This is a genomic window from Cytobacillus firmus NBRC 15306 (assembly GCF_001591465.1).
Lineage (GTDB): Bacteria > Bacillota > Bacilli > Bacillales > Cytobacillaceae > Cytobacillus > Cytobacillus firmus.
Window position 1 is genome coordinate 1 of the sequence record NZ_BCUY01000020.1, and the last position, 57,168, is coordinate 57,168.

The window sequence follows — 57,168 nt, forward strand, 5'->3', positions numbered from 1 at the left end:
AAACCGGAAGAAAAATTAAACTGAAAATTAAGACACTATTTATGCAACGCTAGTGTTGCGATTTAGAAGGTAAATTTAAATTTTCTCTCCCAAAAGAGAACCCGTTAATCTCAGGAGGCTCCTTTTCTTTTCTGCTTTATTTCACATCCTGCTCATAAACCATCTCAGGTGCTGCTTTCATTTTATGCTTCTTTTTCGGTTTAGGGCCCATGTTATCAAAACGTGCCTTATCATAAATGGCTGTGCCCACAATTTCCGCTGCATCCTGAAGCTTTTCCTTGCTGATTTTATCAATTGTATCTTCTGGAGAATGGTACCATGGCTCAGTAGGGCTGTGAATGAATAATGCGGCCGGGATGCCCGCTTCAGCAAATGGCACATGATCACTTCTGCCGCCCTGATATACTGGTGTCGGCTCACCGTTCAGCCTTTCACTGGATGCTTGTGAAAGCTCTGTTACCAGATTTTCTTTTCCATCCAATGTCATCATCACTAAATCGCCAGCATCCCTGCTTCCAACCATATCAAGATTAAAGTTCGCAATCGTCCTGCTGATCTCATCGTCAGAAAGACTGTCAACATAATGATAAGATCCAATCAATCCCAGCTCTTCAGCTCCGAATGTAACAAAGCGAATTTCTGTATCAGTTGGAATTTCCTTAAACACACGCGCCAGTTCTAAAGTCATCGCTGTTCCGGAAGCATCATCATTCGCCCCAGGCGCCCCGGCCACAGAATCATGGTGTGAGCCGACTACAATAATGTCATCGTTCGCTTTCTTTTTACTGGTCGGTTTCTTTGTGGCAATCACGTTATGGGAAATTTTTTCTCCTGCCTCCGCACCTTCAATGGTCAGGGAAGCTGTTAAGGATTCACCGCTCTCCAGCAATGCAAGGATTGCCTCACCTTCTGCTTTGGACAGGGCTAATGCCGGAACATATTCTTCATTATGAGCTCCAAGTGTTCCGCTTAATGGACCCTCTGCATTATTAAAAATAATTACTCCGGCAGCCCCTTTTTCCGCTGCATTTAAAACTTTCTCGGCAAAAGAAATGGAACCGCGCTGAATAAGAGCTATTTTGCCTGTGAGATCAGCGCCTTCCAGTTCTTCCGGTGTGCCCTGACCTGCAAATTCCAGCTCTCCGCTCACATCCCCATTGACTGAATAGGTAAAGGATCTTGGCTGCAGTTCCCCTCCATAGCCATCAATGGTCAATTCCATATTGCTCGGAGGAGTATATCCATAAAACGTGAATGGCTGAATCTCTGTTTCATAGCCATAGGATTCGAATTGGCTTTTAATATACTGAACAGCGTTATACTCCGATTCCGTACCGGCTACACGCGGAGTTTGTGAAAGATAATCAATATTAGTATAGATATTATCTGCATTAATTTTATTTACTACCTTCTTATCGAATACATTTACCGGCTGGTTCTGTTTTACGCCGGCTGCCTGTGCAAAAGCTGCTTGTGCTCCCACTGCCCCAAAAACAAGAGTTGAAGCTAATGCCACTTTTAAAATTGGTTTTCTCATCTAGTACCTCCAATAGAATAATAGATTCCGCTCACTAAATTTTATAATGTTTCGAAAACTCTTATAAGGGTACAAGATACTAGAATACAGTAGGTACAAAAATCTATATTTTGGTTATCTTGTAAATTTTAGGTATTAATTAATAGGAAAATAGATAAAAAAAGAAGGCTGCTCCATGCAAGCCTTCTTCCATTCTATTTCATTAAATCATGGTCCACATAACGCTCGCCGTTCAATTCACTGATTACGTTAATCGCCACTTTCGCACCGTCTCCAGCTGTAATGATCGTATGGACGCTGACTCCTGCAATAGTTCCGGCTGCCCAAATGCCCTCAACATTCGTCCTGCCGTCAGCATCAGCATCCAGAACCGTTTTAATGCGAGGCTCAGTCCCTTCTTTGGTCTTCAAACCGGCTTTTTCGGCTAAATCAGTTGAAAGCCCTGCTGCCACAATCACATGCTTCGCTGAGTATGATTTTTCTCCTGCTGTTACAGTAAAACCACTTTCAGCTTTTTCAATGTTTTCTACAGTTCCTTCTTCGATCTCTGCCCCAAACTTAACAGCTTGCTTTTTGCCTGTTTCAATCAGTTCCGGGCCAGTGATTTCCATAACGCCATAATGATTTTCAACCCATGCCCGTTTAGTCATGCTTTTATCATTATCCACAACCACTACCTTCTTGCCCGCTTTAGCGGCAAATAGAGCAGCACTTGCACCAGCAGGACCTGCACCCACAATTAAAATATCAAACATCCATACTTCCTCCTTTAACACATTATTTACTTATAGTTTATCCAAGTTAATAATAATTGTAAAATAATGTGATTTGAGGAAAATTGTCCAATTTAATCCTCATCTTTGATATCCCGGTCCTCCGGTATCATCTCATTTAAAATTTCCTCCACCAGCTCCCTGTATTTTTCCACCTGCTTTAGATGGGCATTAAACTGTTCCTTGTATATTAAATACTGTTCTCCGTCATAAATGGCGCGTATTTTCTTTTGCTGAATCAGGCTTTCAACATATGACTCAGGGTAAGATAAATATTCTGCGGTTTCTTTAGTGGTCAGATACATTGCTTGTCCTTCCCTTTCTTATTCCTTATAATATAATTTTACTAATTTCCAGACACTAGAAGACTCTGCTAAAATCATATAGAATAGAAGCTATAAATAATCTGTATAGGCAACCTGTATATTCTATTATTATACGCGAAAAATACTAATTTGACTGAATCCCAGCATATTTCAGCCAAATAAAGAACAGGAGAAATATAAGCTAATGAATAAAAAAAAGGTACTGGGCTTATATGTGATCATCAGCCTTATTTGGGTATTCGGAACGAATTACCTTTTGCATATGCTTGAACCTTCTTCTCTTGTCAGTTTTCTATTCAGAGCTAAAGAATTTCTATACATCATCGCTACAGGATGGCTGCTCTATTATTTTATAGGCAAAAGAGATGAGCTCAGCGCCTCAAGAGAAGATGAAAAGCGCCTTTCCACTTTAATCAATTCCATGGTGGATTTTGTTAATTTCAAAGATGGTCAAGGCCGCTGGATTGAGTCTAATGAATTTGGACTTAAGCTATTCAATCTCGAAAATGTCGATTATAAAGGCAAGAAGGACTCAGAACTGGCAGATTACACTGATTTTTATGCAGACGCACTTCGCTACTGTGAATCATCAGATGAAGAAACCTGGAGAAACGGTAAAATTACCCGCATTGAGGAAGTAATTCCCTTGCCTGACGGAACAGAGAAAACGTTCGATACAATTAAAGTACCGCTCTTCCATACAGACGGCAGCCGAAAGGGACTAGTCATTATAGGCCGGGACATAACAGAAAGAAAGCATGTGGAGAAGCTCCTTGCCGAAAGCCAGCAGCAATATAAATCCCTGTTTGAATATAATACCGAGATCGTCTTTATGACAGACCTTCATGGCACGATTACAAAAGTAAATCCCCAATTTAAAGCCGTGACAGGTTACAGTCCTAATGAAACATTAGGTAAAAGCATCAATGAAATTATACCGGCTCCTTATAAAACGAAGGCAATCGAAGACTTTACTGGCATCCTTGAGGATAAACAGCCAAAGACCTGTGAGTTTGATTTTAATCATAAAAATGGCAGCAAACTGACTATTCAATGCACTGCCCTTCCGCTTATTGTAAACGGTCAAATTGCCGGGGTCATCGGCTATGGGAAAAATGTGACAAAGCTGCGTCAGGCTGAAGAAAGACTGCGCCGCACCGAAAAGCTTTCTGTGGTTGGCGAGCTTTCTGCAAGTGTTGCGCACGAAATCAGAAATCCTCTCACATCTTTGAAAGGCTTTGTACAGCTCATGCAGCTGGAAGATGAAAAGCATCAGTTCTATTATCAGATCACGCAGGACGAACTGGACCGGATCAACCATATTGTCGGCGAGCTGCTGCTCCTTGCCAAGCCTCAGGATATTTGTTTTACAAAAGCAGATGTTCAAAAAATCCTGTTTAATGTCATTTCGCTCTTAAAAACAGAAGCCAGCATGCACAATGTCCAGATTGAATTTCTGTTAAAATCGGATGTTTATATGATTGAATGTGAACCAAATCAGTTAAAGCAGCTTTTTATTAATATCATAAAAAATGCAATCGAGGCATCTAAAGAAGGCAGCAAAGTAACCGTTACACTGCTGGCGGAAGACCACCAGCTGACTATCCTGGTTAAGGATAATGGCTGCGGCATGTCGGAAGATCGCCTAAATAGGATCGGTGAACCTTTTTATTCGTCAAAGGAGAAGGGAACAGGCCTCGGACTCACAGTCAGCTTCAAGATTGTCCAATCCCATAATGGTTCCATTCATTTCAATAGCGAGAAAGGGAAAGGAACAGAAGCTGTCATCAAGCTCCCTGTAAAAAAACAAACACCTGCCCCTGAAGCTGGATTAACAGTTTAACAGCAAAAGAGCGATGTTCAATCAAACGTTTGATTGAACATCGCTCTTCTTTTAATTTCCCTTAATCTCCAGCAGCTTCAGCCTCAAGTCATTTTCCATATTTGCCAGGTCGTGTTCTGCCTGCCGGCGCTTATTCCTGCCTTCTTCCTGGATCCTCAAGGTTTCTTCAAGAGTAGAGATCAGGTTCTCCTGTGTTTTCTTTAATGTTTCAATATCGACAAGGCCCCGCTCATTTTCACGTGCTGTTTCAATTGTATTCACTTTCAGCATCTCCGCATTTTTCAATAGAAGGTCATTGGTAGTTTTTGAAACCTTCTTCTGGGCTTCGACTGCATGGCGCTGGCGAAGCAGCGTCAAGGCAATGGCTACCTGATTTTTCCACAGCGGGATGGCAGTCATAATGGAAGACTGGATCTTTTCAACCAATGCCTGATTGGTATTTTGTATCAGGCGGATTTGAGGCGCACTTTGAATTGTGATTTCACGGCTCAGCTTCAAGTCATAAAGACGTTTATCCAGACGATCGGCAAACTGGATCATATCGTTAACTTCCTGGAACTTCATTTGGTCATTTGACTCTTCAGCCCTCTTCTTCAGCTCGGGAATCGTCTTTTCATGAAGTTCCTCAAGCTTCAGTTCTCCTGCTGCAATATAAACATTTAACGCATGAAAATACTCTTTATTATTTTCATAAAGCTTATCTAACATGACAATATCGGAAAGAAGTGCATTCTTGCTTCTTTCCAATTTCACGCTGATCCGGTCGATTTGAGCTCCTGTTTTCTGGTATTTGGACAATACTTCCTGAACAGAACCGGAAATCTTTCCGAACATACGCGCAAAAAAGGATGATTTCTCAGGCTTCAGCTCATCCGGATTCACATCGCTGAATTTTTTCATCAGATCATTAATGATTGTTCCCACTTCACCAACGTCTTTTTTCTGAACATGCTCGAGCATGGTATGGGAGAACGATAACAGCTTTGATTGAGCTGGTGTTCCGTATGAGATCATCGCCTGGTGATTGGCCGGATCAATTTGCTTTGCAAGCTGATAAGCTTTTTCGCGGTTTTCTTCCGGAATCACATCGATCAGCCTTGTCCGCTTTTCCGAATGCAGCGGCGAGGAAGCTGGCTGCTGATTTTCCCCAAAAGGATCTGCCAGCAAATCATCCATTAAATCAGTGTTTTTTAACAGGGACGGTTTTTCTTCGGTCATTTCAATCTCCTGCTTTCATCATGAATTCTTGATTCTTTTATCTTCTCAATCGAATTCCTGGCAACATCAATTTCAAGATGAAGCTGATCAATATCTTCCGCTATAACCCGGTGAAGATCTTCCTCCACATGATGGGTAAGTGCATCAAGTGTACGTCTCGTCTCCTGGAGGGACTGATCCAGTTCACGGGATTTTCTCGGCTGGGAAGATAGAAAGACATACTTTTCCGCCAGCTCCACAGCAGAATCCAAATGGGAAAAATAAAACTGCTCCGCCTGATAGAACCGTTTCGGCTCACTTCTGGTCAGTCTGTAAATCCTCCTTGTCACCCTCATGAACTCCATGCGCTGCTTCAGTGTCGGGAAATGCCGTATTGAGAACATCGCTTTGTGCAGACGGGTTATTTTGCGGCGTGCCTCATCAAGATTTCGCTTTATATATTGGTATTCCCTTTTCGTCAATCCATGCTTTTTCAAAAAGCGGCGGCGCTGAATCAATCCTCCGGCCCAATAAGTGAGCAGCCAGGCTCCAGCTCCATAAACCCCTGACAGAAAAAATGTTTGCCCGAAAGCAAAGTAACTGGCCAGCCAGACACTGACAGACAATGGAACAGCCGTCAGCAGGCGAAAAGCAAATGCTAAAAAGGAATTCATATTTATCGACTCCTACTCATAGTCCTACTTATTTATACGTAATTAATAAACCTAAAGTTTCATCCACAGACATCTTTCAGCAAAAAAGGCATATATCCTTAAATCTATTAAAACACTTTTAAAAAACTTCTCAAGTTATACGATACAAAATAACACGATTGCCTGCCATAGACCACAAAAGTAATCGCTACTAAGACCTGAGACGTATATTAAATAAAAAAAGCACCTGCGGAAATTTTCCGCAGGTGTTTTAAGGCTATTTAACCGCTAATGCACGCTTGCCCATGGCATCGTATATCTTAATGAACTTCTCTTTAGGCATTTTAACATCTTTTTTAACAGCTTCACTGTCATTAAAATAAACATAATCGGCATCCACACCGGTTACGACAATACAGTGCAGAGGTGTCGGTGCACTAATCGTTTTGCCGGCAGGCGTTTTCCAGGTTCTTTTATTCGGCATTTCATGGCTGATTGTAAACCATGCCAGTACAGGGTTACCCTCTGAAACAGCTTTTTCTATTTCTGAGAAATCCTTCCCTGTCAGATTTACACCACCAGGACGATATTGATCAAGCAGCTTTTTCAGCGGCCCCGGATTTATCGTGTGTCCGTTGCCAAAAGGTGTTCCAACAAACCCGACATCAGGGTCCCCCCAGGTTTTAATCGATCCGTCTGCATTTCTTACCAGCTTGGTTGAGTCATATGGCATTTTTTTTGCCAGTGTGGTTTTGCTGACATTCACTCCATAAAATTTCAATGCCATCGCAAGGGAAGTGACTTCACATCCGCTTGGCAGCTCCGGACGCTGGGCAATGAGCGGCACACTAATTTGGGACAGGCGGGCATCACTGGCTCTCACATAATCACCGCTTACATAACCCGTTCCGCCATTGTAAGAAATTTTATACCAGCCATTGCTTTCCTTATGTATAACATTCAATACAGATCCGTTCTTCAAGGACCCTATTTTCCCGTAACTTGTACCCGGACCTTTCCGGACATTTAATGACGTAGCATCCACCCGGTAAAGCTTTTCATTTGTTTTGACATACTGGCCGCTGACATAGCCTGTTTTGCCATTGTAGTTAATTTTGTACCAGCCGTTTGCAAGTCGTTCAATCGCCTGAATACCGCTTCCTTGAGCCAGGCTCCCAATCCAGCTGTAATTTGTTCCCGGACCGGAACGGACATTCAGACTGGTTGCATCCACTGTGTAAGTACCGGAAGCCGCTTCTGCCACTGCCTCGTTTGAAAAGCTCGGAATTGACGGTGACAAGACTCCACCTGCCAAAATAGCTGCAGCAACAGTGCCTTTTAATATAGCTCTGTTTCCATATGTACCTTTTAAAATTGCCATACACTTTCCTCCATATCCCTGATTTTATTTCTGTCGAATTTCGCGGATTACTCTAAAAATAAAGATTAGCAAACTTCAAGTCTACCTATTTGGGACTGGAAAAATTTTATTGATTCTATTGAATCAGTTTGAAATTGCTTATTTAGCAGAGCCAGTATATTTGGCATCTGTATATCTTCCCTTTTGAAAAAGTTTAATTATAAGGGCTGCAGGGAATAAACACTTGTACCAATTTACTTACATCTTGGAGGAAACATAATGAACAAGCACTATTTTCATATAGTAACTTTATTAATAGGATCGATTATATTCCCTTCCTCAGGATATGCAGAGGATACGATTGGGAAGGAAAACAAGGTTGTGCTGATCTCCTTTGATGGAATGAGAAACGACCTGGCAAAAGAATTTATCCAGGACGGCAAGCTTCCTCATTTTAAATCACTTATGAAGAACGGAGTGGCTGCCAAGGATTCCACAACCGTAACCCCTTCGCTCACTGCACCATCCCATGCTGCCATTGCCTCAGGTGCAGCTCCATCGGAAACCGGTATGGTCAGCAATAAATGGCAGGACCCCAACAAGGAATTGGCCAATGGAGAAAGCGCTTTTCATCAGCCGCTTGATAAAAGCCCGCTTTGGGCAGAAGCCAAAAAGAATGGCAAAACAACGGCCACCGTGCTGTTTCCCGGATCAAACCCTGATGCAGGCGAACAGGCTGATTATGCAGTTTATTATGGTGAAACCTGGGCAGAAAGCTCTCTGGATAAGCTTCAGTTCAAAAAAACAGAGAGCTGGAAGCACACCAAAAACACCTTCAGCCCTGCAAAGGAAGCTGCAGTGAAGCTGCCATTGAAAAAAGCAAAGAATAAAAAAATTTATATATTAGCTTTAGACACTTCGGATGATGGAAAAACCAGCTATAACCGCTTCATTTTTTCGGAAAACCGTTCCGCAGACTCCGAAGATGTCATTGTCAATGCCAATGAATGGGGTTCAATTCCTGTTGAAGCTGATGGTGAATCTGCAGGATTTTGGTTTAAGCTGAAAACTGATGCCAGCCTTGAGAAAGCGAGCATTTACCGGACTGCTGTTACATCAGCCCTCATTGAAGGTCCAGAAGGATTTGAAGAGGAGCTGCTATCGGAATTCGGCTTTTTCCCTGTGCAGGATGATACAAAGGCTTTTGAAAAAAAGTGGATTACTCGGGAAGAGTACGAGGAAATTGGTTCGCGTTTTGTCCGCTGGGCAACTGATGTGTCTCTTTATATTAAAGAAAAATACCAGCCCGATCTGCTGATGTTTTACACACCTCAGATCGATTATGAATCACATCATTTTCTGCTGACAGATCCGCGGCAGCCCGGGTATTCAGAGGGAAATTCCCAAAGACATTCGAAATACATTGAATGGGCCTACAAGCTTGCAGATGATGTAGTAGGACAGACGATGGACAGCCTTAGCGAAGAAGACCACCTTCTTGTGGTATCTGATCACGGCATGGAGCCAGTCCATACCATTCTGGCTCCAAACACCCTTCTGAAAGAAGCTGGTCTTTTAAAAACAGATAGAAAAGGCAGAGTGGATGAGGAGAAGTCCAAAGCAATGGCTGTAGCCAGCGGATCAGCTGCTCAAATATATCTTAACGAAAACCTCACCAAGAGAGAAAAGGAAAAAGCTGCAGACCAAGTGGTGAAGCTCTTTAGCGAATATAAAATCAAACCAGAATTTAAGACAAAAATCCTAAAGGGCTATTTAGGTGAAGCCGGTGATTTTCTTACCGAAGGAAAGTTCAGCCAATTTAATCAAACGGCAAAGCAATTTTCCAATTACCTTTTCAGGAAACAAGAAAAGCCTTTTCATATTGCCTATGATAACAATAAAGAGAATAAGCACCCTAACCAGGGAGACATATTGCTGCTTGGTGCAAGTGGCTATATGATGGGCAGCAGCCTAACAGACCCCCAAATGCCGGCAATAGAACTTGGCAGCCATGGCGGCAATCCTGACCGGAAAGAACTCAAGGCGGTATTCTTTGCACAGGGTCCTTCTTTTAAAAGTGACAGCAGAATTGGTTCGATTACCACACTGGATATCGCCCCGACCGTTTATAAACTTCTGGAGATACCGGCTCCTGACTTTTTGGAGGGTGAAGTTCTGAAAGATGCTATACAATAAACAGGAGAGGCCTTGCACATTTAAGCAAGGCCTCTTACAATTGATACCACGTGGTTGTTAAAATTTCCCAAGTGGATTTTGGATTTAAACTATAAAACATTTAAATTATATATAAAAATTGGGATCATGTTTCCTTGCAAAATCATTAGGGTTGGATGCTAGATACATAATACCTAAAAAGAAAAAGGCTTATCCCGTAAGTGATAGCCTTGGTTTTCTTACGCTTTTTTGCGAGATCTTTTTTCTCACTTGATGGAGAAATCGGATAGATTTTTTGTGACGGGTTAGGAAGTTTAATTGTTAGTTACATTTCCATTCCAATCCCGCGACTGCTTCACAATGCATAGTCTGCGGGAACATGTCCACAGGCTGCACTTCGATGGTTTTATATCCGCCATCCTCTAAAATACGCAGATCCCTTGCCAATGTTCCCGGATTGCAGGATACATAGACGACTTTCTTTGGCTTCATGCTTAAGATGGTTTTCAAAAGAGCCTCATCACAGCCTTTTCGCGGCGGGTCAACGACCAGCACATCTGCGGTGTTCCCTTTTTTATACCATTCAGGAATTACTTCTTCTGCTTTCCCGACTGCAAATGAAGCATTTGTCATCCGATTCAATTCCGCATTCCTCTTCGCATCCTCAATGGCTTCCGGCACGATTTCAACTCCGAACACTTCTTTTGCTTTCTGTGCCAGGAAAAGAGAAATGGTGCCAATTCCGCAGTACGCATCGATAACCTTTTCTTCTCCGCTTAAATTCGCATATTCCAGTGCCTTATCATATAAAACCTTCGTTTGCTCCGGGTTCACCTGATAAAAGGAACGGGCAGAAATCGCAAATTTGATATCGCCAATAAAATCATAGATCACTTCTTCTCCCCAGAGAACTCGTGTAACATCTCCCATGATCACATTTGTCTTCCGCGAATTCACATTATGGACGATGGATTTAACCCCATCAATGCTTGATGCAATCTCTTCCACAATCTTTTGCTTATGCGGGAGCTCGTTCGTCCTGGTAACAAGGACAATCATCACTTCGCCTGTCACAAGACCATAGCGCGCCATCACGTGGCGGAGCTCGCCTTTATGCCTGCCTTCATCATAAGCGCGGACACCATAGCGGCCGCATATTTCCTTTACCTTTTGAACAACCTCATCGTTTTTTTCCTGCTGAATGAGACATTCCTTCATATCGATGATCTGGTGGGTGCGCTGCTGGTAAAATCCGCCGATCAGACCGCCCTCCTGCTCGCCAATAGGAACCTGCGCTTTATTTCTGTAGCGCCACGGATCCTTCATGCCGAGAACCGGATGCACCTTGACGCCCTCAAGCTTCCCGATTCTTTCCAGAACATCTCTGACCTGTTTTTCCTTGGCGAGAAGCTGTCCTTCATAGCTCAGGTGCTGCAGCTGACATCCGCCGCACTCCTTATAAATCGGGCAGGGTGCTTCTACCCGGTATGGGCTGCTTTCATATGTCTCGATCAGGCGCCCAAATCCATATCCCTTATTCACCTTAATCACTTTTACCTTTGCTCTCTCACCGGGAAGCCCATCCGGCACAAAAAGCGGGTAACCGTCAACCTTTGCCACTCCTGCCCCTTCATGGGTCAAATCCTCAAATGTAACATCTATATAATCATTTTTTTGCACAGGTAATGTTCTGCTCATGTTTTTCTTCCTTTTCAGCTTAATTCCGTGACCTATTTTGACTAGACAGATTGTATCATAAAACAGGGCTAAATACGAAATGGATATCTTTCAGATCCATTGGACCTGCATACCCCGCAGCATGTCTATTTGCAGAAACGAATCCTGAATTTGTATTTTTTCCAGTCTATTTGCAGGATTCCCCTGTCTATGTGCTCTTTCACTCTTCTATTTGCAGTAAATACTTTTCTATTTGCATCTTTCACAACTTCTTGTGTTTTTGCATAATAAAAGCCCGCCCTGTAATAGAGCGGACTTCCTATTATTCGTGGGAGCTTTCCCAATCGGTTGGACGGTCTTCTTCACGAATCTGGTCAATAGGGACAAATACTTCCAAATGTCTGTACAGGTTTACGAATTCAGCAGGAAGCAGCCCGCCAAATTCACCGTCAAGATTGAGCTGTACTTTCTCTTTGGATTGCACTTTAATGCGGTTTGCCTGCGTGTAGATGACATGCGGATCCTTTACATGCTCACCCCGGACTGCCATTGTCGCGATCCGGATAAAATCGGCGAGATTGGTTTTCTTTAAGATCAGCAGGGAAAATAGCCCGTCATTAATACAGGAATCCGGCGCAAGCTTCTCGAACCCGCCGACTGAATTTGTCAGACCGACAAGGAAAAGCATGACCTCACCCTCAAAGATTTTGCCATCAAACTCAATGCTCACTTCAGTTGAGCGGATAGAAGGCAGCATTTCAATTCCCTTAAGGTAATAGGCAAGCTGGCCAATCATGGTTTTAAGCTTGCTTGGCACCTCGTAAGTCAGCTCTGTCAGCCTTCCTCCGCCAGCAATATTAATAAAATATTTATCATTTATGCGGCCGATATCCACAGGAATGGTATCCCCTTTTACAATGATATCTGCTGCCGCTTCCACATCTCTTGGAATATGGAGAGCACGTGCAAAATCATTGGTTGTGCCCGTTGGGATAATGCCGAGGCGCGGACGGTAATCCTGTTCGGCGAGTCCATTTACAACCTCGTTAATCGTACCGTCTCCGCCTGCTGCAACGACCAAGTCGAATCGGCGTTCAACAGCAGTCCGGGCAGCTTTAATCGCATCCCCTTCACCTGTGGTGGCATGGCATGAGGTTTCATAGCCAGCTCTCTCCAGTTTTTGCAAAACCTCTGCTAAATGTCTTTTAAAAATTTCCCGGCCTGAAGTCGGATTATAAATAATTCTTGCTCTTTTCATAGCCCATCATCCTATTATTGAAATATCTAAACTTAATCCTTTTTATTCCATCTTTTTACATCATAGCGAATAGTCCTCGGCTTAGCAATTATTCACTGCTATCCGTTTCTATTCTATTCACTTCCTGCTGTTTTCACAAGTGATCAGATGCACAAATGAATTATACCCTTATTAAGCGAAAAAGTATCGTAATTAAGTTATATTTCTTGGCCTGGCGGTCTAAAATCAGCATTAACAAGGATGAGGTTGAGTATTATTCCTGTTTCAGATCCTGCAAAACAAGGTTCTTAACATAGTCAATAATGGTTCTATATGGATATTCTTCATTGATAACCCTATGAAGCATTGCCCCGTCCATAAAAGTCCAGAACAACCCTGCTACATGATTTGGATCTGCATCGGAACGGAATTCCCCGGCGTTCTGTCCTTCCTCCATAATATCTGTTATCAGGTTTAAGAAGAACTTCTTTCCCCGCTCATTCAGGATTCGATTCAGGTTCTCATCTCTTGAGGAATGCAGCGTAAATTCCAGCTGCACAGTTATTCTATCTTTTCGTTCCCGGCTGAATGGGCTCATATCCCTGTACAAGTCAAACAGGTATTCAAGTTTCTCTTCCGCGGAGGAGAACATGGATATTTTCTCTGCAAGTCTTGCATTAGCTGATTCTGTCTGCTCATTCAACAGCTCCAAATAGATTTCTTCCTTGCTTTTAAAATAATTATAGATGGCTCCCTTGCTGATTCCTGAATATGCGACAATGTCATCTATGGTCGCTGCCTGAAATCCTTTTTTGGCAAAACAGGCCAAGGCGCCAGACAGGATCTCTTTCTTTTTTTTCCGTTTATATTCCTCTGATACGATAGGCGTCAATTCTGTCCCTCCAAGGCATTGGATTTAGTCTCTTTCAGTTATTCATTTATCAGCAGCACTTCCTGCTGATTTCACTTTTATTCAGGATTTCTTCTATATATAGGCTGGCATGTTCACTCGTGATTTCCATGTTTTCCTCCGCCAATCCCGCTTTTATCAAGTCTTCTTTCATTTTAGCGAGAAATAAATCTCTGATAGCTGCTGAACGGCACGGCTGCATCTGTGCTGCCAAATCCCAAATCCATTGCTCAAGATGGACACTCTTGCTCTTTTTTTGCATTTCCTGCGGAACCTGCCTTCTTCCCATATCTCTCACTCCCCAGGCATTGGAATTAAAATAAACTAATCGGTCTTTTTTATTGTAAGTATTTTTATATGAATTTTCAAATTTTTTCATATAAAAAAACTCCTAACTTCCGTTAAGAGTCACTCCTGATCTATTTGATTTTTCTCCCGGTACATCGTTATTAATCCCCCAATGAGCATAAAGCAGGCGAAGGCAAGAGGAAACCAGCGTTCAAACCAGGATTCTTTAGGAGGCAGCCCACTATGTTCCTTAGAAGCTTCTTCGGAAATTTCGCCTGAAATTTGAGCCATAACAAGATTGGTAAAGTCCTCTTCCCCCGGCATTGCGGGCAAGGAGTACTCCTCCTCGTCCATTGCTTCTAGGTATACTTCCAGACATTGATCACATATATAGAGATGATCTTCATAGAGTTCACGCTCATGTTCAGAAAGCTCATTTTTCGCATATTTCCGCCATTCCTCCAATGAAAAATGCTCCATGAAAATCATCCTTCCAATATTCCTTACAGGGAGTGCTTTGAAACACAAATAATATCCTGCAGGGTATTATTCTTATCAAACATGTCCTTATAACTATTCGAATAACATGCTTTCTTTTTGAGTGCCGAAACAATCATAATTTAGAGAATGGAATAATTCAATACCTTTTTTATAATAATTTCTTACTTAAAAAGTTACAGTATTTTCTATCCTAATTATTATAGATAATGATTAATTCTCCCTTTTTACTAAACCATTATATGGTAAACTGTAAGCAATGACTATATACAGAGGAGGCTGGTAAAAAATTTTCAAATAATGGACAACTCTAAAAACCAATTGAATATATTGATGAAAAAGGATGAATACGATGACTTTTCTTATTTACCTGGCAGCATACTTGATAGGATCAATTCCTACTGCCTTATTGTTTGGCAAATTTGCCTTTGGAATTGACATTCGTGATCATGGCAGCAATAATCCCGGTGCGACTAATACATTAAGGGTTCTTGGCAAGAAAGCAGCTATCGTGGTTCTGCTGGTGGATGTGGGCAAGGGTGCTGCAGCTGCGGCAATGCCTGTCATTCTGAACGCTCAGGCTGATCCGCTAATAGTCGGGATGGCCGCAGTTGCCGGTCACTGCTTTCCGGTCTTTGCAGGATTCCGCGGAGGAAAAGCCATCGCAACCACTGCAGGTGTATTGCTTGCAGCAAATATTTGGATGTTTTTAATCGCCTATATTTCTTTTACCGCTATTATTTTCCTAACGAAGTATGTATTTTTCGGCTCTTTATCAATGGGTGCATCCTTGCTTATTTATTCCTTATTTACTGAAGGCACTGAACATGAACTTATCTTTTCTATTTTCCTATTATTTCTGATTTTCCTGCATCGTTCGAACATTAAAAACTTTATTGAGAATAATGAGCCTAAAATCAATGATAGGCGCTTAAAAGATGACCGCATCCCTCCAAGAGATGATAAAAAGCGAGCCTAATTGAAACCCGGATCCTGCATTCGGGTTTTTTTATTATTTTTCACATGAAAGCAGCTCCTTAAGCAAAACCTTTTAATAAAGTGCATTCGAAGGAGCTTGCATATGTTCTTGATCTTAAAAATAGCGAGTCTTTACTTAATCACAATTATGATTATGAGACTGATGGGCAAGTCGACAATTATCCAGATGACTCCTTACGACCTGGTCGCCATCATTATCGTTGGCACAGTAGCTTCTGAACCTCTCATTAGCACAGAATACTGGCCGACATTAGCAGCATTGGCCATTCTGGTAGGCCTTCACATTCTCTTCTCTTATTTGACTTTAAACCAAATTGGCAACCGGTTTTTTCTTGGTGAGCCGACGATGCTGATTAAAAATGGAGAAATCCTTGAAGACAATCTGGAAAAATCCCATTTATCCATGTCTCAGCTGCTGTCCATCTTAAGAAGCAAAGGCTATCCCAAAATTGTAGATGTGGATTACGCTATTCTCGAGCCCATCGGTGAAGTGAGCATCATACCGAAAGTGGCCAATACGCCTGTAACAGTTGAACATTTAAAGATCAGCATACAGGATGAAGGGCTCCCGATCGCAGTGATTGTGGATGGAAGGATTCAGGCGCGTAATCTCGAGCTGCTGGGACAGACTAAAGAGTGGCTTATAGAGCAGCTGCAGCAAAACAATTTGAATGAGAAAGATATTATGTACGCTTATGTAAATGAAAAGTCGAAGAATTTGAATATAAACAGACGCAGATAATTTTCTAAAATAGGTTTAAGGTTTGAAGTTGAGGGTATATAAAATTGGTTACTTACTAGATAAATAAAAGTAACTTAACTATACATATCAATATCAGGGGGTAATGGTATGACAGAAAATAGCCTAGTGCTTGAAACGAAAATTGATGGTTTTGATTTTAATTGGGACCTTGAAAAAGGTCTGTTTAATTTTGAAGGCGATGATGCAGTCCTATTTTGGATAAAATCCGCAATGAAAAGCTTCTTCGATACAATTGAAGAGATCTCTGGAAAGGAAACTTCCAGCCTTGTACTTGAGACCACCGGCTTCAGGCAGGGAATGGTAGTAGGGACATTCTTCAAAGATTTAAAATTCCCCATAGAAGAAGTGGCCAATATCATCCCCAGAATATATGCTTCTGCCGGCTGGGGAAAATTTATCATTACTGATTTAGATCCCGCTGCAAAAACCGCCAGGGTCAGAGCACTTGACAGCTGGGAATATAAGATTAACAAAGAACAAGGGAAAAACGAGTCTGGAACATTCCTGCCGGGACATTTTGCAGGAATCTTTTCCGCTGTGTTCGGCACAAGCCTTTGGTATAAAAAGGCAGCTGACCAGTTGGCCGGACAGGATTATACAGAGCTGGATTACTTCCCTTCAAGCGTTACTGTTGAGGAAAATATACACGCTTTGGCAAGGCGCGAAGAATCAAAAAAAATCAGCGAGCTTGAAAAATTAGTGGAGTACCGGACGATTGAATTAAAGCAGCTTGTTAAAGAAATCTCTTCACCGGTTATTCCTGTCCTGGATGGAATTGTTGTTGTCCCTCTTTTAGGAAGATATGATGAATTCCGCTCTGAAGAACTCGTCGATAAAACTCTTCATAGCCTTCCGAAGCACCAGGCAGATTGCCTAATCCTGGACCTGACCGGGTTAAATCAGTCCATCAGTGCCTACACGGTGGAATTCTTAAGCAAATTGGCTGCTGCAGCTAATCTGATCGGCACCGAAACCATTCTGGTCGGCATTTCTCCGGAACTTGGCACTAAAATTACGGAAACCAACTTTAATCTCTCTAAATTTAACTGCTTCACAAACCTGCAGCACGGCATTTATTACGCTCTTTCCAAAAAAGGCAGGAAAATTTTTTAATTATACAAAAAGCTGACTCCGCATCGGACGGAAGTCAGCTTTTTTGATTGTTTATATGATGTTGAAAATGCCCGCATCCGTAAATTATGTGCTGATAGCTGGAATTTATGTGCGGATAAGATTTTTTATGTGCGCTCAGCACTTTTTATGTGCGGTTAATTTTTATTATGTGCACAGGACACAATGACGTCTCCTATTTCTCTGCCTGCACTTTCTTCGGCGCCCCCCTATATTTCGCTTCGCGCAGCTCCAGCGCGTAGGCCTCAAGATTCGGCATTCCCATTTCTTTGGCAATGCTGATTTCTTTTTCAATATCATATGGAACCCGGACAATCTCGATGGAAAAAGGCGCAGCCTCTTTTGCTAAGTATTCCCCATGCAAAATCGCATAGGTTGCCTGAGGGATATCAAGGGAGTTCCCGACGCTTCCTGCATTGAATAGTGTCTTTTGCGGATGAATCGGTTCAACCAGGGCTGCGTGAATATCCCCGTACCCGACAACATCCGGAGTCCTGCCTTCCTCTCCGGCAGTAATATTCTCCGTATTCTCGAACATAGCCAGCTTTTCTTCATGTGAATCCCTCATCGGCACAACCCGGTGATAAATGCTTTTGGCTGAAGCATGGTAGAGTCTGATATATTTTCCGCTCATATAAAAATCGTGATGGAACGGAAGCGTGCCTAAATAGGACAAGGCCTCTTCCCCCAGCTGTCTCTGATGCCACTGCCCCTCTTCAAAGTCCAGCGGCTTCTGCATAAAGTCATCCCAGTTCCCAAGAAGGACCACTTCACAGGTCACTTTAATCCGTTCAACGGCTTTAAGAGAATTGGGTCCTTTTCCTATTAAATCACCCAGGCAAAAAATATTCTCTATTCCGCGTTCACGGATATTGTCCAGCACAGCCTCCAGAGCTGTGATATTTCCATGAATATCAGATATTACGGCTACTTTTCCCATGTTAGTCTCCTCCTTACTTTTTTTTATTTCTCCAAAACACCCAAGCTTCCTCTAGCAATTGAAAAAAAAACAAAATTTGATTTTTCCCTGTACCGCCATTACATTAGAAATATGGTAAAATAACAGCATGCCAAAGCCAACATTACATATAGAAGGAGTAGGAATTATGTCAAAAGTATTTGTATTCGGACACAAAAACCCGGACACTGACTCAATCTGTTCAGCACTTGCTTATGCAGAATTAAAAAACAAATTAGGCGTTGATGCAGAGCCAATCCGCCTGGGCCAGGTAAATGAGGAAACACAATATGCTTTAGATTATTTTAAGACTGAAGCTCCCCGGCTTGTTGAGGCAGTATCCAAGGAAGCCAGCGAAGTAATTCTTGTAGACCACAACGAATTCCAGCAAAGCGCTAATGATATCAGAGATGTTAAAATCCTTGAGGTTATTGACCATCACCGCATTGCAAACTTTGAAACAAGCGATCCGCTTTACTACCGCGCAGAGCCTGTTGGCTGCACAGCAACCATTTTAAACAAAATGTACAAGGAAAATGGAGTGGAAATCAGCAAGGCAACTGCTGGACTGATGCTTTCTGCCATCATCTCTGATTCCCTTCTGTTCAAATCTCCAACATGTACAGATCAGGACGTTGCAGCAGCACGTGAGCTTGCTGAAATTGCGGGAGTAAATGCAGAAGAATATGGTCTGGAAATGCTTAAAGCAGGAGCAGACTTAAGCAAGAAGAGCGTGAAAGAGCTAATCTCCCTTGACGCAAAGGAATTCCAAATGGGAAGCTATAAAACAGAAATCGCTCAGGTAAATGCAGTTGACCTGAATGACGTATTAAGCCGCCAGGAAGAATTGGAAGCTGTCATTACTGAAAACATCAATAACAAAGAGCTTGACCTGTTTGTTTTTGTTTTAACTGACATCCTTAACAACGACTCAGTTGCCATCTCTCTTGGCAAAGAAGCTGCAGCAGTTGAAAAAGCTTATGATGTAACACTTGAAAACAACAGTGCCGTATTAAAGGGCGTTGTTTCACGCAAAAAGCAAATTGTACCGCCTCTTACAAACGTATTGGCCGGCAAATAAAACAGAAGCAGTGCCTCACTTGGCTCTGCTTTTTACTTCTCCAATAATGCTTCTGTCCCCTTAACAAGCTTAATCATCAGTTCCTTCACTGTCACCTCTTCAGACAGTCCCACTCCCTGTCCAGCCCATAATGACATAAATTCCGGCCGCCCCATTTTCGCTGCCTGCTTCCGGATAGGAGCTGTCAGGTCATTCTGCAACGGATAAGGCAACGCCGGCACACCTTGCATATCTTCCATGAACTGATTGCGGATCCCTCTTGCAGGCTTTCCTGAGAATGCCTTCGTCACAGCTGTCTGGTCTTCCCTTGCATTAAGCAATGCCTGCTTATACAACGGGTGAGCCCCGCTTTCCCTGCATGTAAGAAAGGCCGTTCCCAGCTGGACTCCTTCTGCCCCAAGAATCATGGCAGCAGCAATTCCCCTGGCATCCATGATTCCACCTGCAGCAGCCACAGGACAGCTTACTGCATCTGCCGCCTGCGGTATGAGAGCCATGGAACCGATCTGACCGCTTTCCCCCCTGTGAAAAGTTCCCCGGTGTCCACCTGCTTCAAACCCCTGAACAACAATCATATCTGCACCAGCTTCTTCCCATTCCACTGCTTCATTAACATTGGTTGCAGTTCCAATAATGACCGTACCCTGTTTCTTTAATTCGGAAATATCGGTGGAATCAGGTATGCCAAACGTAAAGCTGCAAACAGGCACACGTTCTTCCATTAAAACAGCAAGCTGCTTTTTGTATAACGAAGTATAATCCTTTTCCGGCAGAGCTGGTTTTTCCGCCATACCAAGTTCACTGCTGTATCGTTCAAGAACAGTCCCCATGGCAATGATGTCTTCTGTTTTAGCTGATACATCGCGATCCGGAACAAAGAGATTGATGCCAAAGGGCTGATCAGTCAATTCCCGAACCTGTTTTATATCTGCTCTTATATCATCTGGCATCATATAGCCGGCACCCATATTTCCAAGTCCGCCGCAATTGGATACCCCGCTGATTAATTCCGGAGTTGTCAGCCCGCCAGCCATCGGAGCCTGGAAGATAGGATACTGGATTCCCAGCCTCGCAGTTAAGGAGTTTTGTTTCCAGCCCATTTAAAACATCCTTCCGGCTTTATTTTCCAGAAACTAGAGCATTTATTATACTATCTGCCACCGTATGCCAGATCTTAGAATCCTCCTGATAGGAAGCAGTTAATCTTCTGTACATGCTCATCTGCTCGTCCTTAAAGTTTACATCATCCTGTGCAGGAAGCTTGCTTCTTTCACTATCCACCAATTCCTGAATCTGTTTGGCCCGGGGTCCCCAAACAGCCTTTTCATCCCCTTCTTTATCTATAAAGATATAAATCGGTATTGCTCTGGATGTTCCATTAGTCAAATACTGGTCCATCAGCTCAAGATTCTGATCCCTTAAAATAAAACGGACGTCCATACCGGCTTCCTCTGCAAGTTTTGATAGGATCGGATTATTAAGCATGGCGTCACCGCACCAATCCTCAGTCAGTGCAATTACTTTCAAGCCGGCATCCTTAAGATCTGCCAATCTTGTTTTTTCCTCATCAGATAAAGAAAAACCATTATATATTTGATTCATCTCTTTTTTATTAACTTGCATCGCTTCTATATAATTCTGCGGACTTATACCCTTCTCAAACCATTCCATTAATTTCATAGTAGCCACTCCCTTATTTCGATTTCTTTAGTGTATATTCTTTTCGATCCGCTTTCATTCCTGCATTTGCTGTAGCACTTTGTAAAACTCTATCTTTTCCTGGGAAATAGGCTTTACTTTTTTGTCGGAATATAGGAAGAGCTGATGGATTCCCATCAGCTCACCTTTTATCTTTTTTGTATTTCCTGCTGCAATAATTTGTTAACAAGCGGCGGGTTGGCCTGTCCTTTTGTGGCTTTCATGATTTGGCCGACAAGGAAGCCGATTGCTTTTTGCTTTCCATTCTTGAAATCCTCGATCGATTGCGGATTCGCATCAAGTGTTTCACCGATAATTTTAAGTAGTGCACCTTCATCCGAAATCTGGACCAGGCCTTTTTCTTTTACGATTGTTTCCGGATCTCCGCCATTTTCAACCATTTCTTTAAAAACTGTTTTAGCAATTTTGGAAGAGATGGTTCCGTTTTCGATCAGCTTAATCATTCCGGCAAGTCCCTCAGGTGTCAAAGCTATATCTGTTAGCTCTTTTTGTTCAGCATTCAAGTACGCTGACAATTCACCCATTACCCAGTTGGAGGCCTGCTTGGCGTCTGCTCCATTATTGACAGCCGCTTCAAAGAAATCCGATGTTTCTTTTGTCACTGTCAGGACAGCTGCATCATAGGCCGGCAGCCCAAGTTCTTCAATATAGCGGTTCTTTCTCTGGTCCGGAAGCTCAGGGATCTCTGCACGAATGCGCTCTTTCCACTCTTCATCAATATGAATATCAAGTAAGTCAGGTTCAGGGAAATAACGATAATCATCTGAACCTTCTTTTACCCTCATTAGAATCGTTTTATTGGTCGCTTCATCAAAGCGCAATGTTTCCTGCTGGATGGTTCCGCCAGAACTTAGAATCTCTTCCTGTCTCTTCTCCTCGTATTCTAGTCCTTTGCGGACAAAGTTAAACGAGTTTAGGTTCTTAAGCTCTGTCTTTGTGCCAAATTCCTCCTGGCCGACAGGACGAAGGGAAATATTCGCATCACAGCGGAGTGAACCTTCCTCCATTTTACAGTCAGATACGCCAGTATACTGGATGATGGACTTTAGCTTCTCCAAATAGGCATAAGCTTCATTTGGCGTACGGATATCCGGCTCAGAAACGATCTCGATCAGAGGAGTACCCTGGCGGTTATAGTCTACAAGGGAATATCCTTTAGCATGAGACAGCTTGCCCGCATCTTCTTCAAGATGAATCCGCGTAATGCCGATTTTTTTCTTATAGCCGTCAACCTCGATCTCAATCCAGCCATGCTCTCCAATAGGCTTATCAAATTGTGAAATCTGGTAGGCTTTCGGGTTATCCGGATAAAAATAATTCTTCCGGTCAAATTTTGTAACTGGTGCAATTTCACAATTCAGTGCCATCGCAGCTTTCATTCCGAATTCAACTGCCTTTTTATTAATGACAGGAAGCACTCCAGGGTAGCCGAGATCAACGACCGTCGTGTTGGAGTTAGGCTCTGCTCCAAAATGGTTTGGGCTTGCAGAGAATATTTTTGAATCCGTTTTTAGTTCAACGTGTACTTCAAGTCCTATAACCGTTTCGTATTTCATGAATTTCCCCCCTTACAGTCCCGGTTTTTGCTTATGGAATTCTGTAGCCTGCTCAAAAGCATGCGCCACGCGGTAAACAGTGCTTTCATCAAAATGCTTTCCGATAATCTGAAGGCCAAGCGGCAGTCCATCCGCGAATCCGCAAGGTACGCTGATTCCGGGCACGCCGGCAAGATTTACTGGAATCGTCAGGATATCATTCGCATACATAGTCAGCGGATCAGACGTATTTTCACCAATCTTAAAGGCTGGAGTTGGCGCTGTCGGCCCAATAATAACATCATACTTTTCAAAGACTTTTTCAAAGTCCTGTTTAATCAGTGTACGCACCTTTTGAGCCTTCTTATAGTAAGCATCATAATAGCCAGAGCTTAAGGCAAACGTTCCAAGCATAATGCGGCGTTTAACCTCATCCCCGAAGCCTTCTGCACGGGTCTTTTTGTATAAATCGATTAAACTCTCAGGATCTGCGGTTCTATAGCCATAGCGTACACCATCAAAGCGGGCCAGGTTGGCCGATGCCTCGGAGGAGGACAGCAGATAATACGTTGCAAGGGCATATTTGGAGTGCGGCAGGGAAACTTCCTCCCATGTTGCCCCCAGTTTTTCTAATACCTTCAGGGCATCCAGTACGGACTGGCGCACCTCTTCATCTACACCTTTAGCCAGATATTCTTTTGGTACAGCGATTCTCAACCCTTTAACATCGCCAGTTAAGCTTTCAGCATAGCTTGGAACATCTACATTTGCTGAAGTAGAATCCATTGGGTCCAGACCTGAAATAGCCTGAAGCAGATAAGCATTGTCTTCAACTGTGCGGGTAATCGGTCCAATCTGGTCTAAAGATGAGGCAAATGCAATCAGTCCGAAACGGGATACTCTGCCATATGTAGGCTTTAACCCGACAACTCCGCAATATGAAGCAGGCTGTCTGATCGAGCCGCCTGTATCTGAGCCAAGAGAAAATAAAACCTCTCCTGCTGCAACAGAGGCAGCAGAGCCGCCGGAAGACCCTCCGGGAACTCTTTCAATATTCCAGGGATTTCGGGTTACCTGAAATCCTGAGTTTTCATTGGATGATCCCATTGCAAATTCATCCATATTCAATTTACCGATAGTAATGGTTTCAGCATTATGTAATTTGGAAGCAACCGTTGCATCATAAATTGGATCAAAGTTTTCAAGGATCTTACTCGCACTGGTGGTGCGCAGCCCTTTCGTTACAATGTTGTCCTTTACACCGATTGGCATACCGAACAAAAGGCCTTTCGCCTCGTCCGTTCCAATTTTTTCATCCATTTTCTTTGCTGCTTCGCGGGCTCTCTCTTCATCCAGTGTCAAGAAAGCTTTTACCTGGTCTTCAACCTCACTGATTCGCTTGTACGATTCACTGACAAGATCGGTAACCGTGATCTCTTTTTTATGTAAAAGCTGATGAAGTTCCGCTACCTTATGATCAAATAAACTCACCATTTTCCCTCCCTACTCAATGATAGACGGCACTTTTATATAGCCATCCTGATGTTCCGGCGCATTTTTCAAAACTTCTTCCTGTGGAAGCCCTTCTTTCGCCTTATCTTCTCTCAGTACATTTTTCATATCAAGAACATGGGATGTTGGTTCAACATGCTCTGTGTCAAGCTCATTCAAAAGCTCCGCAAATGAAATCATCTTATCCAGCTGTTCGGTATAAGCCTTAGCTTCCTCCTCAGTCATCGCAAGCCGCGCCAAGTGTGCAACATGCTTAACCTGATCGATTGAAATTCTCGACATTACTGCCACCTCCAAAAATTGAATACTGTCAATGCACAATTATTATGATCATACCAAACTTTCGTGCGTTAAAGCAACACGTGAGAATGGGCTGGTTCAGCAATCTTATGCTATTTTACCATGAGTTAAATGAGTTGTGTGTTTGCATCTCTTTTTAGAGGATAAATGAAAGGCAAACCGAATAACTGGGGATGCGATCAAAAGTACAGGAGGGGCGATAATGGAATTTTTCCGATTTGATTCCGGTGTCAGCAGGGAAATTGCGCAATTCAGCAGCCACAATACCAGCATCAGTCCGATTATCAGAAACAAAACCGCTACCGTTGGGTGTATCTACCTTAAGGAAAACAGTGTTTTAGGCATGCACCCGGCAGCTTGTCCACAGCTATTTCTCATCGTTGACGGCGAAGGATGGATAAAAACTGCTGGAGGTGAGCAGATTGCCGTCCAAAAAGGCGCTGTTTACTGGTATGAAGGCGAGGAACACGAATCTGGCTCTTACCTTGGAATGACAGCCATTGTGATTGAAGGTCCGGGTTTGGATCCGCAACTGTACCTGAAACCCTTGGAATAGGCTTTGGCCAGGAAGTGCTGTAGTTTGGCCGGTATTTTATTGCGTTCGGCCGGTAACTCTGCATTTTGGCCGGTAAATTAATCAATTTGGCCGGTAAACTCTGCATTTTGGCCGGTAAACTCCGAATTTAGGACTGTATTAAGTTGCCTTCACCTAAAAAACAGAGCAGCGTGGCAGCGCTGCTCATTTAAGCTTGAATAGTTTGGCAAATAGGCCGCCTTTTTTCGGCTTTTCCGCCTCTGCTTTAACCGTTTTTCTCTCCACAAATATTTCCGGTTTATCAATTGCATAGTCATAGGCAAGAACGAGCCCTATTTCTGAATTATGTTCTTTGTTGGTTACAATTGTATATTCTACTTTATTGGCAGAAGCCAGTTTTATATATTTCGATAAATAGGAGTAGTTCATATTCCCATTCAAATAAAGATGAGCTTTGCGGTTGGCTTTAATAGCTTCTTCCACCTGAGGATAGATTCCATCTTCCCTCATCTGCGGCTGCTTTAGGGCAATCACTACCCTCTCCCGAAGCGAGCCAAGAAACTTGCGGCGCTCATCAGGCTTGGTTTGTTTCTGTCCATGAATCCCCTGTTGAAGATAATCATCTATATTTTCAGCCAATTGTATATCCTCCATCCTTATATGACCTCATTGTTTTCATTGTATTCACTATTATGCCCTATTTCAAATTTCGCCTATATAATATGTATGTTTTTGCAGGAATTACTGTGCTTGCCTGTTAATCAAAAAAATACCCCCCTTCCATGGAAGAGAGGTTCAAAATAGGAGAATATACAGGTAAAAAATCAATTTTCATTCGGGTAAAAATTAAGCCTCCTGCTTTTCAGTAAACTGTTCCTCTTCAGTAGATCCCTTTAAAGCTGTTGTCGAGGAAGTGCCTCCAGTAATGACCATTGATACTTGGTCAAAATAGCCGGTGCCCACTTCACGCTGATGTCTTGTCGCCGTGTAACCATGTGCTTCGCTGGCAAACTCAGCCTGCTGCAGTTCAGAATACGCAGCCATTCCACGGTCTTTGTAGCCGAGTGCCAATTCAAACATGCTATGGTTCAGAGCATGGAATCCTGCCAATGTAACGAACTGGAACTTGTAGCCCATTTTGCCGAGCTCCACCTGGAATTTTGCAATCGTTTCGTCATCCAGCTTTTTCTTCCAATTAAATGAAGGTGAACAATTATATGCTAACAGCTTGCCTGGGAATTTTTCATGAATTGCTTCAGCAAAACGTCTCGCTTCATCAAGGTTCGGTTCAGATGTTTCACACCATACCAGGTCTGCATAAGGAGCATACGCCAGCCCCCGAGCAATCGCTTGTTCAAGTCCTGCTTTTGTCCGGAAGAATCCTTCAGGAGTGCGTTCCCCTGTAATGAAAGGTGCATCATACGGATCCACATCACTTGTAATCAGGTCGGCTGCGTTAGCATCAGTCCGGGCGACAATAACAGTCGGCACTCCCATAACATCCGCTGCCAGCCTTGCAGATATTAAGTTCTTAACAGCAGTCTGGGTTGGAAGCAACACCTTTCCGCCAAGATGTCCACATTTCTTCTCAGATGAAAGCTGGTCCTCAAAATGCACTCCGCCGGCACCCGATTCAATCATGCCTTTCATAAGCTCAAATACATTAAGCTGGCCGCCGAACCCAGCTTCAGCATCTGCTACAATTGGAGCAAACCAGTCAATGGAATGATCCCCTTCCATATGATGAATCTGGTCAGCACGCTGAAGGGCCTGATTAATCCTTTTAACAACACTAGGAACACTGTTGGCCGGATACAGGCTTTGGTCGGGATACATATTTCCGGAAAGGTTGGCATCAGCAGCAACCTGCCACCCGCTTAAGTAAATGGCCTTTAGCCCGGCCTTAACCTGCTGGACTGCCTGATTTCCCGTTAACGCGCCTAATGCGTTGACGAAATCCTCTTCATTGACAAGCTTCCACAGTTTCTCTGCACCACGGCGAGCTAATGTATGTTCAATATCAATTGACCCTCTTAATTTTATGACATCCTCAGCAGTAAACGGCCTTTCTACCCCACTCCAGCGTTCATCCATTTCCCAGCTTTCCTGCAACTGACGCACTCTTTCATCTGACATTTGATTAAATCCTCCTTTTAATTTTGAAAAGATTTTCAGCAAGATCCCGGATGCAATGCAATTCTGTGCCATAACAGATTATTAAAATCACTCTGTTATGATATAATTCTATGTTGTTATAAAACAATATTTTATCTATGTTTTGTATTATATAACAGATAAACTGGATTGGGAAGCCCTTGTTTTAAAAAAATCAAAATTAGCAGAATATTTTATCCCATTTTCTTTCACTTTCATTCTCTGGCTATGATATAGAGAATTGTTGTGTTTTTAGAAATCAATTTGATTCATGAAGGAGAATTTATGAAAGATAGAAATCGCCGCTTGTTGGGGATATTGTTACAGAACGGGCCAAATACATTATGGAATCGACTCTGCAGCAGAGTGTAAAGCTGTGTATTAGTCATTTAATTATTGGCCTGTCGGGTGTCATTATGGTCGACACAATGGTTGCATACCAAATCTTCGAGGTAATCGGCTCATTAAAACTTATCGGTGTTCAGTCAACTCGGCATCCGGCCTGAAGTTGCCCAGACAGCCATCCAGCTTGGAATAGACTTTACGGACATCATCACTGAAAAAAATCAATATTTAATCCTTGAGGGACCTGCTGGGGTCTTTTTTTATTTATCCTAAAAACCCCCCTGCCAGCCAACTTAATTTTATAAATTTAGATGAATAGATATGTTGATATAGTAGATATAGCAGAAAATTAATGCGAAATAACGTATTTTTATACAATTGTATCTTTATAGTTTTTTAGATTTTTTGTTCCTGCATCTTAACTATGTTATGATAATAAACGTCTTTCAAAAGCGGACTTAACCCCAACCGATCTTATCTCCAAACAAAAAACTGTATGTTACTGTATAAAGGGATCTATTGCGCGGGTATTTAATAGGGGGACTAATAGGAGGTGAACATATGGATTTTACTATGGCAACGTGGCTTTGGCTTCTGATTCCAATGCCATTATTGATCGTACTATCAGGCATATCTCTATTTACAGAAAAGGGAGAGGGTAAATAAACATGGATATAAATATTCCAACGTTAACATCAATCATAATCTATCTGGCAGGAATGCTTCTGATTGGTATACTTGCGGCCAGAATGACTAAAGATTTATCTGATTATGTATTAGGCGGCCGAGGGCTGGGACCAGGAGTTGCAGCCTTGAGTGCAGGGGCATCCGATATGAGTGGATGGCTTATGCTCGGATTACCTGGTGCCGTATATTTAGGCGGTATGGGAGAGATTTGGCTTCCAATTGGATTGTCTGTCGGCGCATATTTAAATTGGCAGTTTGTGGCCAAACCACTGCGGGTTTACACGGAAGTAGCCAGCGATTCTATTACGGTACCCGGATATTTTGAAAACCGATTCCACGATACTTCAAAAATATTGCGTGTTGTTTCGGCAATCGTTATTTTAATCTTTTTCACTTTCTATACTTCATCCAGCCTCGTCGGCGGTGCCATCTTGTTAGAGAACTCATTTGGGATGGATTATACACTCGCACTTTGGGTCGGAGCTGCTGTTATTTTATCATATACATTGTTTGGAGGGTTCCTTGCAGCCAGCTGGACAGATTTCATTCAAGGAATTTTAATGTTCCTTGCCATGATTATTATACCCATTGTTGCCATTCAGGAGCTTGGCGGATGGAATGAGACGATGCAGAAAATCGGATCTATGGATACTTCTTATTTAGATGTCTATTCCGGTGCCACTTTTGTTGGTGTAGCTTCGCTATTGGCATGGGGATTAGGTTATTTTGGACAGCCGCATATCCTTGTTCGTTTTATGGGATTAAGATCTACCAATGATGTTCCAAAAGCACGTTTTATCGGTATGACCTGGATGATTATTTCCTTGTTCGGAGCTTTGTTTGTAGGCTTTGCCGGAATCGCCTATTTCGCGGATACACCGCTTGCCAATTCTGAAACAGTATTTATCATGTTTTCACAAGTACTCTTTAATCCATGGGTAGCCGGATTTTTATTAGCAGCCATTCTCTCAGCAATCATGAGCACAGTTGACTCTCAATTGCTCGTTTCTTCAAGTGCACTGGCGCAGGATTTTTATAAATCCATCTTCAGAAGAAATGCTTCCCAAAAGGAAGAAATGATTGTTGGCAGAATTGCTGTATTGAGCATTGCCGTTATCGCTATCTTCTTAGGGTATAACCCCGAAAGCAAGGTATTGGAGCTTGTCAGTTATGCATGGGCCGGATTTGGTGCAGCCTTCGGGCCGGTTATCATTCTGAGCCTGTTCTGGAAACGTATGACGCGAAATGGCGCCCTTGCCGGCATTATTGTTGGTGCTGTAACAGTAATTGTCTGGGCACAGCTTACCGGCGGACTGTTTGATTTGTATGAATTGGCGCCCGGATTCCTTTTTGCAGGCCTAGCAATCATCATCGTCAGCCTTCTCGATAAGGCGCCTTCAAAAGAAGTCCAGGAGCAGTACAATCAATATAAGTCTGTCCTAAAAAAATAATGGCAGAAACCCTCTTCTTATGTGAAGAGGGTTTTTGTATGTAAGCTGTTTCAGTTACAGCCTTCAGCTTGGCAATTACACTACTTCTGCTCCCAGCGTATTTGCAAAATGCCGTAAGGCCCACTCATGGCCCTCCTGGTCAAATGATGCAACTGCATCTTTATGAATCACTATTTTAAAACCTCTATTATAAGCATCCACTGCCGTATGAAGCACGCAAATGTCGGTACATACACCGGCCAGGTGCACTTCCTCTACACCACGCTCCCTTAATTTTATCTCGAGATCCGTTCCTGCAAATGCGGAGTATCTTGTTTTGTCCATGAAATAAACATTCTCAGCTTCCTTGTTTATTTCATAAACCTGCTGCAGTGTGCCGTAAAGATTTCTTCCCTCCGTGTTCCGGATATTATGCGGCGGAAACAATTTCGTTTCTGGGTGATGGAGGTTTCCTTTATCATGCACATCAATGGCAAAAACAGTAAAGTGTCCGTTAGCGATAAACGCTTGTGTGAGTTCTGTGATTTTCTTTTCCAGCACCTGGCCAGACTTACCGCATGTCAGGGCACCGTCTTCAGCTACAAAATCATTTGTGTAATCGATATTGATCAAAGCTTTGTTTGGCATTTTTGCATCACTCCAATCCATTGGCTTATTTTCATCATATACTCCAAAGTGCTGAATATCCAATAAAAAAGGAACAGCAACCAAATTGCTGTTCCCGCCTCATTAATACATTTCAGAAGTAGTCTTCGCCTGCATGTGCAGAAGAATGTAGTCAGGGCCGCCCGCTTTGGAGTCTGTTCCTGACATGTTGAATCCGCCGAATGGCTGGTATCCGACGATCGCACCTGTACAGCCGCGGTTGAAGTATAGGTTTCCAACATGGAAATCCTCGCGCGCTTTTTGGATGTGCTCACGGTTCTGCGTGATCACCGCTCCTGTTAGGCCGTACTCTGTGTTATTGGCGATTTCAAGCGCATGGTCGAAATCTTTTGCTTTTGTGAAGCCAACGACTGGCCCAAAGATTTCTTCCTGCATAAGGCGTGCATCCGGTGCAAGATCCGCGAACACTGTCGGCTTGATGAAGAAGCCTTTTGAGCTGTCTCCTTCTCCGCCTGTCATCAGCTTGCCTTCTTCTTTGCCGATTTCGATGAAGCTCATGATTTTATCAAATGCGGCCTGGTCGATCACCGGACCCATGTAATTGCTTTGGTCTTCCGGATTGCCCTGCGTTAATTCATTTGTCAATTCCACCACACGGTTAAGAACCTGATCATATACATCCTCTACTACAACGGCACGTGAACATGCAGAGCATTTCTGGCCGGAGAAGCCGAAGGCAGATGCCACGATGGAAGTCGCTGCCAGTTCAAGGTCAGCTTCTTTGTCGACAACGATTGTGTCCTTGCCGCCCATTTCCGCGATGACACGCTTCAGCCAGATTTGGCCTTCGTTTAATTTAGATGCGCGCTCGTTGATGCGAAGACCCACATCACGTGAACCTGTGAAGGAAATGAAGCGAGTGTCTTTATGGTCAACCAGATAGTCGCCCACTTCTGCACCGCTGCCCGGCACGAAGTTCAGAACGCCCTTCGGAAGGCCTGCTTCTTCCATTACTTCAACGAATTTTGCTGCCACAACCGGTGTAGTGGAAGCTGGTTTTAATAGAACTGTGTTTCCTGCCACGATTGCCGCAACAGTTGTGCCGGCCATGATCGCAAGCGGGAAGTTCCAAGGAGAGATGATGATGCCTACTCCTAATGGAATGTAGTCATAACGGTTATATTCGTTCGGACGGCTGTTGACTGGAACACCGTCTTTAATTTTTAAGATCTGGCGTGCATAGTACTCAAGGAAGTCAATCGCTTCCGCAGTGTCAGCATCTGCCTCATTCCAAGGCTTTCCTGCTTCCTTCGTTAAAAGGGCAGAAAACTCATGCTTGCGGCGCCGGATAATCGCAGCAGCTTTGAACAACACATCCGCACGTGTTTCCGGCTTCACTTTTCTCCATGTTTTGAATGCTTCCACAGCAGCCTGCATTGCTTTTTCCGCAAGCTCGCGGTTTGCCTTTGAAACACGGCCAACTACTTCTTCTTTATTAGAAGGATTGATGGATACAATTTTATCTTCAGTAGAAATACGCTCTCCGCCAATCAAAAGATCATAATCCTGGCCCAAATAGCTTTCTACAGTTTGTAAACCCTTTAAATATGCTTCACGATTTTCTTCCTCTTTAAAATTCGTGAATGGTTCATGCTTATAAGGTTGTACCATTTTTACCGCCTCCTGAGTGTACAAATATCAAACGTCAGATCGTAGAGCCCCGTCCCGCTCTATAAACATGCTGGAACAAGGTCTGCTAACCTCTTAAAACGTTTTCATCCAAAGACTATATTAACACGAAAATAACATTATCTTCAAACATTCTCCGCTGATGATATATATTAACATCTACATGGCGGAGTTGCAGGTTTCACTTAGAAGGATAAGGGGTTTAAGCCCTATTGGGCAGGCTTGGATAAAACTGTTATATATATTTTTTAGTACTGTATTGGACATAATTCTTATTTTTCATCACAACAAAGCCCTCTCTCTCAAAACAACAAAACCCAGAAGGTGCATCTCATGCACTTCTGGGTACCTGGTTCTATTGATAGATATGGACAAAAGGTTCACTTTGGTCTGCTTTCCGGACTACAAGCGCTTCCGGGCCGTTGACTGATGAGATATTTACCTGGACTGAGATGTATTCAGGGAAGTGTTTGACAACAAGCCCTGTCACATATTGTGTAAATCCAATACCTTCTGCTTTCCCATAGAATTGGATTGGGATATCAATATTGATTTCTTGCAATTGATCCTGGGCATAAAAAGCTTTTCCGATAACTCCATTGAAATTCGGGAAGTATGTTTCAACATCCTGTTTAAAGTTAAGAAAAGCCGTTAAATCATCACGATGATTTTTTTCAGCCGTGCTTGAAGGGAAAAGGACATATTTCTCGCTGATATCTTCCCATCCGCCTAGCTTATTGCTTCCTTTTTCTGCCTTAGCGTATGCAAAAAAGCTTCCCGGCACAACCGAAGTTCTTGGCTGCTGTTCAAACAAAGCAATGGTTACCGGCACATCCTTCAGGCCCTTGATTTGCCGTACTCTCTGCAGGACTTCTTCAGCCATCTTTTTGCCTTCCTGTTCAAGAACATCCCGTTTAATTTCTGTTTCAAAAGTCGCGCCATATTGTTCCTTCTGATAATAATGAACAGAGTTCATGGCAAGGCCGATTACAACACCTTCGAGCTTCCCTTTTCCATCATCATTCCTCACGAGATAGTTATGTTCAAGTATATGGGCTAGATAAATTGGGCTTTTTTCATTATTTTTATCAATATCCCCGCCATCTGCAATCATGGGATTTAGGCCGATGTTATCTTCAGCTTTCATTTTGAGTTCCTTCAGCTGAGTTTCAGTGAACTTGCGGTTTAGCCAGGCTTGGACAGTTTCCCTTTTTAGATACTGGCCATCCTGAAAAAAATACTTTTCCGTGTCAAACGTATTTTGTGCCACACGCATTAGTCCGGTCTCAAACTCATTAATGTCATATTTAGTGCTTATATTATTGACCACAAGACCCCTGGACTCACTTGGTTTAAACGGCAGCAGCGTTCGATAATACTTGTCAGAAATTTTGTAGTTCGGAATGATTGCCTTATCCTTTTCGTTCTTGTCTTCCTGAACAACTTCCTCCTGCTTATTAAAATTAGGCGCACAGCCTGCAAGCAGAAGGGTTAGGGATAAAGCAAGCATCATTAGTTTTTTCACGGAGCTTACACCCTCTTACTTATTTAATTCTTCAACCAGTCTCTCCTCGTTCCAAACCTCTACACCCAGCTCCTGGGCCTTCGTCAGTTTGGATCCGGCGTCTTCTCCGGCAATCACAACATCTGTTTTCTTACTGACGCTTCCGGATACTTTTCCGCCAAGCGCCTCTATTTTATCTTTTGCTTCATTTCGGCTCATGATTTCAAGCTTTCCTGTCAGAACTACCGTTTTCCCTGCAAAAAAGCTATCTGAGCTTTCGGCTGAAACTGGCTTTGGCCCATTATAAGCCATGTTGACTCCGGCTGCTTTCAGCTCGGCAATCAGTTCATGGGCTTCCTCTTGTTCAAAGAAGGAAACAATGGAGTCCGCCATTTTTTCACCAATTTCATTAATTGCTGTTAAATCGTCCCGGGATGCTTTTTCAAGTGCCTCCATATGGCTAAACTCCTGGGCAAGCGTTTTGGCCGCTTTTGCTCCTACATGACGAATTCCCAGGCCAAATAGCAATTTTTCAAGAGAATTCCCTTTGGAGTTTTGAATTGCCTGAAGAAGATTTTTTACCAATTTTTCACCCATCCGTTCGAGCTGGATAAGCTGTTCATACGTTAATTTGTAGATATCCGCCACATCTTTAATCAGATTTTCGGCAAATAATTGACTGATCACTTTTTCACCAAGACCATCAATGTTCATGGCATTGCGGGATACAAAATGAATAAGGCCTTCCCTGATTTGGGCGGGACACTTTGGATTGATGCAGCGCAATGCCACTTCACCATCAAGACGGACCAGTTCGCTCTCACATTCCGGACAATGCGTCGGCATATTAAAATCCTGCTCCTCACCCGTTCTCCTCTCTGCCAGTACATTCACAACTTCGGGAATAATATCACCCGCTTTTTTCACAACCACCTGATCGCCAATCTTAATATCTTTTTCGCGGATCAAATCTTCGTTATGAAGTGAAGCCCTCTGGACAGTCGTCCCGGCAACACGGACAGGGTCCAGAAGCGCAGTTGGCGTAACTACGCCGGTTCGCCCCACGCTTAATTCAATATCCCTTAGTGTGGTAACAACCTCTTCTGCAGGGAATTTATAAGCAATGGCCCAGCGTGGGCTTTTCGCCGTAGCGCCAAGCTGCTCCTGCTCCTCCAGTGAATCGACTTTGATTACAATACCATCAATGTCATAAGACAGATTTGGACGTTTGTCGGTCCATCCCTGTACATATTCAATTACTTCCTCAATGTTTTCACATCTTTTGCGTTCTTTATTTGTTTTAAATCCGAGGCTATCCAGAAAATCCAGACCTTCACTGTGAGATACAATCCCTGTATTCCCCGCATCCGCAATGCCATAGACAAAAATATCGAGATTGCGCTTTGCTGCAAGGCGCGGATCCAGCTGCCTTAAGGAACCTGCTGCGGCATTTCTTGGATTAGCAAACGGCTCCTCCCCATTCTCTTCTTTTGCTTTATTCAATTTCTCAAAAGAACGTCTGGGCATGAAGACCTCACCGCGGACTTCCATTGTGACGTTCTCTTTCAGCCGGAGAGGAATCGAACGGATTGTCTTTAGATTAGCAGTAATATTTTCGCCAATGGATCCGTCGCCGCGTGTGGCACCGAGAATAAATAATCCATCCTCATAGCGCAGGGAGACAGCCAGCCCATCAATTTTCAATTCACACACATAAGAAACATTTTCTCCGGCACCCTGGCGGACACGGCGGTCAAAGTCTCTTAAATCCTGTTCATTGAAGGCATTTCCCAAACTGAGCATCTGCGACTGATGCTCCACTTTTTCAAACATATCAAGGATTTCCCCTCCAACCCGCTGTGTGGGAGAGTCCTCTGTTTTCAGTTCTGGAAATTGGTTCTCAAGTTCAATAAGGTCCCTCATCAGCCTATCGTATTCAGCATCTGGAACAGACGGCTGATCAAGAACATGGTACTCATAATTATACTGATTCAAAAGGTTGTGCAGATCTTTCACCTTTTTTTCAGCCAATTGAAGATCCATACATTCAGCCCTTTCTATAATTCATTAAAAATAAAGGGGATTACGCCTTTGTAATCGGTGCAAATTTGGCCAGCAGACGTTTAATGCCCACTGGTTTCGGGAACGCAATATCCAGCTCTGTTCCTTCACCGGAGCCTTTCACACTGACAACAGTACCTGTTCCCCATTTTCCATGATGGGCTTTGTCGCCGACCTTCCAGGCAATATCGTCTCCGCCTGTGTTCGATGCTGATGGACGAATCACTGCTTTCCGCTGAGGCTGTGCTCCTCTTGAAGCAGAAGGAGAGCCAAACGGTGATGATCCAAATGGAGACGGTTTTTTAGCAGGTTCAAGGCCATCCAGCAAATCAGCAGGTATTTCTTTAATAAACCGGGATGGCGGATTCATATTCGTGCGTCCGAATAAAGTACGCATTTGAGCATTCGTAATGAAAAGCTCCTCTTCTGCCCTGGTAATTCCCACATAAGCAAGGCGCCGCTCCTCTTCCATTTCAGACTCTTCCATTAGAGAACGGCTGTGCGGGAATACCCCTTCCTCAAGACCCAGTAAAAAGACAACAGGGAATTCAAGCCCTTTTGCTGAGTGAAGTGTCATAAGAACAACAGATTCGGCTTTTTCGCCATCATCATCCAATTTATCAATGTCAGCTACAAGAGCCAAATCAGTCAAAAATGCGATAAGCGATTTGTCTTCGCTGGCTTCTTCAAAGTTTTTCGTAACAGACAGGAATTCATCAATGTTTTCCAGACGGCTCTGTGCTTCAATGGATTTCTCTGCAATCAGCATATCGCGGTAGCCTGATTTCTCCAAAAGCTCTTCCACAAGCTCTGTCACAGATAGGTATTCCTGCATTTGTGTATAGTTTTTAACCAAATCCCTGAATTCAATGGCCCCTTTTGTAATTTTTGGGCTCAAGCCAATCAGTTCAATAGACTCAAGTGCTTCAAACATGCTCATTTCATGAAGCTGTGCAAAGTTGGCGATTTTATCAACCGAACCGGAGCCGATTCCGCGCTTTGGCACATTAATTACACGCTGAAGACTGATATCATCATCCGGATTGGCAATCAGGCGCAGATAAGCAAGGAGGTCCTTGATTTCTTTGCGGTCGTAGAACTTGATGCCGCCGACAATGGAATATTCTATGTTCGACTTTAACAGCACTTCCTCCATTACACGGGACTGTGCATTGGTGCGGTACAAGATCGCAATATCCGAAAGGCTTCGCTTGCCGGTGCTGATGTATTCCTTGATTTTACCTGCAACAAACTGCGCTTCTCCCTGTTCGCTGTCAGCACGATAGTAGAAGATCTTACTGCCTTCTGCGTTTTCGGTCCAGAGGTTTTTCGGCTTTCTGTTCAGGTTCTTGCTGATGACTTCGTTCGCAGCCAGCAAGATCCTTTTTGTTGAGCGATAATTTTGTTCAAGCATGATGGTTTGCGCATTAGGATAATCCTTTTCAAAGGAAAGAATGTTGGCAATGTCCGCACCGCGCCATTTATAAATGGACTGGTCCGAGTCACCAACTACACAAAGATTCTTAAATCGGCTTGCCATTAGCTTTACAAGCATGTACTGCGCTCTGTTTGTATCCTGATACTCATCCACATGAATGTATTGGAATTTTCTCTGATAATATTCCAGCACTTCCGGAACCCGCTGGAACAGCTGAATCGTGATCATAATAAGATCATCAAAATCAAGCGCCTGGTTGCGTCTTAATCTCTTTTGGTACTCTGTATATACATCACTGGCAACTTGCTGAATATAATCTCCTGCTGTTTTCGCATACTCTTCAGGGGTGATCAATTCATTTTTTGCTGAGCTGATCGACCCCAGAATAGCACGCGGATCAAATTTCTTGGGATCCAGATTTTTATCCTTCAGGATCGATTTAATAACGGATTGCTGGTCCGTTGAATCAAGAATCGTGAAATTGCGGTTATAGCCAATCCGGTCAATATCTCTTCTCAAGATACGCACACACATCGAGTGGAACGTCGAAATCCAGATATCATCTGCAGCTCCGCCCATCATGTTATGAATACGGTCGCGCATTTCACGGGCTGCTTTGTTTGTAAAGGTGATTGCCAGAATATTGTAGGGGTTCACACCCTTTTCCACCATTAAGTAAGCAATCCTGTGCGTAAGCACTCTTGTCTTTCCGCTTCCCGCTCCTGCCATTATAAGAAGTGGTCCGTCAGTTGTTTTTACCGCATTTTGCTGCTGCGGGTTTAGTCCGTTCAATAATTTATCTGTTAAAAATTGCATTCCTTCTCTTCACCACCATAGAAACATATGTTCTTATATTCTATTTTATCTTGTTTGCTAAGCATCAGCAACCTGAATTAAGCACGAACGGCTTCAACTGTGGCCAACGCAGCCTGCAGATCATCATATATAACATTTCCGACCACAATGACGTCCGCATGCCCAGACATTTCTTTTGCCTGATCTGCACCCAGGATGCCGCCTCCGTAAAATAATACGGTTTCTTCAAGCGTATTTTTCACCTCTGCGACCACTGCTGCATCTCCGTACTTTCCGCTATATTCCAGATAGAAGATTGGCAGGCGGAACATTTTCTCGGCCATCATGGCATATGCCCTTATCTCATCAAGAGATAAATCTGTGCGTGAATTGGTGACTTGTGCAGCTTTACATTCTTCATTCAGAATGCAATAGCCCTGAACAAGGATTTCTTCCCAATTCATAATATCCCCATATTCTTTTACTGCTTCCTGGTGAAGGCCTGTAACCCATTTCACATCCCTGCTGTTAAGGACTGTCGGGATAAAATATAGGTCAAAGCCCGGTGTAACTGAATCAATCGCTGAAACCTCCAGCACACAGGGAACTGTGTATCTGCGGATGCGGGCCATTAAATCCAGCACCTTCTCCAGTGTGACGCCATCTGTTCCGCCCACAATAATCGCATCGGTCCCTGACTCGCAAATCATTTCCAGGTCTTCATCTGATATAATTTTATCCGGATCGAGCTTGAAAACGTGGCTCCATTCGCGAACATCATACATGCAAAATTGCCTCCATTCTATCATTCCATTTCATCATTATATCATTTAAGATTGGGAATAAAAAATAAAAGCAGGATGTAAGAATGGAGTGGAAAAAATTAATAGAAGACAAAGAAAAAAACCGCGGGAACAGCCCCATCGGTTTAGGCAAAACGGATATTCACGCCTTTTCAGCTTCTTCTTCTTCTTTAATTCTTTCCAATGCCATTTCATAGGCATCATTTCCATAGTTGAGGCAGCGTTTTACACGGGAAATGGTTGCAGTGCTGGCACCCGTATCTGTTTCGATTTTATGATACGTTTTACCTTCACGAAGCATGCGTGCCACTTCCAGGCGCTGCGCCAGGGATTGTATTTCATTCACTGTACATAAGTCGTCAAAGAATCGATAGCACTCTTCCAGGTCTTTTAAAGATAATACAGACTTAAATAACTGATCCAGTTCTTTGCCTCTTAGCTTATCAATTTGCATATATTTGCATACCCCTTTGTTTAAATAGTATTTTCACTCATTATTGTTTAGCTTCTAAGGAAACCGTTTGCTCCAGGCCCGGGTTTGATGGAACGATGTTGATCCATGTTTTTCCCGGCACAAGGCCAGCCTGCTGGCCGTTTAAGACAGGAAGAATTCGCCCGTCAATATTTTCCCACTGCACCTCTGTCACTTTTCCTTTTTGAAGGAGATATCCTTTTCCCCCAGAAGTTAAGTTAATATCACGGCGGCCTGCGCTGTCAACCAGATGATGGTCTGCTTCTGCGATGAAAATATTATCGAGTAATGCAGGTTTCCCGGATTTGTAGTCAGCTGTAAGCTCGCCATTGGAATATCTTTTGTATTTCTCGATTCCTGCATCATATTCATAGATGACACTGAATAACTCGTTGTCCAGGTAGGAGATCATAGCAGAGTCAGCTTTATCTCCCTGAATGGCCTTTACCTCTTCCTTCGAAAGGAATTCAAGAGATTTCGGTTCATCTTTCATCGCATAATTTTTTTCTTTTGCACCCTTCAGCACATTGTCAAAAGAAATATAGGAATTATGCGGAGCATGCCGGAAGCTTTCCCTTTTAAACAATGTACCGTCATACTGCATTCCGTTCAGGTTATCAACATACCCCTGATCCAGCAATTCTTTGGCTTCCGGACTGTAGCCGTGGGCAATGTAGAGGCTGTCATAGCCTTTAGCCAGCTCAATATAATAATCTCTTGAACTTCTGACAGGCCCTATCATTTCTGGCCACTCACTTTGAAAAATAGCAAGGAAACGAGTCACGTCTCCTTCTGCCAGCATTTCATAGACGATATCAGCCTGGTTAAGCCCGGATTGCGGACGGGCTTTCGGATGATTATTGATCATCACCGCTACAGCCCTTCCATCCACTTCGGTTTCCGACCCGAAGCCTGTGAGCGGATATTGAAATGGAAGTTCTTTTTCAGAGCTGACACCTTTTGTGGCTTCTTCCGCTTTTTCCGTCTCCTGCTTTGCCGGCTCCTCTGCTTTTTCTTTACTGCATCCAGAAACGAGAAGCATTGCCGCTGCTGATACAGCTATCCATCTATTTAACATTTTTCACCCCGTGTGATTTTTGCTTTTGATGCGGATTCTATGTTAGCTCCCTGAGCAGTTTTGATCTCTATCTAATACACCTCTTTCATATTTTAACGCATTATCGTTGGAAAGAGTACCGTTTTATTCATGACATCATACATTCCCTGCTGGGTAATTCTGATATAAGGCAGATGGGTTGAAGAGAAAAAGAGAAGCGTGTACATTGGATCTTCATGTCTATAGCCTTGATCACGCAAATAATGCACAAGCTGTTTTTCTTCCTGCATTAATTCCTCCACATTTTTATGGGACATTACACCTTTTAAGCGGAGCTCCATCTCCTGGACAATCCTTCCCCCTTCAGATATGACAATGCCTCCGCCAATTTCTTTCAGCCGGTTAAAAGCATTCAGCATTTCCTGTTTGCTTTTGCCGATTAAGATGATGTCACCGGTATTGGAAAAAGAACTTGCCATTCCATCCATGCTTTTCGAGAATCCTTTTAGTATCGTATTTATGCGCCATTGTCCATTCCGGTCAACAAGCATGAAGAAACATTCATCATGGTCTTTCTCCAGTTCTTCGGATGATACGTCAATTGTGATGGAGTAGGGCTTTGTAATAACAGCATTCTCAAGCTTTATCCCGAAAGGCATGGAGAATTGCATATCATCAGCTGTCAGCTCCCAACCAATATCCAGCGGTTCAAAGCCGTATTCTTCCCATTCTACCGGCTTATAAGCATGCAGATTTTCTCCGTCTCTCTTCACCCATTCCCCTTTCGCAATAACAGATATTGGAGTTGGTTCGTTTTCATCTGACAGGAAATTGATATTGGCAACCCTTCCTGTCGCAATGGAGCCATGTAAATAATCGATTCCATAATGACGGGCCACATTAATGGTTGCCATATTATACGCATCAATTACCGGCACTCCTTTATCTAGGGCAATGCGGATCATATGGTCAATGATTCCCTGCTCATAAAAGGAGGAAAAGGAACCGTCTGTTGTGAAGACCATCCGATCATATTGATCAATGCCGATTTCATGCATTTCTTCCAATAAAACCGGCAGATCCGGACGAATGGAAGAATATCTGAGAGATACGGTATATCCCTGTAAAAGGCGATTATACACATCTTTCCCAGTCATTGACTCATGGTCACAATCAGCACCTAGCAGCATAAGCTTTGCCAGCGTTTTTTCGGATGCCCCCGGAAAATGGCCTTCAATCTTTTTCCTCATCCGCTTTGTTTCCTGAATCCAATGAAGCATCATATCATCGCCATCCAATAGCTTCGGCCAGCCTGTAAGCTCTCCTCCCTGAAGCACGGCATCATGTTCAAGCCACGATTTAACGTTTCCATGGGAAAAAACAGATTCTTCGTGCTGGATCTCTGTTTGAGCATCAAATCGGCACCACCAATAGGTTGTTGCAGGCATGTTTCTCATTTCCTTCAAAAAAGAAAACGCTTTCTTTTTGTCCTGCTGTAAAGCAAGCACCATATTATCATTAATCAGGGTTGTTGTCCCAAACTGCGATGCATAGCTCGCCAGGGAATGGGGATTATATAATTGAAATGGATGGGCATGCGGCTCAATATATCCGGGTACGAGCGTAAGTCCTGAACAATCAATAATCTCACACTGATCTGTTTTTTCCGGCAGCTTTTCGCCCACATAAACAATACGATCGCCAAGAATCCATATATTTGCTGTTATCCATTTGCGAAGCGCCTGATTCAGATAACGCGCGTTCTTAAGTAATATCGTCGGTGAAAGTTTTCCGTCCAATACGGAAACATGTTCACGCAAGTGCCTGTTTTTCCAACGGTAACGCTGTTCCAGCACTATACTCCCTCCCTTGTTGATATCTATATATAAAGACTCTGTTTTTAGAATGATTACAATGAGTAAAATGGCTTTATATCAATAAAGAAAGCCCTTTCATTTCCTCTTGTTTTACAATAGTAACATATTTCACTGTTTAACGCATTAAAGAATCAGTAAAAGATTGTAAAAATTTCGTGAAAGTGGTGGGACCTATGCATGTAAAATCAAATATCGGCATTGTAAATGCCTTAATACGCATAACAGTCGGATTAACGGTACTGGCCTGGAGCACTTCAAAGCTTGTGAAGAGACCTTGGCGGGACTCTTATCTTGTGATGGCCATGCTGGGAGGAATGAAAGTGGCTGAGGGTATTGTCCGCTTTTGCCCATTGACAGCTCTTTTTGAAAGAGGCCAGGACATGGTTCAGGAAAAGAGAGTAAATCACAATAATAATAATGATGATGAGGCTGTTGAGGAGATTCTGCCTTATAATCCGTCTTAAGAAAAGCGGAAGCGCCTTGCCTCCCCCGACAAGCACAAGACGATCCTCCCGGAAAGGCGTCCTTTGCCTCTTTGGGAGGATCGTCTTGTGACCTCGAGGGGGTAGGCGCTGGATCTAGACAGTTATCGACGTCCAAAACTTTATACTTTCTTACCTTATAAAAAAATCAGCCCCCAATTTGGGGCTATACTGATAGAAAGGAGCTGACATTATGTTCTGGGAATACGTAATGGATATGACCTTCGTCCTGACAGCTATAATTGGAAGCATTGTAGCACTCCTGTTTGTGTATATCCGGAAGACTAAGAAAGGACGTGCGCGATAGCCTTATCGGCAATATCTTTCCGGTAGAATACACCTTCGCACTGAAGGTTCTCCAGTTCGGAATATACCTTTTGCTGCGCTTCTTTCAGTGTAGACGCTCTGGCGCCTGCCAGCAGCACGCGGCCTCCATTTGTCACATACTCACCTGAGCTGTTTCGATCAGTGCCGGCATGGAAGACTAAAACATCTTTAAGCGAATGCAGCCCATTCAGAACAGCTCCTTTTTCGTATGCTTCAGGGTAGCCCTTTGAAGCAGCAACCACTCCGACGATTGCTTCCTCACTCCACTCGATTTCAGGCTGCTCCCCATTTAGGACTGCCAGCATTACCTCCGCCAGATCCGAATTCATCCGCGGTAAAATCACCTGTGTTTCAGGATCTCCAAAGCGGGCATTAAATTCGATTACCTTCGGGCCAGCTGATGTTTTAATCAGACCTGCATATAAAATTCCGGTAAAACTCCGGCCTTCCTGAACCATTGCTTTTGCTGCAGGCTTCAAAACTTTTTCAACAGCCTCTGCAACTGTTTCATCACCAATATGCGGTACGGGTGAATAAGCCCCCATTCCGCCTGTATTCGGTCCCTGATCTCCATCAAAAGCACGCTTGTGATCCTGGGCAATTTCAAGCGGAACTATGGTTTCACCGTTCACGAAGGCCATTAAAGAGAATTCTTCCCCTTCAAGGAATTCTTCAATTACAACTGTTGAAGAAGCCCGGCCAAATTTTTCATTTAACAATAGTTCCTCAATCCCGGATAATGCTTCCTGCATAGTCATGGCTACTATTACGCCTTTTCCTGCTGCAAGCCCATCTGCTTTCAGAACAATGGGAGCACCCTTTGCTTCAATATAGGCTTTCGCTTCTTCATAGTCGCTGAATACTCCATATTCAGCTGTCGGAATAGCATATTTCTTCATAAGCTCTTTGGCAAAGGATTTGCTGCCTTCAATTTCAGCCGCAGCTTTTTTCGGTCCAAATACCTTTAATCCGGCTTCTTCAAATCGGTCTGCAAGGCCCTCAAGCAGCGGCACTTCCGGCCCGATTACAGTCAAGTCAATTTCATTTTCCTGAGCAAATTGCACAAGTTTTTCCTGGTCGTTTTCCTGAATGGCGGCCAGCTGTGCTGAATCTTCCATTCCCGGATTTCCCGGAGCCGCAAAAACCTGTTCAACTGAAGGGCTTTGATTCATCGTCCAGCAAATTGCATGTTCACGTCCGCCTCTTCCAATAACTAATACCTTCATTACGCACCTCCGTAAAAATGTCAGCTTCCGCTTTTCTTTTAATGCTTAAAATGCCGAACGCCTGTAAAGACCATGGCAATTCCGTACTCATCAGCCTTTTTGATGGAGTCCTCATCACGGATGGAGCCCCCCGGCTGAATGATGGCTTTGATGCCAGCTTTTGCTGCGACTTCAACGGTATCGTTCATTGGGAAAAAGGCATCCGATGCCATTACGGCTCCGTTTGCTTTTTCTCCTGCCTGTTCAAGCGCAATTTTGGCAGAGCCTACGCGGTTCATCTGTCCTGCACCAACTCCAAGTGTCATGTTTGCATCATTTACGACAATGGCATTGGATTTCACATGCTTGACAACTTTCCAGCCGAGCTTCAGTGCTTTCCACTCTTCTTCTGTCGGCTCCCTCTTCGTTGCTACTTTTACTTCGGCATCTTCAAGGGTGAACAGATCATATTCTTGCGTCAGCAAGCCGCCTTCAATAGCAGACAATCTCATCTCCGCTTTCTTTTTGCCTTCAAAAGGAATGGTCAGCAGGCGCAGATTCTTTTTCCCTTTTAAAATTTCAAGCGCTTCATCTGAGAAGGATGGCGCAATAATGATCTCAAGGAAGATCTCATAAAGCTTTATCGCTGTATCTGCATCCACTTCCCTGTTTACGGCAATGATTCCTCCGAAAATTGAAACAGGGTCAGCTGCGAAAGCTTTTGAAAAAGCATCAAATACATTTTCTCCTGTGCCAACTCCACATGGGTTCATATGCTTAACAGCAACTGCGGCAGGCTCAGAGAATTCCTTTACAATCTGAAGAGCTGCATCCGCATCATTGATATTGTTGTAGGATAATTCCTTGCCATGAAGCTGTTCAGCGTTAGCAATCGAAAATTCAGATCCAAGCGGCTTGCGGTAAAAAGCTGCCTTTTGATGCGGATTCTCCCCGTATCTCAAGGTTTGCTTCAGTTCATACGTAACCGTTAATTTTTCAGGTGTTTCTTCATTTGCCAAATCTGTCATATATTCAGCGATCATCGCATCATAGGCAGCAGTATGGCGGAAAACCTTCGCAGCAAGCCTGCGGCGGGTTTCCTTTTGAACCTCTCCGGTTTCTTTCAGCTGTGAAAGAACTGTTTCATAATCGGCAGGATCCACTACAACCGTTACATAGTCATGGTTCTTGGCAGAAGCACGCAGCATGGCCGGGCCGCCGATATCAATATTCTCTATCGCATCCTCTACTGACACATCCGGTTTAGCGATGGTTTGCTGGAACGGATACAAATTCACGCACACAACCTGGATAGGCTGGATCCCATGCTCTTCAAGCTGCTGCTTGTGGCCTGGTTCGCCATGCTTAGCCAGCAGTCCGCCATGTATCATCGGATTTAATGTTTTCACACGCCCTTCCAAGATTTCCGGAAACCCTGTCACATCGCTTACGCCGATTACAGGAACTCCACTCTCTTCCAGCGCTTTTTTTGTACCGCCCGTTGAGATAATTTCAAAACCCAAATCGCTTAACTGCTGGGCAAATTCTGTTATGCCATTTTTGTCGGAAACACTGATTAATGCACGTTTCTTCATGTTCGCTCCCCCTGACTCTATCAATGATATACTTTATCTCTCTACCATTTTAGCACAGAAAAGTTTTTGCAAAACCTGCGGATAAAGCTTGTGCTCGACTTCATGTATCTTCTTTTGAAGGCTTTCAAGAGTTTCACCCGCATCTATATCAACTGGCGCCTGAGCAATTATCGGCCCCGTATCCATACCTTCATCGACAAAATGAACCGTTACACCGCTTACCTTCACATTGGCGGATAACGCCTGGCCAATTGCATCCTTACCAGGAAAAGCAGGAAGAAGAGAAGGATGGATATTAATAATCCTGCCTTCAAACTCTTTCAAAAGCGTCGGGCCGATCAGTCTCATGTAGCCTGCGAGAATAATATACTCGGCGCCGCTCTCCTTCAGCCTTTGCAAAATCGCTCTTTCATAATCTGCTTTGCCAGCATAGTCTTTAGCTGAAAAAACAAACTGCGGAACCTGTTCGTTTTGTGCACGCTGTGTGCTATAGGCACCTGGCCGATCACAGACAAACAAGACGATCTCAGCCTGCAAATCACCTTTTTTTACAGCATCGGCAATGGCCTGAAAGTTCGTTCCGCTTCCGGAAGCAAACACTGCGATTTTTTTCATGACTTCCTCCAAGTTACAGAATTTCAATTCCTTCCTGTTCCGTCACTGTCCCCATTAGATAGGCTTTTTCTCCGATTTCATTAAAATAGGTGATCAGTTCATCAGCATTTTCTTTATCCGCTGCAATCACCATGCCTGTTCCCATATTAAAAATGTTGTACATTTCTTTGCGTTCCAGTCCGCCGATCTTCTCCATCACCGTGAACACAGGCGGCACTTCCCAATTGCTTTCAGTAAGCTTAGCGCCAAGACCTTCAGGCAGCATGCGGGGGATATTTTCAATAAATCCGCCGCCGGTAATATGCGCCATGCCCTTCAGCTTGAATTCCTTCATAGCTGATAGAAGCGGCTTTACATAAATTTTTGTAGGGCGAAGCAGCTCTTCCCCTAAAGTGCAGCCTAGTTCTTCTACATGATCTGTTAAGGACAAATTCGCTTTTTCAAAAAACAGCTTTCTGACAAGTGAGTAGCCATTGCTGTGAATTCCGCTGGATGCAAGGCCGATCAGTACATCTCCAGCTTTAATATCGGACCCATTAATCAGGCTGGATTTTTCACAGGCACCGACCGCAAAGCCGGCAAGGTCATATTCTTCCTCACTGTACATGCCAGGCATCTCAGCTGTTTCACCGCCTACGAGTGCGCATCCTGCCTGTTCGCAGCCATCCGCAATTCCTTTCACAATCGCTTCAATCCGTTCAGGCGCCGCTTTTCCGCAGGCGATATAATCCAAGAAATAAAGAGGTTCCGCTCCCTGTACAACAATATCATTTACACACATGGCGACCGCATCAATCCCAATAGTGTCATGCTTATCCATCATAAAAGCGAGCATCAGCTTCGTACCGACACCATCTGTACCTGATACTAAAACCGGTTCCTTCAGGTTAAGTTCAGATAGATCGAACATGCCGCCAAATCCGCCCAAACCGCCAAGCACACCAGGACGAATCGTCTTCTGTACGTGCTTTTTCATGCGGGAAACTGCTTCATAGCCAGCTTCAATATCTACTCCGGCCTGTTTATATGCATTTGCCATTCCTTTTCACCTCTTGGTTGGAAAAATAAAGGCCGATTTTGTATTTTATCGGCCAACATTGTGCTTTTACCGGTCAAAAATGAAATTTACCGGCCAATTCTTTATACTTACCGGCCAAAAAGAGCAAAATACCGGCCAAGTTTCATATTTATACCTTTTCATAAGGATGCAAAGTGCTTGGATAAATCTCCGTCGGATACTGGCCTGTAAAGCATGCCAGGCATTGTCCGTCTTTTCGGCCGATTGCTTTGACCATGCCCTCTGCACTTAAAAAGGTAAGTGTGTCCGCACCAATGATTTCTCTTATTTCCTCAACAGAATGATTGCCGGCAATTAATTCTTCCTTTGTTGATGTGTCGATTCCATAGAAACATGGATTTTTAATTGGCGGTGAACTGATAAGCACATGCACTTCTGTAGCTCCTGCTTCTTTCAGCATTGTGACAATCCGTCTGCTTGTTGTTCCTCGAACGATCGAGTCATCCACCATGATGACTCTCTTGCCCTCTACAACTCCGCGTACCGGAGACAGCTTCATTTTTACACCCTGCTCACGCAGCGATTGGGATGGCTGGATAAAAGTCCGGCCAACATAGCGGTTTTTTATCAAGCCCATCTCATATGGAATGCCTGTAGCTTCAGCATAGCCAATCGCGACAGAGATGCTTGAGTCAGGAACGCCCGTAACGACGTCCCCTTCAACTGGCGCCTCAAAGGCAAGCTGCTTTCCAAGATTTTTCCGGGCTGTATGAACGTTGATTCCGTTGATATTACTGTCCGGACGGGAAAAATAAACATATTCCATTGTGCACATTGCAATATTAGAGGCCATTGCAAACATTTCAGAACGGAATCCATTGTCGTCAATAATCAGCAGTTCTCCTGGCAGAATATCGCGGATATACTCTGCACCGACAACATCAAAAGCACATGTTTCAGATGCAACCGCATAAGCATCGCCGATTTTGCCAAGTGAGAGCGGCCTCATGCCGTTCGGGTCCAGCGCAACCATCAGTTCTGTTTCGGTCATGATCAGAAAAGCATAAGCTCCTTTAATCATGGATAAAGCATTTTTGACACGGTCCTTAAGTGAAGAGAAGCCTGCACGCTTAATTAAGTGAGCCAGCACCTCTGTATCCGAGCTCGTTTGAAAAATGCTTCCCTGTCCTTCAAGCTGATGCTTCAATGCAGTCGCATTCACCAGGTTTCCGTTATGGCAAAGTGCAAGACTTCCGCTTTGTGAGTTGAATAGCAGAGGCTGGACATTTTCATATCCGCCCCCGCCGGCAGTCGCATAGCGTACATGTCCGATTGCTGCTTTTCCTTCCAGTTCCTTCATGGCATCTGCAGTGAAAATTTCCGTTACCAGCCCCTCACCTTTAATGCCTTTCAGCTTTTTGCCATCGGTAACAACCATTCCCGTGCCTTCCTGGCCGCGGTGTTGCAGACTATGAAGCCCGTAATACGTGATCTGGGAAGCATCCTGATGCCCCCAGATTCCAAAAACACCGCACTCTTCATTCAGTCCTCTTATTTCAGCAAGCATGGGATAGCTCCTTTCCAGGCCTGCTTTAGAACGTCTACCTGTTCAGCAAGCAATAGGCCCTCTTCATTGGAGATATAAAGTATAGGTGCTTCTGTTACTTCACCGATTAGTGTCGCGTCTACTAAACTTTCAAATGCTTCCTGGTTTTCTTTTTTTACAGATAGCAAGAAACGGGATTGTGATTCACTGAATAAAGCTGATGTCGCATTTCCTTTTACCTTGATATCCGCTCCCAGACCTGTTGATCCGATAAGGCTTTCCGCAGCTGCTACTGCTAATCCGCCTTCTGCCACATCATGTGCAGATGCTACAAGTCCTGAACGGATAGCTTTTAGAATTTGCTCCTGTGCCTTTTCTTCTTTTTCGAGATCAAGTTCAGGCGCTTTTCCAAAAATCTTGCCGTATGTCATCTTCTGCAGCTCACTGCCGCCGAATTCATCCTTCGTTTCGCCAACCAGATAAATAAGATCACCAGGTGCTTTAAATGATTGTGTTGTCACATGGTCTATGTCATCTACAAGCCCGACCATTCCAATGACAGGCGTTGGGTAAATAGCTGTTCCATTTGTTTCGTTATATAAAGAGACGTTTCCGCCGATAACTGGTGTATCCAATGTGCGGCATGCTTCACTGATTCCGTCTGCCGCTTTTTCGATCTGCCAGAAGATTTCAGGCTTCTCAGGATTTCCAAAGTTCAGATTATCTGTTATCGCCAACGGCTGACCGCCGGAGCAAATGATATTTCTTGCCGCTTCGGCCACAGCAATTTTCCCGCCTGTTTCTGGGTCAAGATACATATACCGTGAATTACAATCTGTCGTCATAGCCAATCCTTTGCGGGTGCCGCGGATGCGGATGACAGCTGCATCTGATCCAGGTGCCACTACGGTATTGGTGCGCACCATATAGTCGTACTGGTCATAAACCCATTCCTTGCTGGCGATTGTCGGCTGCTGGAGAAGCTTTACTAATGTTTCTTTATAATCTTCAACCGCAGGAATATCATTTTCCATCGCCTGGAATTCACGGAAATACTCAGGCTCTCTTGATGGCTTATGATAAACTGGTGCATCCTCTGCAAGCGCATCTACAGGAAGCTCTGCCACCACTTCTCCCTGATGTGTCAGGCGGAGCATTTTATCATCTGTTACCTTGCCGACAGAAACAGCTTCCAAACCATATTTGGAAAATAAATCAACAATCTCCTGCTCGCGTCCTTTTTTCACGACAATCAGCATTCTCTCCTGAGACTCGGAAAGCATCATTTCATATGCCGTCATGCCTGTTTCCCTTTGAGGAACAAGGTCAAGATTCATTTCAATTCCTGATCCCGCTTTGCTGGCCATTTCAGCAGAAGAGCTTGTCAGACCTGCAGCTCCCATATCCTGAATGCCGACAAGTGCGTCAGACTGCACCAGTTCAAGACATGCCTCCAGCAGAAGCTTTTCCATAAATGGATCGCCAACCTGTACAGCCGGGCGTTTTGATTCTGATTGGTCTGTTAATTCTTCTGATGCAAAAGTAGCACCATGGATACCGTCACGGCCCGTTTTCGCGCCAACATACATAACGGTGTTGCCTACGCCATGGGCCTGGCCTTTTTTAATGTCTTTATGGTCAATTAAGCCGACACACATCGCGTTTACAAGCGGATTTCCTTCATAGGAAGAATCAAACTGCACTTCTCCCCCAACTGTCGGAATGCCGATGCAGTTTCCGTAGCCCGCAATGCCTGCGACTACTTCTTTAAAAAGGTACCGTACACGAGGAGAATCCAATTCTCCAAAGCGTAAAGAGTTAAGGAGTGCGACCGGTCTTGCGCCCATTGAAAATACATCGCGGATAATCCCGCCGACACCTGTTGCTGCCCCCTGGTAAGGCTCGATTGCAGAAGGGTGATTGTGGCTTTCGATTTTAAACACAACTGCTTGCCCATCGCCGATATCAACAATTCCAGCTCCTTCCCCTGGTCCCTGAAGTACTTTCTCTCCTGTTGTCGGGAACTTGCTTAAAACGGGCTTTGAGTTTTTATAGCTGCAATGCTCTGACCACATAACAGAAAACAAACCGATTTCTGTGTAATTTGGCAAACGCCCGATAATCTTTTCAATCAACGCAAATTCGTCATCAGACAATCCCATCTCTTTGTATACCTTCTGTGCTTTTAATTGTTCCGGACTTGGCTTAAAGCTTAACGACATGTGCTTCCCTCCATTGTTTTACGATTGATTGAAAAAGTTTCAGGCCATCCGCTCCCCCTAAAAGCTCATCAACAGCTCTCTCAGGGTGCGGCATCATACCTAGTACATTTCCTTTTTCATTGACAATGCCTGCAATGTTTTCCAGGCTGCCATTAGGATTTGTTTCATTATAAGTAAAGACAATCTGATTATTTGCCTTTAAAGTTTCTAGAGTTGCTTCATCACAATAATAGTTTCCTTCGCCATGAGCGATTGGAATATGAATTACTTCTCCTTTACCGTATACGGATGAAAACATAGTTTCGTTGTTTTCAACCTTCAGCTCAACCGTGCGGCAGATGAATTTCAGGCTGTCATTTCTTCTCATTGCCCCTGGCAAAAGACCCGCTTCCAATAAAATTTGGAATCCGTTGCAGACTCCCAAAATTGGTTTGCCTGCCTCAGCCGCTTTTATAACTTCCTTCATGACATTACTGAAGCGTGCGACAGCACCCGAACGAAGATAATCTCCGTAAGAGAAACCGCCTGGAAGAAGAATTCCGTCATATTCGTCTAAGCTTTCTGCGTCATGCCAAACATATTCAGCTTCCGCTCCAAGCTCATCCTTTACTGCATGGTACATATCGATGTCACAATTGGACCCTGGAAATACGATCACAGCAAACTTCACTGAGCAACAGCCTCCTCGATTTCAAAGCGGTAATCTTCAATCACAACGTTAGCCAATAAGCGCTCACACATTTCCTTCACAGCTTCTTCTACAGGACGATCACTTTTTTCCACTGTCAGCTCCATATATTTTCCAATGCGCACATCAGACACTTCGCTGTAATTCATGGAATGAAGTGAATTTTTTACAACTGTTCCTTGAGGATCTAGAACACTTTCTCTTAATGTGACGAAAACTTTTACTTTGTACATACTGTTTGGCCTCCCAGTCGCGCTAAAATATTTTCATATGCATCTGTTAAATTTCCAAGGTCTCTGCGGAAAACATCTTTATCCAGCTTTTCATTTGTTTCAATATCCCAAAGCCTGCAGGTATCTGGCGAAATCTCATCGGCCAGCAGAATTTGGCCAGATTCATCTTTACCAAACTCCAGCTTGAAATCTACTAATTTAATGCCAAGGTCTTTGAAAAAATCTCTTAAAATGGCATTAACCTGAAGTGCCTTTTCCTGTAAAATTGCTACTTCCTGTTTATCAGCCAGCTGAAGAATTTCTATATGATCTTCTGTCAGCAGCGGGTCACCGAGCTCATCATCTTTGTAATAGAACTCAACAATCGGCCTTGATAATTCTTTCCCTTCTTCAACTCCCAATCTCTTAGAAAAGCTCCCCGCCGCAACATTGCGGACTACTGTTTCGAGCGGAATGATATCCACCTTTTTAACAAGCTGCTCAGTCTCTGAAAGTTTTTCAATAAAGTGAGATTCAATTCCCAGGTCATGAAGCTTTGAGAAAAGCAAACTCGTAATCTCGTTATTCAAACGGCCCTTGCCGCTGATGCTTGCTTTTTTCTCACCATTAAAGGCTGTTGCAGAGTCTTTATATTCAATCCAGACAATATTTTCATCATTTGTCTGATAAACTTTTTTGGCTTTGCCTTCGTATAACAATGCTCCTTTTTCCATAGCGGAGAGCCTCCCTTATTTGAATAGCGCATGGCTGCTAGACGTTTTTGTTAAGAAGATTGGGAATTTTCCCGATAATAAAGAGGTAAAGACTGCTCTTTACCTCTTTATTTTTTCATAAACCTAAACGGTCAAAAATGGTATCCACATGCTTGATGTGGTAGTTATAGTCAAAGCAGTCATCTATTTCTGCTTCGGTTAGCTTTGATGTAATCGTCTCGTCCTGCTCGATCAGGCTGCGGAATTGCACCTGTTTTTCCCATGCTTCCATGGCCCGCGGCTGGACAGTATCATATGCCTCTTCACGAGTCATGCCCTTATCAATCAATGCCAGAAGAACACGCTGAGAGTAAATCAGCCCCAGTGTACGGTCCATATTGCGTTTCATGTTTTCAGGGAAGACTGTTAGGTTCTTAACAATATTTCCAAAACGATTCAGCATATAGTTCAGCGCAATCGTAGCGTCAGGCAGGATAATTCTTTCAGCTGATGAGTGGGAAATATCCCGCTCGTGCCATAATGCCACATTTTCATATGCAGTCATCATATAGCCGCGGATCACTCTTGCCATCCCTGTCATATTTTCTGAACCAATTGGATTGCGTTTATGCGGCATCGCTGAAGATCCCTTTTGGCCTTTCGCGAAAAACTCTTCCACTTCACGCGTTTCGCTTTTTTGAAGACCGCGGATTTCCGTTGCGAATTTTTCTATTGAAGTGGCCACCAGCGCAAGCGCACCCATGTAATGTGCATGACGGTCACGCTGAAGTGTCTGTGTTGAAATTGGCGCTGGCTGGATGCCCAGCTTTTCACACACATATTTTTCAACGAACGGATCGATGTTTGCATATGTTCCAACTGCACCAGAAATTTTACCGAATTCCACACCAGCAGCTGCTTCTTTAAAGCGGTCAAGATTACGCTTCATTTCTTCATACCATAATGCAAGCTTTAAACCGAATGTAGTTGGCTCAGCATGCACCCCGTGCGTACGGCCCATCATCACTGTATGCTTGTGTTCCTGTGCTTTGTTTTTCAGGATTTCCACAAAGCGTTCAATATCTTTTAGAAGGATATCATTCGCCTGCTTGATTAAGTAAGAAAGCGCCGTATCAACCACATCTGTTGAAGTAAGCCCGTAATGAACCCATTTGCGCTCCTCGCCAAGGGATTCAGATACCGCGCGAGTAAAAGCGACCACATCATGTCGTGTTTCCTCTTCGATTTCTTTTATCCGGTCAATATTAAAAGAAGCATTCTCACGGATTTTCTGAACATCTTCTTTCGGAATATCTCCTAATTCTGCCCAGGCTTCACAAGCAAGAATTTCTACCTCAAGCCAAGCCTGAAAGCGGTTCTCTTCATTCCAGATAGCTCCCATTTCCGGTCTCGTATAACGTTCAATCATGTTTTATCCTCCGATCTTTTCCTTCACAGGGGTCCAAATGCCGCTTTTTTCTGCTTCTTCAATTGCCTCTTCGGCTGAGTTCCGCAAAAGCGTGACATGGCCCATCTTGCGTTTATATTTGGCATCCTTTTTTCCGTACAAGTGTATCTTCCAGTCATCCAATTCAGGTATTTTCTTAATTAAAGGCTCCTGGTGCTCTCCTAGTATGTTTACCATAACAGCCGGTTTTAATAGCTCCGTGCTGCCAAGCGGCCAATTGCAAACCGCACGGATGTGCTGTTCAAACTGGGAGGTTTCGCAGGCTTCAATCGAATAATGGCCTGAGTTATGCGGACGGGGCGCAAGCTCGTTAATGTAAATCTGTCCGTCTTTTGTCAGAAACATTTCGACTGCCAATGTACCGACAAGGCTTAAAGCTTCTGCCAGCTGGTTTGCTGCATTTACTGCCCTTTCCTCAGCTTCAGCTGTGATCATGGCCGGCACAATGGTCTGGTGCAGAATGTTTTCTTTATGGATATTTTCCCCGACTGGAAATACCGCTTTTTCTCCCGAGATATTCCGGCAGATAATAACCGATATTTCCTTTTCGAAAGCTATCCATTTTTCAAGGACGCACACGCCATGCTCAAGAAGCTGTGCAGCCTTCTTAATATCCTGCCCGCTCTTGATCACAACTTGCCCTTTTCCGTCATATCCGCCTCTGGATGTCTTTAATACCGCTGGATAGCCAAGCTTTTCTATATTATCATAAATATCTTTTTCAGTCGTAATGACCGCATACGGCGCTACCTCACAGCCAGCTCTTTGGATGGATGCTTTTTCCTTTGTCCGGTCCTGGGTGATTTCCAGCACCTCGCTCCCCTGTGGGACGTACGCATTTGCACATAGCCACTCAAGAGCTTCCGCACTGATATTTTCAAATTCATATGTTACAACATCACTGACGTCAGCTAACTCTTTTATAGAATCTAAATAACCATATTCGCCAAGGATTTTAATATCCGCAACCTGGCCGCAAGGAGAGTCTTCTGCTGGATCCAAAACGGCAATCCTGAAGCCATTTGCTTTTGCTGCTAGTGCCATCATTCTCCCAAGCTGTCCCCCGCCAATAATTCCAATTGTTTGTCCAGGTAAAATTGTTTTATTAGACAAGTTCATCACTGCTTTCCAGTACTTCCTGTTTTGTTTTATCTCTTTTTGACTGAAGACGTTCTGCAATGGCTTTATCAAAAGCGCCAAGGATTTGTGCTGCCAGCAATCCAGCGTTAACGGCGCCTGCTTTTCCAATTGCAACTGTTGCAACCGGGACGCCGCCGGGCATCTGAACAATGGACAGCAATGAATCCAGTCCGTTTAGAGCTTTTGATTGGACCGGGACTCCAATGACAGGAAGAGTCGTTTTTGCTGCAACCATTCCTGGCAGGTGTGCCGCTCCTCCTGCACCAGCAATAATTACCTTGATTCCTCTGTCTCTTGCCTGCTCAGCATATTCAAACATAAGATCTGGAGTCCGATGGGCTGAAACAACCTTTTTTTCATAGGGGATTTCAAGCTCTTCCAGAATTCCGCAAGCGTGCTTCATTGTCTCCCAATCTGATTTGCTTCCCATAATGACTGCTGCTTGTGCGCTCATTCTTTCTCCTCCAAATCGTCCAATATAAAAAACCCGCACAGACCCTTCTCTTAATACGAGAGAAAGTAATCTGTCCGGGCTAAAAAGAACCGTAAGGAAGACACCTGCAAACGGCAGGAACCATTCCTTCTACATGCCAGGCATATCAGCTTTCCCTCATAGTCCAGCAATTTACGGTTGCCGGGTAGAAACTTATGGGCCCTATTCCCATTATTATACGAGGGGTTTATTCACGTTTTATTAACTACCACCATATTAACAACATACCTGATACTCTGTCAATTGAAAAATCGAACAATACTAAAAGTCAGACAATTAATGTTCGTGTTTTAATCTTCTACTAGTTTTGCTTCAAAAACAATCTGCCGGCCAGCCGGCTCATAATCGACCTTTCCGCCTGTCTTAACTTCTTTAAAAATAGGCTTCTCAGTCCTTCTAACAGGTATATATCCTGCCTTTTTAATTCTTTCCAGGCACTGGTCAATCGTTTCATTTTCCTGAACTTCAAATGACATTTTGTTCTTGCCTTTACTCATTGAGATAACTTTCCTCTCTTAACAGATTTCACCCAGAAGCCGCCATGAATCGTTTTTGGCTCATAAGCGATGATGAAGGCCTTAGGATCCAGTTCTTTAATCGTCTGATAAAGCTTTAATTCATATTTTCTCGGTGTCAGGATCTGCAGGGCCATCCGATCGCCTTCGAGTCCGTTAGCAGCCCAGTTGGTTACGCCATACCCTTTCTCCCTTAAAGCTTTAGGGAGGTCTCTGTCATATTCCTTTGTAATTACATTTACGGTAATATAGCCCAGAGCAAGCTTCTCTTCAATTTTCATGCCGACAATAACACCGATTCCATAACCGACTGCATAAGCAATCAAATTTTGTATTTCATTCAGGTTATCCAGCACCAGCCCCAGTCCAATGACATAAATAACAACTTCGATCGTGCTGATAAAAGCTGCCAGGTAACGCTGTCCCTTAAGCGTCAGAATCATCCTGATGGTAAAAAATGATACATATACGATATTAATGATCAGAATAATAGCGACCATAATAAAACTGTTTTCCAGCAATGCAAGTCCTCCTTCATAGGGAATTAAGAGGCAAATGAGTGTCCTCTCCCCATTAAGTCCCTATTGTACAAAAGAAATTGGCTTTTGATAACTCTTTTTCAAAAATTGATTCTTTGTGTATAGGTTATCCTTTTTTGAGTGGGATGAAACGGCTTATCCGTTTATGGATCTTATTGAGGCTATATAAAGGAGAGAGGTTCGCAACAGTTTTATCTAGCAGGTTTTGGAGATTATCTAGCATGTATGGACTTTTATCTAACAAGTTTTCATTTTTATCTAACATATCGTGAAGCTTATCTTACATTTGGGAAAATATTTTTTGAAGAGAACAGATATAACTTTTAAAACAGTCGGCGGAATAAGGAGTGGCGCATACAATTTGAGCCTGACGCATATCTGCATTTTTCAATAAAAACAAGAGTCCAGTTGATTCAGAAACCTATAATTACACACAAAAAAGAG

Annotated in this window: 52 protein-coding genes, 1 pseudogene and 1 riboswitch; of the genes and pseudogenes, 11 read left to right on the forward strand and 42 right to left on the reverse strand. The window is 43.5% G+C overall.

Going from position 1 to position 57,168, the window contains the following annotated elements; all coding sequences use genetic code 11:
* Positions 1–136 precede the first annotated feature (136 nt).
* From BFI01S_RS08060 to BFI01S_RS08070, 3 genes are all read right to left on the reverse strand, one after another.
* A complete protein-coding gene (locus tag BFI01S_RS08060) occupies positions 137–1,537 on the reverse strand; it encodes a M28 family peptidase (RefSeq protein WP_061792152.1) in 1,401 nt (466 codons plus the stop codon).
* 194 nt (positions 1,538–1,731) lie between these two features.
* On the reverse strand, positions 1,732–2,292 hold the full coding sequence (locus BFI01S_RS08065; RefSeq protein WP_061792153.1) for an FAD-dependent oxidoreductase: 561 nt from the start codon (positions 2,290–2,292) through the stop codon (positions 1,732–1,734).
* Between the two features lie 92 nt (positions 2,293–2,384).
* Positions 2,385–2,615, reverse strand: coding sequence for an excisionase family DNA-binding protein (locus BFI01S_RS08070; RefSeq protein ID WP_061792154.1), 231 nt, complete (start codon positions 2,613–2,615; stop codon positions 2,385–2,387).
* 205 nt (positions 2,616–2,820) lie between these two features.
* Here BFI01S_RS08070 and BFI01S_RS08075 point away from each other — a divergent pair, with 205 nt between their 5' ends.
* Entirely contained in the window at positions 2,821–4,479 is a 1,659-nt protein-coding gene (locus BFI01S_RS08075) for a PAS domain-containing sensor histidine kinase (protein WP_061792155.1), read from the forward strand.
* A 51-nt stretch (positions 4,480–4,530) separates the two neighbouring features.
* Here BFI01S_RS08075 and BFI01S_RS08080 read toward each other — a convergent pair whose 3' ends face one another.
* The 3 genes from BFI01S_RS08080 to BFI01S_RS08090 form a co-directional block, all read right to left on the reverse strand.
* Positions 4,531–5,697 carry a toxic anion resistance protein gene (locus tag BFI01S_RS08080; RefSeq protein WP_061792156.1) on the reverse strand — a complete coding sequence of 389 codons (1,167 nt, stop codon included), beginning with the start codon at positions 5,695–5,697 and terminating at the stop codon, positions 4,531–4,533.
* The gene (locus BFI01S_RS08085; protein ID WP_061792157.1) at positions 5,694–6,350 is read right to left on the reverse strand and encodes a 5-bromo-4-chloroindolyl phosphate hydrolysis family protein; all 657 of its coding nucleotides are present in this window, start codon (positions 6,348–6,350) and stop codon (positions 5,694–5,696) included. Before BFI01S_RS08085 ends, BFI01S_RS08080 begins: the two co-directional genes overlap by 4 nt.
* Positions 6,351–6,606: 256 nt before the next feature.
* A complete protein-coding gene (locus BFI01S_RS08090) occupies positions 6,607–7,710 on the reverse strand; it encodes an SH3 domain-containing protein (RefSeq protein WP_061792158.1) in 1,104 nt (367 codons plus the stop codon).
* A 258-nt stretch (positions 7,711–7,968) separates the two neighbouring features.
* Here BFI01S_RS08090 and BFI01S_RS08095 point away from each other — a divergent pair, with 258 nt between their 5' ends.
* Positions 7,969–9,885 carry an alkaline phosphatase family protein gene (locus tag BFI01S_RS08095; RefSeq protein WP_061792159.1) on the forward strand — a complete coding sequence of 639 codons (1,917 nt, stop codon included), beginning with the start codon at positions 7,969–7,971 and terminating at the stop codon, positions 9,883–9,885.
* Between the two features lie 300 nt (positions 9,886–10,185).
* On the opposite strand, the gene rlmD is transcribed toward BFI01S_RS08095, so the two are convergent.
* From rlmD to BFI01S_RS08120, 5 genes are all read right to left on the reverse strand, one after another.
* Entirely contained in the window at positions 10,186–11,562 is a 1,377-nt protein-coding gene (rlmD, locus tag BFI01S_RS08100) for a 23S rRNA (uracil(1939)-C(5))-methyltransferase RlmD (protein ID WP_061792160.1), read from the reverse strand.
* 301 nt (positions 11,563–11,863) lie between these two features.
* A complete protein-coding gene (locus tag BFI01S_RS08105) occupies positions 11,864–12,799 on the reverse strand; it encodes a diacylglycerol kinase (protein WP_061792161.1) in 936 nt (311 codons plus the stop codon).
* 253 nt (positions 12,800–13,052) lie between these two features.
* Positions 13,053–13,670: a TetR/AcrR family transcriptional regulator gene (locus BFI01S_RS08110; RefSeq protein ID WP_061792162.1), complete on the reverse strand. Its 618-nt coding sequence runs from the start codon at positions 13,668–13,670 to the stop codon at positions 13,053–13,055.
* A gap of 49 nt (positions 13,671–13,719) precedes the next feature.
* On the reverse strand, positions 13,720–14,067 hold the full coding sequence (locus BFI01S_RS08115) for a hypothetical protein (RefSeq protein WP_235831137.1): 348 nt from the start codon (positions 14,065–14,067) through the stop codon (positions 13,720–13,722).
* A gap of 29 nt (positions 14,068–14,096) precedes the next feature.
* Positions 14,097–14,456 (reverse strand): hypothetical protein, encoded by a 360-nt coding sequence (locus tag BFI01S_RS08120; RefSeq protein ID WP_061792163.1) that lies wholly within the window; start codon positions 14,454–14,456, stop codon positions 14,097–14,099.
* A gap of 370 nt (positions 14,457–14,826) precedes the next feature.
* On the opposite strand from BFI01S_RS08120, the gene plsY reads away from it, so the two are divergent.
* The 3 genes from plsY to BFI01S_RS08135 all read left to right on the forward strand — a co-directional run bounded on the left by plsY (position 14,827) and on the right by BFI01S_RS08135 (position 17,349).
* On the forward strand, positions 14,827–15,453 hold the full coding sequence (gene plsY, locus BFI01S_RS08125; RefSeq protein ID WP_061792164.1) for a glycerol-3-phosphate 1-O-acyltransferase PlsY: 627 nt from the start codon (positions 14,827–14,829) through the stop codon (positions 15,451–15,453).
* A 102-nt stretch (positions 15,454–15,555) separates the two neighbouring features.
* Positions 15,556–16,215, forward strand: coding sequence for a DUF421 domain-containing protein (locus tag BFI01S_RS08130; RefSeq protein ID WP_061792165.1), 660 nt, complete (start codon positions 15,556–15,558; stop codon positions 16,213–16,215).
* Between the two features lie 108 nt (positions 16,216–16,323).
* The gene (locus BFI01S_RS08135; RefSeq protein WP_061792166.1) at positions 16,324–17,349 is read left to right on the forward strand and encodes an STAS domain-containing protein; all 1,026 of its coding nucleotides are present in this window, start codon (positions 16,324–16,326) and stop codon (positions 17,347–17,349) included.
* Between the two features lie 193 nt (positions 17,350–17,542).
* Here BFI01S_RS08135 and BFI01S_RS08140 read toward each other — a convergent pair whose 3' ends face one another.
* Positions 17,543–18,307, reverse strand: a complete 765-nt coding sequence (locus BFI01S_RS08140) for a metallophosphoesterase family protein (protein WP_061792167.1) — start codon at positions 18,305–18,307, stop codon at positions 17,543–17,545.
* A gap of 166 nt (positions 18,308–18,473) precedes the next feature.
* Between BFI01S_RS08140 and BFI01S_RS08145 the strand changes: the two genes are divergently transcribed.
* The gene (locus BFI01S_RS08145; protein ID WP_061792168.1) at positions 18,474–19,406 is read left to right on the forward strand and encodes a manganese-dependent inorganic pyrophosphatase; all 933 of its coding nucleotides are present in this window, start codon (positions 18,474–18,476) and stop codon (positions 19,404–19,406) included.
* A gap of 32 nt (positions 19,407–19,438) precedes the next feature.
* Here the strand turns inward: BFI01S_RS08145 and BFI01S_RS08150 are convergent, their stop codons facing one another.
* From BFI01S_RS08150 to gatC, 5 genes are all read right to left on the reverse strand, one after another.
* Positions 19,439–20,506, reverse strand: coding sequence for an NAD(P)H-dependent flavin oxidoreductase (locus BFI01S_RS08150; RefSeq protein ID WP_061792169.1), 1,068 nt, complete (start codon positions 20,504–20,506; stop codon positions 19,439–19,441).
* 19 nt (positions 20,507–20,525) lie between these two features.
* Positions 20,526–21,086, reverse strand: coding sequence for a thioredoxin family protein (locus tag BFI01S_RS08155; protein ID WP_061792170.1), 561 nt, complete (start codon positions 21,084–21,086; stop codon positions 20,526–20,528).
* A 167-nt stretch (positions 21,087–21,253) separates the two neighbouring features.
* Positions 21,254–22,681 carry an Asp-tRNA(Asn)/Glu-tRNA(Gln) amidotransferase subunit GatB gene (gene gatB, locus BFI01S_RS08160; RefSeq protein ID WP_061792171.1) on the reverse strand — a complete coding sequence of 476 codons (1,428 nt, stop codon included), beginning with the start codon at positions 22,679–22,681 and terminating at the stop codon, positions 21,254–21,256.
* A gap of 12 nt (positions 22,682–22,693) precedes the next feature.
* Positions 22,694–24,151, reverse strand: coding sequence for an Asp-tRNA(Asn)/Glu-tRNA(Gln) amidotransferase subunit GatA (gatA, locus tag BFI01S_RS08165; RefSeq protein WP_061792172.1), 1,458 nt, complete (start codon positions 24,149–24,151; stop codon positions 22,694–22,696).
* A gap of 12 nt (positions 24,152–24,163) precedes the next feature.
* Positions 24,164–24,454 (reverse strand): Asp-tRNA(Asn)/Glu-tRNA(Gln) amidotransferase subunit GatC, encoded by a 291-nt coding sequence (gene gatC / locus BFI01S_RS08170; protein ID WP_061792173.1) that lies wholly within the window; start codon positions 24,452–24,454, stop codon positions 24,164–24,166.
* Positions 24,455–24,674: 220 nt separating this feature from the next.
* Between gatC and BFI01S_RS08175 the strand changes: the two genes are divergently transcribed.
* Positions 24,675–25,028 carry a cupin domain-containing protein gene (locus tag BFI01S_RS08175; RefSeq protein ID WP_061792174.1) on the forward strand — a complete coding sequence of 118 codons (354 nt, stop codon included), beginning with the start codon at positions 24,675–24,677 and terminating at the stop codon, positions 25,026–25,028.
* 183 nt (positions 25,029–25,211) lie between these two features.
* Here BFI01S_RS08175 and BFI01S_RS08180 read toward each other — a convergent pair whose 3' ends face one another.
* Complete coding sequence (locus tag BFI01S_RS08180) at positions 25,212–25,646, reverse strand: YueI family protein (protein WP_061792175.1); 435 nt, start codon at positions 25,644–25,646, stop codon at positions 25,212–25,214.
* A 207-nt stretch (positions 25,647–25,853) separates the two neighbouring features.
* Positions 25,854–27,143 (reverse strand): isocitrate lyase, encoded by a 1,290-nt coding sequence (gene aceA / locus BFI01S_RS08185; protein ID WP_061792176.1) that lies wholly within the window; start codon positions 27,141–27,143, stop codon positions 25,854–25,856.
* 320 nt (positions 27,144–27,463) lie between these two features.
* On the opposite strand from aceA, the pseudogene BFI01S_RS22380 reads away from it, so the two are divergent.
* Positions 27,464–27,779: pseudogene (locus tag BFI01S_RS22380) on the forward strand (STAS domain-containing protein); the annotation flags it as partial.
* Between the two features lie 395 nt (positions 27,780–28,174).
* The gene (gene putP, locus BFI01S_RS08190; protein WP_061792177.1) at positions 28,175–29,644 is read left to right on the forward strand and encodes a sodium/proline symporter PutP; all 1,470 of its coding nucleotides are present in this window, start codon (positions 28,175–28,177) and stop codon (positions 29,642–29,644) included.
* Between the two features lie 75 nt (positions 29,645–29,719).
* Here putP and BFI01S_RS08195 read toward each other — a convergent pair whose 3' ends face one another.
* The 9 genes from BFI01S_RS08195 to BFI01S_RS08235 form a co-directional block, all read right to left on the reverse strand.
* Complete coding sequence (locus BFI01S_RS08195) at positions 29,720–30,271, reverse strand: cysteine hydrolase family protein (protein ID WP_061792199.1); 552 nt, start codon at positions 30,269–30,271, stop codon at positions 29,720–29,722.
* Between the two features lie 102 nt (positions 30,272–30,373).
* Entirely contained in the window at positions 30,374–31,921 is a 1,548-nt protein-coding gene (pruA, locus tag BFI01S_RS08200; protein ID WP_061792178.1) for an L-glutamate gamma-semialdehyde dehydrogenase, read from the reverse strand.
* A gap of 373 nt (positions 31,922–32,294) precedes the next feature.
* Positions 32,295–33,464 (reverse strand): CamS family sex pheromone protein, encoded by a 1,170-nt coding sequence (locus tag BFI01S_RS08205; RefSeq protein WP_061792179.1) that lies wholly within the window; start codon positions 33,462–33,464, stop codon positions 32,295–32,297.
* 15 nt (positions 33,465–33,479) lie between these two features.
* The gene (gene ligA / locus BFI01S_RS08210) at positions 33,480–35,486 is read right to left on the reverse strand and encodes an NAD-dependent DNA ligase LigA (protein ID WP_061792180.1); all 2,007 of its coding nucleotides are present in this window, start codon (positions 35,484–35,486) and stop codon (positions 33,480–33,482) included.
* 40 nt (positions 35,487–35,526) lie between these two features.
* Complete coding sequence (pcrA, locus tag BFI01S_RS08215) at positions 35,527–37,758, reverse strand: DNA helicase PcrA (protein WP_061792181.1); 2,232 nt, start codon at positions 37,756–37,758, stop codon at positions 35,527–35,529.
* Positions 37,759–37,835: 77 nt separating this feature from the next.
* Positions 37,836–38,522, reverse strand: coding sequence for a heptaprenylglyceryl phosphate synthase (gene pcrB, locus BFI01S_RS08220; RefSeq protein ID WP_061792182.1), 687 nt, complete (start codon positions 38,520–38,522; stop codon positions 37,836–37,838).
* 160 nt (positions 38,523–38,682) lie between these two features.
* Positions 38,683–38,994, reverse strand: a complete 312-nt coding sequence (locus BFI01S_RS08225; RefSeq protein ID WP_061792183.1) for a YerC/YecD family TrpR-related protein — start codon at positions 38,992–38,994, stop codon at positions 38,683–38,685.
* Positions 38,995–39,034: 40 nt separating this feature from the next.
* The gene (locus tag BFI01S_RS08230; protein ID WP_061792184.1) at positions 39,035–40,090 is read right to left on the reverse strand and encodes a DUF3048 domain-containing protein; all 1,056 of its coding nucleotides are present in this window, start codon (positions 40,088–40,090) and stop codon (positions 39,035–39,037) included.
* Positions 40,091–40,182: 92 nt separating this feature from the next.
* Positions 40,183–41,925 (reverse strand): adenine deaminase C-terminal domain-containing protein, encoded by a 1,743-nt coding sequence (locus BFI01S_RS08235; protein ID WP_172581907.1) that lies wholly within the window; start codon positions 41,923–41,925, stop codon positions 40,183–40,185.
* A gap of 194 nt (positions 41,926–42,119) precedes the next feature.
* Here BFI01S_RS08235 and BFI01S_RS08240 point away from each other — a divergent pair, with 194 nt between their 5' ends.
* Together BFI01S_RS08240 and BFI01S_RS24565 are read left to right on the forward strand one after the other, a co-directional pair.
* On the forward strand, positions 42,120–42,410 hold the full coding sequence (locus BFI01S_RS08240) for a YgaP family membrane protein (protein WP_061792186.1): 291 nt from the start codon (positions 42,120–42,122) through the stop codon (positions 42,408–42,410).
* A gap of 235 nt (positions 42,411–42,645) precedes the next feature.
* Positions 42,646–42,735 (forward strand): EYxxD motif small membrane protein, encoded by a 90-nt coding sequence (locus BFI01S_RS24565; protein WP_328143322.1) that lies wholly within the window; start codon positions 42,646–42,648, stop codon positions 42,733–42,735.
* Here the strand turns inward: BFI01S_RS24565 and purD are convergent.
* The 14 genes from purD to BFI01S_RS08310 all read right to left on the reverse strand — a co-directional run bounded on the left by purD (position 42,713) and on the right by BFI01S_RS08310 (position 56,706).
* Positions 42,713–43,981, reverse strand: coding sequence for a phosphoribosylamine--glycine ligase (purD, locus tag BFI01S_RS08245; protein ID WP_061792187.1), 1,269 nt, complete (start codon positions 43,979–43,981; stop codon positions 42,713–42,715). The two genes, BFI01S_RS24565 and purD, sit on opposite strands and share 23 nt — an antisense overlap.
* A 38-nt stretch (positions 43,982–44,019) precedes the next feature.
* A complete protein-coding gene (gene purH / locus BFI01S_RS08250) occupies positions 44,020–45,555 on the reverse strand; it encodes a bifunctional phosphoribosylaminoimidazolecarboxamide formyltransferase/IMP cyclohydrolase (protein WP_061792188.1) in 1,536 nt (511 codons plus the stop codon).
* A 33-nt stretch (positions 45,556–45,588) separates the two neighbouring features.
* Complete coding sequence (purN, locus tag BFI01S_RS08255) at positions 45,589–46,170, reverse strand: phosphoribosylglycinamide formyltransferase (RefSeq protein WP_061792189.1); 582 nt, start codon at positions 46,168–46,170, stop codon at positions 45,589–45,591.
* 13 nt (positions 46,171–46,183) lie between these two features.
* On the reverse strand, positions 46,184–47,209 hold the full coding sequence (purM, locus tag BFI01S_RS08260) for a phosphoribosylformylglycinamidine cyclo-ligase (protein WP_061792190.1): 1,026 nt from the start codon (positions 47,207–47,209) through the stop codon (positions 46,184–46,186).
* Positions 47,210–47,357: 148 nt separating this feature from the next.
* The gene (gene purF, locus BFI01S_RS08265; protein WP_009336744.1) at positions 47,358–48,755 is read right to left on the reverse strand and encodes an amidophosphoribosyltransferase; all 1,398 of its coding nucleotides are present in this window, start codon (positions 48,753–48,755) and stop codon (positions 47,358–47,360) included.
* Positions 48,740–50,956: a phosphoribosylformylglycinamidine synthase subunit PurL gene (purL, locus tag BFI01S_RS08270; protein WP_061792191.1), complete on the reverse strand. Its 2,217-nt coding sequence runs from the start codon at positions 50,954–50,956 to the stop codon at positions 48,740–48,742. Before purL ends, purF begins: the two co-directional genes overlap by 16 nt.
* Complete coding sequence (purQ, locus tag BFI01S_RS08275) at positions 50,940–51,626, reverse strand: phosphoribosylformylglycinamidine synthase subunit PurQ (protein ID WP_061792192.1); 687 nt, start codon at positions 51,624–51,626, stop codon at positions 50,940–50,942. Before purQ ends, purL begins: the two co-directional genes overlap by 17 nt.
* Positions 51,623–51,877, reverse strand: a complete 255-nt coding sequence (gene purS, locus BFI01S_RS08280) for a phosphoribosylformylglycinamidine synthase subunit PurS (RefSeq protein WP_009336741.1) — start codon at positions 51,875–51,877, stop codon at positions 51,623–51,625. The genes purQ and purS overlap by 4 nt, the downstream gene beginning before the upstream one ends.
* Entirely contained in the window at positions 51,865–52,590 is a 726-nt protein-coding gene (purC, locus tag BFI01S_RS08285; RefSeq protein ID WP_061792193.1) for a phosphoribosylaminoimidazolesuccinocarboxamide synthase, read from the reverse strand. The genes purS and purC overlap by 13 nt, the downstream gene beginning before the upstream one ends.
* A 115-nt stretch (positions 52,591–52,705) precedes the next feature.
* Entirely contained in the window at positions 52,706–53,998 is a 1,293-nt protein-coding gene (gene purB / locus BFI01S_RS08290; protein WP_061792194.1) for an adenylosuccinate lyase, read from the reverse strand.
* Between the two features lie 3 nt (positions 53,999–54,001).
* The gene (gene purK / locus BFI01S_RS08295) at positions 54,002–55,156 is read right to left on the reverse strand and encodes a 5-(carboxyamino)imidazole ribonucleotide synthase (RefSeq protein ID WP_206698096.1); all 1,155 of its coding nucleotides are present in this window, start codon (positions 55,154–55,156) and stop codon (positions 54,002–54,004) included.
* A complete protein-coding gene (gene purE, locus BFI01S_RS08300) occupies positions 55,143–55,631 on the reverse strand; it encodes a 5-(carboxyamino)imidazole ribonucleotide mutase (protein ID WP_061792196.1) in 489 nt (162 codons plus the stop codon). The genes purK and purE overlap by 14 nt, the downstream gene beginning before the upstream one ends.
* 139 nt (positions 55,632–55,770) lie before the next feature.
* Positions 55,771–55,872: riboswitch (purine riboswitch) on the reverse strand.
* An 88-nt stretch (positions 55,873–55,960) separates the two neighbouring features.
* Positions 55,961–56,167 (reverse strand): NETI motif-containing protein, encoded by a 207-nt coding sequence (locus BFI01S_RS08305; protein ID WP_061792197.1) that lies wholly within the window; start codon positions 56,165–56,167, stop codon positions 55,961–55,963.
* Entirely contained in the window at positions 56,164–56,706 is a 543-nt protein-coding gene (locus BFI01S_RS08310; protein WP_035333237.1) for a DUF2179 domain-containing protein, read from the reverse strand. Before BFI01S_RS08310 ends, BFI01S_RS08305 begins: the two co-directional genes overlap by 4 nt.
* Positions 56,707–57,168 lie beyond the last annotated feature (462 nt).

Coding starts and splice junctions, on each gene's coding strand:
- ligA (WP_061792180.1), bottom strand. CDS start 35,486: ATGGATCTTCAATTGGCTGAAAAAAAGGTGAAAGATCTGCACAACCTT.
- BFI01S_RS08230 (WP_061792184.1), bottom strand. CDS start 40,090: ATGTTAAATAGATGGATAGCTGTATCAGCAGCGGCAATGCTTCTCGTT.
- purS (WP_009336741.1), bottom strand. CDS start 51,877: ATGTACAAAGTAAAAGTTTTCGTCACATTAAGAGAAAGTGTTCTAGAT.
- purM (WP_061792190.1), bottom strand. CDS start 47,209: ATGGCAAATGCATATAAACAGGCCGGAGTAGATATTGAAGCTGGCTAT.
- purF (WP_009336744.1), bottom strand. CDS start 48,755: ATGCTTGCTGAAATAAGAGGACTGAATGAAGAGTGCGGTGTTTTTGGA.
- BFI01S_RS08240 (WP_061792186.1), top strand. CDS start 42,120: ATGCATGTAAAATCAAATATCGGCATTGTAAATGCCTTAATACGCATA.
- pruA (WP_061792178.1), bottom strand. CDS start 31,921: ATGGTACAACCTTATAAGCATGAACCATTCACGAATTTTAAAGAGGAA.
- BFI01S_RS08150 (WP_061792169.1), bottom strand. CDS start 20,506: ATGGGCTGGAAACAAAACTCCTTAACTGCGAGGCTGGGAATCCAGTAT.
- putP (WP_061792177.1), top strand. CDS start 28,175: ATGGATATAAATATTCCAACGTTAACATCAATCATAATCTATCTGGCA.
- BFI01S_RS08120 (WP_061792163.1), bottom strand. CDS start 14,456: ATGGAGCATTTTTCATTGGAGGAATGGCGGAAATATGCGAAAAATGAG.
- purK (WP_206698096.1), bottom strand. CDS start 55,156: ATGAACTTGTCTAATAAAACAATTTTACCTGGACAAACAATTGGAATT.
- BFI01S_RS08305 (WP_061792197.1), bottom strand. CDS start 56,167: ATGAGTAAAGGCAAGAACAAAATGTCATTTGAAGTTCAGGAAAATGAA.
- BFI01S_RS08195 (WP_061792199.1), bottom strand. CDS start 30,271: ATGCCAAACAAAGCTTTGATCAATATCGATTACACAAATGATTTTGTA.
- purB (WP_061792194.1), bottom strand. CDS start 53,998: ATGATTGAACGTTATACGAGACCGGAAATGGGAGCTATCTGGAATGAA.
- aceA (WP_061792176.1), bottom strand. CDS start 27,143: ATGTCAGATGAAAGAGTGCGTCAGTTGCAGGAAAGCTGGGAAATGGAT.
- BFI01S_RS08175 (WP_061792174.1), top strand. CDS start 24,675: ATGGAATTTTTCCGATTTGATTCCGGTGTCAGCAGGGAAATTGCGCAA.
- BFI01S_RS08130 (WP_061792165.1), top strand. CDS start 15,556: ATGTTCTTGATCTTAAAAATAGCGAGTCTTTACTTAATCACAATTATG.
- BFI01S_RS24565 (WP_328143322.1), top strand. CDS start 42,646: ATGACCTTCGTCCTGACAGCTATAATTGGAAGCATTGTAGCACTCCTG.
- BFI01S_RS08155 (WP_061792170.1), bottom strand. CDS start 21,086: ATGAAATTAATGGAATGGTTTGAGAAGGGTATAAGTCCGCAGAATTAT.
- purD (WP_061792187.1), bottom strand. CDS start 43,981: ATGAAGGTATTAGTTATTGGAAGAGGCGGACGTGAACATGCAATTTGC.
- BFI01S_RS08075 (WP_061792155.1), top strand. CDS start 2,821: ATGAATAAAAAAAAGGTACTGGGCTTATATGTGATCATCAGCCTTATT.
- plsY (WP_061792164.1), top strand. CDS start 14,827: ATGACTTTTCTTATTTACCTGGCAGCATACTTGATAGGATCAATTCCT.
- BFI01S_RS08085 (WP_061792157.1), bottom strand. CDS start 6,350: ATGAATTCCTTTTTAGCATTTGCTTTTCGCCTGCTGACGGCTGTTCCA.
- purN (WP_061792189.1), bottom strand. CDS start 46,170: ATGAAAAAAATCGCAGTGTTTGCTTCCGGAAGCGGAACGAACTTTCAG.
- BFI01S_RS08145 (WP_061792168.1), top strand. CDS start 18,474: ATGTCAAAAGTATTTGTATTCGGACACAAAAACCCGGACACTGACTCA.
- pcrB (WP_061792182.1), bottom strand. CDS start 38,522: ATGTATGATGTTCGCGAATGGAGCCACGTTTTCAAGCTCGATCCGGAT.
- rlmD (WP_061792160.1), bottom strand. CDS start 11,562: ATGAGCAGAACATTACCTGTGCAAAAAAATGATTATATAGATGTTACA.
- BFI01S_RS08115 (WP_235831137.1), bottom strand. CDS start 14,067: ATGAAAAAATTTGAAAATTCATATAAAAATACTTACAATAAAAAAGAC.
- BFI01S_RS08080 (WP_061792156.1), bottom strand. CDS start 5,697: ATGACCGAAGAAAAACCGTCCCTGTTAAAAAACACTGATTTAATGGAT.
- BFI01S_RS08090 (WP_061792158.1), bottom strand. CDS start 7,710: ATGGCAATTTTAAAAGGTACATATGGAAACAGAGCTATATTAAAAGGC.
- BFI01S_RS08070 (WP_061792154.1), bottom strand. CDS start 2,615: ATGTATCTGACCACTAAAGAAACCGCAGAATATTTATCTTACCCTGAG.
- BFI01S_RS08105 (WP_061792161.1), bottom strand. CDS start 12,799: ATGAAAAGAGCAAGAATTATTTATAATCCGACTTCAGGCCGGGAAATT.
- BFI01S_RS08140 (WP_061792167.1), bottom strand. CDS start 18,307: ATGGGAAAAGTAGCCGTAATATCTGATATTCATGGAAATATCACAGCT.
- BFI01S_RS08095 (WP_061792159.1), top strand. CDS start 7,969: ATGAACAAGCACTATTTTCATATAGTAACTTTATTAATAGGATCGATT.
- BFI01S_RS08225 (WP_061792183.1), bottom strand. CDS start 38,994: ATGCAAATTGATAAGCTAAGAGGCAAAGAACTGGATCAGTTATTTAAG.
- gatC (WP_061792173.1), bottom strand. CDS start 24,454: ATGTCGAGAATTTCAATCGATCAGGTTAAGCATGTTGCACACTTGGCG.
- BFI01S_RS08065 (WP_061792153.1), bottom strand. CDS start 2,292: ATGTTTGATATTTTAATTGTGGGTGCAGGTCCTGCTGGTGCAAGTGCT.
- pcrA (WP_061792181.1), bottom strand. CDS start 37,758: ATGCAATTTTTAACAGATAAATTATTGAACGGACTAAACCCGCAGCAG.
- BFI01S_RS08135 (WP_061792166.1), top strand. CDS start 16,324: ATGACAGAAAATAGCCTAGTGCTTGAAACGAAAATTGATGGTTTTGAT.
- purH (WP_061792188.1), bottom strand. CDS start 45,555: ATGAAGAAACGTGCATTAATCAGTGTTTCCGACAAAAATGGCATAACA.
- purC (WP_061792193.1), bottom strand. CDS start 52,590: ATGGAAAAAGGAGCATTGTTATACGAAGGCAAAGCCAAAAAAGTTTAT.
- BFI01S_RS08060 (WP_061792152.1), bottom strand. CDS start 1,537: ATGAGAAAACCAATTTTAAAAGTGGCATTAGCTTCAACTCTTGTTTTT.
- purE (WP_061792196.1), bottom strand. CDS start 55,631: ATGAGCGCACAAGCAGCAGTCATTATGGGAAGCAAATCAGATTGGGAG.
- gatB (WP_061792171.1), bottom strand. CDS start 22,681: ATGAAATACGAAACGGTTATAGGACTTGAAGTACACGTTGAACTAAAA.
- purL (WP_061792191.1), bottom strand. CDS start 50,956: ATGTCGTTAAGCTTTAAGCCAAGTCCGGAACAATTAAAAGCACAGAAG.